The sequence below is a fragment of the Kribbella sp. NPDC023855 genome, assembly GCF_040639475.1.
GTDB lineage: Bacteria > Actinomycetota > Actinomycetes > Propionibacteriales > Kribbellaceae > Kribbella.
The window spans coordinates 1-57,671 of record NZ_JBFAAA010000005.1 but is presented as its reverse complement, the minus strand read 5'-3'; the positions used below and the strand labels follow the sequence as shown (position 1 = coordinate 57,671).

At 66.2% G+C, this 57,671-nt stretch carries 42 protein-coding genes, 2 tRNA genes and 1 pseudogene (1 of these 45 running past the window's edge); 24 read left to right on the top strand and 21 right to left on the bottom strand.

Annotated elements, in window-relative coordinates; translation table 11 throughout:
• Both AB0F51_RS19300 and AB0F51_RS19295 read right to left on the bottom strand, forming a co-directional pair.
• A protein-coding gene (locus AB0F51_RS19300; protein ID WP_360281649.1) for an EamA family transporter crosses the window boundary here: on the bottom strand, positions 1–727 show its 5' portion. It extends 89 nt beyond the left edge of the window; only the first 727 of its 816 coding nucleotides appear in the window; its start codon is at positions 725–727; the stop codon falls past the left edge of the window.
• A 49-nt stretch (positions 728–776) separates the two neighbouring features.
• Positions 777–1,808: a LacI family DNA-binding transcriptional regulator gene (locus AB0F51_RS19295; protein WP_360281647.1), complete on the bottom strand. Its 1,032-nt coding sequence runs from the start codon at positions 1,806–1,808 to the stop codon at positions 777–779.
• 102 nt (positions 1,809–1,910) lie between these two features.
• Here AB0F51_RS19295 and AB0F51_RS19290 point away from each other — a divergent pair, with 102 nt between their 5' ends.
• The 5 genes from AB0F51_RS19290 to AB0F51_RS19270 are packed head-to-tail and all read left to right on the top strand — an operon-like array spanning position 1,911 to position 8,253.
• The gene (locus AB0F51_RS19290; protein WP_360281645.1) at positions 1,911–2,774 is read left to right on the top strand and encodes a sugar ABC transporter permease; all 864 of its coding nucleotides are present in this window, start codon (positions 1,911–1,913) and stop codon (positions 2,772–2,774) included.
• Complete coding sequence (locus tag AB0F51_RS19285; protein WP_360281643.1) at positions 2,771–3,634, top strand: carbohydrate ABC transporter permease; 864 nt, start codon at positions 2,771–2,773, stop codon at positions 3,632–3,634. Before AB0F51_RS19290 ends, AB0F51_RS19285 begins: the two co-directional genes overlap by 4 nt.
• 10 nt (positions 3,635–3,644) lie before the next feature.
• The gene (locus AB0F51_RS19280) at positions 3,645–5,099 is read left to right on the top strand and encodes a ricin-type beta-trefoil lectin domain protein (RefSeq protein WP_360281642.1); all 1,455 of its coding nucleotides are present in this window, start codon (positions 3,645–3,647) and stop codon (positions 5,097–5,099) included.
• Positions 5,100–5,110: 11 nt separating this feature from the next.
• The gene (locus AB0F51_RS19275; protein ID WP_360281640.1) at positions 5,111–6,463 is read left to right on the top strand and encodes a sugar ABC transporter substrate-binding protein; all 1,353 of its coding nucleotides are present in this window, start codon (positions 5,111–5,113) and stop codon (positions 6,461–6,463) included.
• Between the two features lie 56 nt (positions 6,464–6,519).
• A complete protein-coding gene (locus AB0F51_RS19270) occupies positions 6,520–8,253 on the top strand; it encodes a beta-galactosidase family protein (protein WP_360281638.1) in 1,734 nt (577 codons plus the stop codon).
• Between the two features lie 68 nt (positions 8,254–8,321).
• On the opposite strand, the gene AB0F51_RS19265 is transcribed toward AB0F51_RS19270, so the two are convergent.
• Positions 8,322–9,302, bottom strand: coding sequence for a 2-dehydropantoate 2-reductase (locus AB0F51_RS19265; protein ID WP_360281636.1), 981 nt, complete (start codon positions 9,300–9,302; stop codon positions 8,322–8,324).
• A gap of 324 nt (positions 9,303–9,626) precedes the next feature.
• On the opposite strand from AB0F51_RS19265, the gene AB0F51_RS19260 reads away from it, so the two are divergent.
• Positions 9,627–9,830, top strand: coding sequence for a cold-shock protein (locus AB0F51_RS19260; RefSeq protein ID WP_026163488.1), 204 nt, complete (start codon positions 9,627–9,629; stop codon positions 9,828–9,830).
• A gap of 25 nt (positions 9,831–9,855) precedes the next feature.
• Here AB0F51_RS19260 and AB0F51_RS19255 read toward each other — a convergent pair whose 3' ends face one another.
• The 3 genes from AB0F51_RS19255 to AB0F51_RS19245 form a co-directional block, all read right to left on the bottom strand.
• The gene (locus tag AB0F51_RS19255; protein ID WP_360281634.1) at positions 9,856–10,164 is read right to left on the bottom strand and encodes a GNAT family N-acetyltransferase; all 309 of its coding nucleotides are present in this window, start codon (positions 10,162–10,164) and stop codon (positions 9,856–9,858) included.
• A gap of 69 nt (positions 10,165–10,233) precedes the next feature.
• The gene (locus AB0F51_RS19250; protein WP_360281632.1) at positions 10,234–10,596 is read right to left on the bottom strand and encodes a M23 family metallopeptidase; all 363 of its coding nucleotides are present in this window, start codon (positions 10,594–10,596) and stop codon (positions 10,234–10,236) included.
• Between the two features lie 33 nt (positions 10,597–10,629).
• Positions 10,630–13,827, bottom strand: a complete 3,198-nt coding sequence (locus tag AB0F51_RS19245) for a tetratricopeptide repeat protein (RefSeq protein WP_360281630.1) — start codon at positions 13,825–13,827, stop codon at positions 10,630–10,632.
• Between the two features lie 146 nt (positions 13,828–13,973).
• On the opposite strand from AB0F51_RS19245, the gene AB0F51_RS19240 reads away from it, so the two are divergent.
• The 3 genes from AB0F51_RS19240 to AB0F51_RS19230 all read left to right on the top strand — a co-directional run bounded on the left by AB0F51_RS19240 (position 13,974) and on the right by AB0F51_RS19230 (position 15,650).
• Entirely contained in the window at positions 13,974–14,870 is an 897-nt protein-coding gene (locus AB0F51_RS19240) for a class I SAM-dependent methyltransferase (protein ID WP_360281628.1), read from the top strand.
• A gap of 48 nt (positions 14,871–14,918) precedes the next feature.
• Positions 14,919–15,527 (top strand): oligoribonuclease, encoded by a 609-nt coding sequence (gene orn, locus AB0F51_RS19235; protein WP_360281626.1) that lies wholly within the window; start codon positions 14,919–14,921, stop codon positions 15,525–15,527.
• A 50-nt stretch (positions 15,528–15,577) separates the two neighbouring features.
• Positions 15,578–15,650: transfer RNA gene (locus AB0F51_RS19230), tRNA-His, on the top strand.
• 878 nt (positions 15,651–16,528) lie between these two features.
• On the opposite strand, the gene AB0F51_RS19225 is transcribed toward AB0F51_RS19230, so the two are convergent.
• The gene (locus AB0F51_RS19225) at positions 16,529–18,325 is read right to left on the bottom strand and encodes an aminotransferase class V-fold PLP-dependent enzyme (protein ID WP_360281624.1); all 1,797 of its coding nucleotides are present in this window, start codon (positions 18,323–18,325) and stop codon (positions 16,529–16,531) included.
• Positions 18,326–18,418: 93 nt separating this feature from the next.
• On the opposite strand from AB0F51_RS19225, the gene tenA reads away from it, so the two are divergent.
• From tenA to AB0F51_RS19200, 5 genes and pseudogenes are all read left to right on the top strand, one after another.
• Positions 18,419–19,084: a thiaminase II gene (gene tenA, locus AB0F51_RS19220; protein ID WP_360281622.1), complete on the top strand. Its 666-nt coding sequence runs from the start codon at positions 18,419–18,421 to the stop codon at positions 19,082–19,084.
• Positions 19,084–20,637, top strand: a complete 1,554-nt coding sequence (locus AB0F51_RS19215) for an NAD(P)/FAD-dependent oxidoreductase (protein ID WP_360281620.1) — start codon at positions 19,084–19,086, stop codon at positions 20,635–20,637. Before tenA ends, AB0F51_RS19215 begins: the two co-directional genes overlap by 1 nt.
• A gap of 69 nt (positions 20,638–20,706) precedes the next feature.
• Positions 20,707–20,782, top strand: a tRNA-Lys gene (locus AB0F51_RS19210).
• A gap of 389 nt (positions 20,783–21,171) precedes the next feature.
• A pseudogene (locus tag AB0F51_RS19205) lies at positions 21,172–22,059 on the top strand (helix-turn-helix domain-containing protein); the annotation flags it as partial.
• Between the two features lie 79 nt (positions 22,060–22,138).
• Positions 22,139–22,333: a tyrosine-type recombinase/integrase gene (locus AB0F51_RS19200; protein WP_360282540.1), complete on the top strand. Its 195-nt coding sequence runs from the start codon at positions 22,139–22,141 to the stop codon at positions 22,331–22,333.
• A gap of 36 nt (positions 22,334–22,369) precedes the next feature.
• Here AB0F51_RS19200 and AB0F51_RS19195 read toward each other — a convergent pair whose 3' ends face one another.
• From AB0F51_RS19195 to AB0F51_RS19155, 9 genes are all read right to left on the bottom strand, one after another.
• Positions 22,370–22,528 carry a hypothetical protein gene (locus tag AB0F51_RS19195; protein WP_360282562.1) on the bottom strand — a complete coding sequence of 53 codons (159 nt, stop codon included), beginning with the start codon at positions 22,526–22,528 and terminating at the stop codon, positions 22,370–22,372.
• Between the two features lie 423 nt (positions 22,529–22,951).
• Positions 22,952–24,808 carry a sialidase family protein gene (locus AB0F51_RS19190; protein ID WP_360281618.1) on the bottom strand — a complete coding sequence of 619 codons (1,857 nt, stop codon included), beginning with the start codon at positions 24,806–24,808 and terminating at the stop codon, positions 22,952–22,954.
• Between the two features lie 272 nt (positions 24,809–25,080).
• Entirely contained in the window at positions 25,081–25,743 is a 663-nt protein-coding gene (locus tag AB0F51_RS19185; protein ID WP_360282538.1) for a hypothetical protein, read from the bottom strand.
• Positions 25,744–26,121: 378 nt separating this feature from the next.
• Positions 26,122–28,956 carry a S8 family serine peptidase gene (locus AB0F51_RS19180; RefSeq protein ID WP_360281616.1) on the bottom strand — a complete coding sequence of 945 codons (2,835 nt, stop codon included), beginning with the start codon at positions 28,954–28,956 and terminating at the stop codon, positions 26,122–26,124.
• 480 nt (positions 28,957–29,436) lie between these two features.
• Positions 29,437–30,153, bottom strand: coding sequence for a hypothetical protein (locus AB0F51_RS19175; RefSeq protein WP_360281614.1), 717 nt, complete (start codon positions 30,151–30,153; stop codon positions 29,437–29,439).
• Between the two features lie 245 nt (positions 30,154–30,398).
• Entirely contained in the window at positions 30,399–30,659 is a 261-nt protein-coding gene (locus AB0F51_RS19170) for a hypothetical protein (RefSeq protein WP_360281612.1), read from the bottom strand.
• Between the two features lie 376 nt (positions 30,660–31,035).
• Positions 31,036–31,278, bottom strand: a complete 243-nt coding sequence (locus tag AB0F51_RS19165; RefSeq protein WP_360281610.1) for a hypothetical protein — start codon at positions 31,276–31,278, stop codon at positions 31,036–31,038.
• A gap of 1,068 nt (positions 31,279–32,346) precedes the next feature.
• Positions 32,347–33,423, bottom strand: a complete 1,077-nt coding sequence (locus tag AB0F51_RS19160; protein ID WP_360282536.1) for an RHS repeat-associated core domain-containing protein — start codon at positions 33,421–33,423, stop codon at positions 32,347–32,349.
• Between the two features lie 5 nt (positions 33,424–33,428).
• The gene (locus AB0F51_RS19155; RefSeq protein ID WP_360281608.1) at positions 33,429–39,353 is read right to left on the bottom strand and encodes a DNRLRE domain-containing protein; all 5,925 of its coding nucleotides are present in this window, start codon (positions 39,351–39,353) and stop codon (positions 33,429–33,431) included.
• Between the two features lie 198 nt (positions 39,354–39,551).
• On the opposite strand from AB0F51_RS19155, the gene AB0F51_RS19150 reads away from it, so the two are divergent.
• A complete protein-coding gene (locus tag AB0F51_RS19150; protein ID WP_360281606.1) occupies positions 39,552–40,028 on the top strand; it encodes a MarR family transcriptional regulator in 477 nt (158 codons plus the stop codon).
• Positions 40,029–40,118: 90 nt separating this feature from the next.
• Here AB0F51_RS19150 and AB0F51_RS19145 read toward each other — a convergent pair whose 3' ends face one another.
• Both AB0F51_RS19145 and AB0F51_RS19140 read right to left on the bottom strand, forming a co-directional pair.
• Positions 40,119–40,682, bottom strand: a complete 564-nt coding sequence (locus AB0F51_RS19145) for a PadR family transcriptional regulator (protein ID WP_360281604.1) — start codon at positions 40,680–40,682, stop codon at positions 40,119–40,121.
• Between the two features lie 400 nt (positions 40,683–41,082).
• The gene (locus AB0F51_RS19140) at positions 41,083–42,165 is read right to left on the bottom strand and encodes an NYN domain-containing protein (protein ID WP_360281602.1); all 1,083 of its coding nucleotides are present in this window, start codon (positions 42,163–42,165) and stop codon (positions 41,083–41,085) included.
• A gap of 275 nt (positions 42,166–42,440) precedes the next feature.
• On the opposite strand from AB0F51_RS19140, the gene AB0F51_RS19135 reads away from it, so the two are divergent.
• From AB0F51_RS19135 to AB0F51_RS19125, 3 genes are all read left to right on the top strand, one after another.
• Entirely contained in the window at positions 42,441–43,448 is a 1,008-nt protein-coding gene (locus AB0F51_RS19135) for an aldo/keto reductase (RefSeq protein WP_360281600.1), read from the top strand.
• Positions 43,449–43,546: 98 nt separating this feature from the next.
• On the top strand, positions 43,547–44,719 hold the full coding sequence (locus AB0F51_RS19130) for a histidine kinase (RefSeq protein WP_360281598.1): 1,173 nt from the start codon (positions 43,547–43,549) through the stop codon (positions 44,717–44,719).
• A 261-nt stretch (positions 44,720–44,980) separates the two neighbouring features.
• Positions 44,981–46,123, top strand: a complete 1,143-nt coding sequence (locus AB0F51_RS19125) for an NYN domain-containing protein (protein WP_360281596.1) — start codon at positions 44,981–44,983, stop codon at positions 46,121–46,123.
• A 10-nt stretch (positions 46,124–46,133) separates the two neighbouring features.
• On the opposite strand, the gene AB0F51_RS19120 is transcribed toward AB0F51_RS19125, so the two are convergent.
• Positions 46,134–46,802 carry a response regulator transcription factor gene (locus AB0F51_RS19120; protein WP_360281594.1) on the bottom strand — a complete coding sequence of 223 codons (669 nt, stop codon included), beginning with the start codon at positions 46,800–46,802 and terminating at the stop codon, positions 46,134–46,136.
• Between the two features lie 771 nt (positions 46,803–47,573).
• Here AB0F51_RS19120 and AB0F51_RS19115 point away from each other — a divergent pair.
• The 3 genes from AB0F51_RS19115 to AB0F51_RS19105 all read left to right on the top strand — a co-directional run bounded on the left by AB0F51_RS19115 (position 47,574) and on the right by AB0F51_RS19105 (position 50,173).
• A complete protein-coding gene (locus tag AB0F51_RS19115; protein WP_360281592.1) occupies positions 47,574–48,065 on the top strand; it encodes an SgcJ/EcaC family oxidoreductase in 492 nt (163 codons plus the stop codon).
• 612 nt (positions 48,066–48,677) lie between these two features.
• The gene (locus AB0F51_RS19110; RefSeq protein ID WP_360281590.1) at positions 48,678–48,992 is read left to right on the top strand and encodes a hypothetical protein; all 315 of its coding nucleotides are present in this window, start codon (positions 48,678–48,680) and stop codon (positions 48,990–48,992) included.
• Positions 48,993–49,129: 137 nt separating this feature from the next.
• The gene (locus AB0F51_RS19105; protein WP_360281588.1) at positions 49,130–50,173 is read left to right on the top strand and encodes an aminoglycoside phosphotransferase; all 1,044 of its coding nucleotides are present in this window, start codon (positions 49,130–49,132) and stop codon (positions 50,171–50,173) included.
• A 633-nt stretch (positions 50,174–50,806) separates the two neighbouring features.
• Here the strand turns inward: AB0F51_RS19105 and AB0F51_RS19100 are convergent.
• Positions 50,807–51,985 (bottom strand): alpha/beta hydrolase, encoded by a 1,179-nt coding sequence (locus AB0F51_RS19100; RefSeq protein ID WP_360281586.1) that lies wholly within the window; start codon positions 51,983–51,985, stop codon positions 50,807–50,809.
• A gap of 834 nt (positions 51,986–52,819) precedes the next feature.
• Here AB0F51_RS19100 and AB0F51_RS19095 point away from each other — a divergent pair.
• Complete coding sequence (locus tag AB0F51_RS19095) at positions 52,820–53,224, top strand: VOC family protein (RefSeq protein WP_360281584.1); 405 nt, start codon at positions 52,820–52,822, stop codon at positions 53,222–53,224.
• 797 nt (positions 53,225–54,021) lie between these two features.
• On the opposite strand, the gene AB0F51_RS19090 is transcribed toward AB0F51_RS19095, so the two are convergent.
• Entirely contained in the window at positions 54,022–54,552 is a 531-nt protein-coding gene (locus AB0F51_RS19090; RefSeq protein ID WP_360281582.1) for an RICIN domain-containing protein, read from the bottom strand.
• A 490-nt stretch (positions 54,553–55,042) separates the two neighbouring features.
• Between AB0F51_RS19090 and AB0F51_RS19085 the strand changes: the two genes are divergently transcribed.
• Both AB0F51_RS19085 and AB0F51_RS19080 read left to right on the top strand, forming a co-directional pair.
• Positions 55,043–55,204: a hypothetical protein gene (locus AB0F51_RS19085; protein ID WP_360281580.1), complete on the top strand. Its 162-nt coding sequence runs from the start codon at positions 55,043–55,045 to the stop codon at positions 55,202–55,204.
• A gap of 1,663 nt (positions 55,205–56,867) precedes the next feature.
• Entirely contained in the window at positions 56,868–57,554 is a 687-nt protein-coding gene (locus AB0F51_RS19080; RefSeq protein ID WP_360281578.1) for an alpha/beta fold hydrolase, read from the top strand.
• Positions 57,555–57,671: the final 117 nt, after the last annotated feature.

Below are 57,671 nucleotides of genomic sequence, written 5' to 3'. Positions count from 1 at the left end.
CGAGGATGCCGAGGATGTTGCCCATGACAACGTTCAGGGTGCGGCCGACCGCGACGGTGGTGACTGGTGACAGGGACATCGCGACCAGGACCAGGCCGTAGCTGGCCGGCGTCAGTACTGCGATCGGGAGCGCCTGGCGCCAGTTCTTGAGACTGCCACGACGCGGTTTCACCACCAGGCTCAGCACCAGCACCTGGCCGACGCTGGCGACCGCGAGATAGGGCAGCACGCTGACGCCCAGCGAAGCGATCGCATAGCTGTCCCAAAGGGTGTAGGCGCAGCTGCAGGCCGCGACCGCCAACCCTCTCCCGCTCCCCCGGCCAGGTGCGACCCGGTCCATCACGAGCACTCCCCCCAGTACGGCGGCCACTCCACACCACACCCTCAGGGACGGCGCACCGATCCAGGGAATCGCGGCGAGAGTGACGAGGACCGGGGTCATCCCGCGACTGACGGAGTACACGACCGAGAAGGCACCACTGCCGTAGGCCCACTGCAGCACCACTGCATAAACCGTGTGCAGGACCATGCTCACCAGACCGGCCGGCCATGACCTCGCCAGCTCGCCCTGCAGACCGGACCAAACCAGCAGACCCAACGAAACGGGCGCCCCGATCACCGAACACAGCCAGACGAACTGCGGCCCATGCTGCCCGGACTTCTTCATCAACAAGTTCCAGGCCGCATGGCAGAGCGCGGCCACCGTCAGAATCCCCACCACCGTCACGTAGACAGTGTCTACACCCTGAGGGTAGACACTGTCTACTCGACGACGATCACTTCCGCGGCGGCCCGCTGCTGGCTCGGACGATCAGCTTGGTGTCCACCGAGACGGGCTGGTGATGATGTTCGCCGGCCTGGATCTGGCTGATCAGCGCATCGACGCTGCGGCGGCCGACCTCGGAGAAGAACTGCCGGACCGTCGTCAGCGGCGGCCAGAAGTGCGCCGCCTCCTCCTTGTCGTCGAAACCGACGACACTGATGTCCCCCGGCACCTCCCGACCGTGCTCGTGCAGGGCATGCAGCAGACCGAGCGCCATCTGATCGTTGGCGACAAAAACCGCGGTCACGTCAGGGTTCGCAGCAATCTCGCGCCCCGCGTCGTACCCCGACTCCGTCGACCAGTCGCCCATCAGCACCGGGGGAACCGGGCAGCCGCGATCCTGCAGCGTCTTGCGCCAGGACGCCAGCCGTCGCGAGGCCGCGACAGAGGTGGCCGGACCACCCAGATGCCAGACCGTCTTGTGACCGAGATCCAGCAGATGCTCGGTGGCGATCCGGGCACCCTGAGCCTGGTCGGTATCCACCACCGGGTAGTCGAACTCCGCGTCGGAGTCCACCACGACCACCGGCAACCCGTCGGGCAGCATGACCTCCGCCTCGTCGAGCTGGTGTGCCTCGATCAGGATGATCACCCCGTCGACGGCCTGCTCGCCGAGCCGGTCGAAGGCGCCGGTCAGGGCCGCCTGGGTGGCATCGAGCACCGGCATCAGGTGTACGGCGTACCCGCTGGCTGTGGCCGCGGTGGCCACAGCGTCGAGGGTGCGGGTGTTGCCGAAGCTGGACAGCTCGAACACGATCACGCCGATACTGCGGAACCGCCCGTTACGCAGCGCCCGCGCCGCGCCGTTGGGCCGGTAACCGACCTCGCGCATGGCGGCCAGCACCCGGTCCCGGGTGGCCGCGTCGACGTTGTGCCGCCCGTTGGCGACACGCGACACCGTCTGGCCCGAAACACCGGCCAGCCGGGCCACGTCGGCCATCGACGGTCCACGCCGGCGGCGTACCGGACTGTCGTCCACTGTCATCGGCAGCTCCTTCGGGCTCTCGCCGAACTATAGACATGTTGACGTCAACACAGTACCTTTCCGGTCAGAAATGTTGACGTAAACATCGGAGGCCGCAGGCAGATGCACCGAGATACCAGGGGATGGGTCTTCGTCGGACCGTTCCTCGCCGTTTTCGCGCTCACGTTCCTGGCCCCGATCGGGTACGCGATCTATCTGAGCCTGTTCCGCGACCAGGCGTTCTTCGGCGGCACCGTGTTCGTCGGGCTGGACAACTACGCCGCGGTGATCCAGGACGCCAAGTTCTGGGAGTCGTTCCTGCGGGTGCTGGCCTTCCTGGTCGTCCAGGTGCCGGTGATGCTGATCCTGGCCCTGCTCGCCGCGCTCGCGATCGACAGCGCCCGGCTGCACGGCGCGAGTTTTTTCCGGATCGTGATCTTCCTCCCGTACGCCGTACCGGGGGTGGTCGCGGTGCTGATGTGGGGCTTCATCTACGGCAACAACTTCGGCCTGGCCGCCGATCTCAACGACCTGCTCGGCAGCTCGATCCAGCCGCTGAGCAAGTCCTGGATGCTGCCCTCGATCGCGAACATCGTCACCTGGGAGTTCGTGGGCTACAACATGCTGATCTTCTACTCGGCCCTGCGCACGATCCCCGAGGACCTGTACGAGGCGGCCGCGATCGACGGGGCCGGGACGCTCCGGACCATCCGGGCGGTCAAACTGCCCGCACTGCGGGGCGCCATCGTGATCGCCACCATCTTCTCGATCATCGGCAGCTTCCAGCTCTTCAACGAGCCGAACATCCTGCGGGTGCTGGCGCCGAACGTGATCACCACGTACTACACGCCGAACATGTACGCCTACAACCTGTCCTTCGCCGGCCAGCAGTTCAACTACTCCGCGACGGTCGCGATCGTGATGGGCCTGCTCACCGCGATCATCGCCTACGTCGTCCAGCTGCGCGGTTCCCGGGAGGCACTGTGAGCACCACCTCGCCGCTGCGGCCGAAGCGTTCGCCGCTGCTGACCGGAATGATGGCGCTCTACCTCATCTACACGCTGGTCCCGCTGCTCTGGTTGTTGATCAGCGCAACCAAGACCCAGACCGACCTGCAGTCCACCTCGGGGTTGTGGTTCGGGAAGCAGTTCGCGTTGTTCGCCAACATCCGGGACACGCTGACCTACAACGACGGCATCTTCCTGCGCTGGCTCGGCAACACCCTCCTGTACGTCGTGGTCGGCGCGGGCGGGGCCACCCTGCTCGCGACCGCGGCGGGCTACGGGCTGGCGAAGTACAAGTTCGCGGGCCGGCGCGCTGTCTTCGCCGTACTGCTGGGAGCCGTCGCTGTCCCCGGTACCGCGCTGGCCGTGCCGACCTTCCTGATGTTCTCCAACCTCGGGCTGACGAACACCGTCTGGGCGATCATCATCCCGTCGCTGGTCAGCCCGTTCGGGCTCTACCTGATGTGGGTCTACGCCACCGACGCCGTACCGCACGAACTGCTCGAGGCGGCCCGGATCGACGGGGCCGGCGAGATCCGGATCTTCTTCACCGTCGCGCTGCGACTGCTTGCCCCTGGCATCGTCACGGTGCTGCTGTTCGCGGTGGTCTCCACCTGGAACAACTACTTCCTGCCGCTGATCATGCTCAGCAAGCCGACCCTCTACCCGCTCACCGTCGGGCTGACCCAGTGGAGCAACCAGGCCACCGGAGTGGGCGCCCGGCCGATCTACAACCTGGTGATCACCGGCTCGGTACTGACCATCGTGCCGCTCGTCGTCGCCTTCCTCCTGCTCCAGCGGTTCTGGCAGTCCGGTCTGAGTGCCGGCAGCGTCAAACAGTGAAAGGAATCTGATGAGAACTGCAGTCTGGCGGAGCGCCGCGGCCGCACTGGTCCTGGTGACCAGCACGCTCGTCGCCGCCCCGGCCATCGCGCCCCCCGCCACCGCCACCACTACCGCCGCCACCGACGCCACCGCTTCGGCCACCACCGGACCGACCAGCACCCGCGAGTTCCGCGGCGTGAACTGGGCCGACCCGCGCGACAACTACGCCTCGGACGAGGTCGTCCCGTCCGGCCTGAGCACCGCTGACAGCTACGTCGCCACCTACGCCAAGGCCACCGGCATCGTCGGCGAGTTCCGCAAGGAACTGAAGGCGAACACGGTCCGGCTGCCGATCAACCCGTCCAGCGTCGGGACCGACTGGTGGCGGTCCTACCGCGGCGCGATCGACGCCGCCACCGGCCAGGGCTTCAAGGTCATCCTCAGCTACTGGGAGGCCAACAACGCCAAGGACGGCCGGGTCGACGACCAGGCCGCGTACGACGCGATGTGGAGCACCGTCGTCGCGGCGTACGGGAAGAACCCGCGGGTGTACTTCGAACCGATGAACGAGCCGTTCGGGTACTCGACCGACGAGTGGGTGTCGTTCACCTCGTCCTGGCTGGCCAAGCACAAGGACGTTCCGCGCGGCCGGGTGGTCATCTCCGGGACCGGCTACAACGACAACGTGACCGGCGTCGGCGCGGCGGCCGCGCTGAAGGGGACGCTGCTCTCCCTGCACTTCTACGGTTTCTGGGACGACGCCACCACCGAGCAGGAGTGGCTGGACAACCTCAGGCCGCGGATCGGCGAGTACGGCTGGCGCACGATCATCGACGAGGCCGGCTCACCGATGACGATCGGGCTGAACTACGGCAACCACGAGGGCAACGTCTCCACCGCGTACTTCGGTGCGCTCACCCAGGTCGCCCGCGAGCAGGGCATGGGTGTCGTCTACTGGCCCGGCCTGCGCACCGGCGACTCCTACTCCCTGACGACCCAGGTCGGTCCCTCGAACCTCGAGGTCAACAGCGCAAGCGGTCTGGCGCAGTTGCAGTGGGGCTGGGGCCTGCTCAAGAACGAGCCGGTCAACGACCTTCCGCCGGCACCGCCGGGTGAGCAGCTGCGCGGAGTCGCCAGCGGCCGCTGCCTCGACGTACCGGGGTTCTCGACCACCGACGGCACCGCGCTCGACCTGTGGGACTGCAACGGCGGAGGCAACCAGGCGTGGAACCCGACCGCGGACAAGCAGATCACCATCTACGGCACCAAGTGCCTCACCCCGAACGGATCGACCGCAGGAAGCCCGGCCATCATCACCGGCTGCACCGGCGGGTCCGACCAGACCTGGGAACACAACCCGGATCTGTCCATCTCCAGCATCGGCCGACCAGGTCTCTGCCTCGAAGCTTCCGGCACCGCGAACGGAAGCCCGGTCATCGTCTCGGCCTGCAACGGCCAAAGCAACCAGCAGTGGGAACAGTGAAGGGATCCATCATGAAGAGCAGTAATCGGCGCGGTCTCCGGCAACTCGCCGGCGCCATCGCCACCGTCGCCGCAGCGTCGCTCGTGCTCGCCGCCTGTGGCGGCGGTTCGGACACCGCGGGCGGCGACCAGCCGCAGGCCTCCCCGGACGCGGTGAAGGAGGCCCTTGCCAAGGGCGGCACCATCACCTACTGGAGCTGGACCCCTTCGGCCGAAGCCCAGGTGAAGGCGTTCCAGGCCGAGTACCCGAACGTCAAGGTGAACTACGTCAACGCCGGTACCGGCAACGACCACTACACCAAGCTGCAGAACGCCATCAAGGCCGGCTCGGGCGCACCGGACGTCGCGCAGATCGAGTACCAGGCACTGCCGCAGTTCGCCCTGCCGGGTTCGCTGGTCGACCTGCGGCAGTACGGCTTCGACAGCCTGTCGTCGGCCTACACGCCGTCGACCTGGACGGCCGTGCATGCCGGCGAGGGACTCTACGGCCTGCCGCAGGACTCGGGCCCGATGGCGCTGTTCTACAACAAGGAGGTCTTCACCAAGTACGGCCTGACCGTGCCGAAGACCTGGGACGAGTACATCGCCACCGGCAAGAAGCTGCACGCCGCGGACCCGAAGAAGTTCATCACCAACGACGTCGGTGACGCCGGTTTCACCACCAGCATGATCTGGCAGGCGGGCGGCAAGCCGTTCAAGACCGACGGCAAGAACGTCACCATCGACCTGTCCGACGCCGGGACGCAGAAGTGGACCGGGGTATGGAACCAGCTCGTCACGGGCGGACTGGTCTCGAGCATCCCCGGCTGGTCGGACGAGTGGTTCAAGGCCCTGGGTGACGGCACCATCGCGACCCTGCCGATCGGCGCCTGGATGCCCGGCGTCCTGGAGTCGTCGGTCAAGGCCGGCGCCGGCAAGTGGGCGGTCGCCCCGATGCCGACGTACGACGGACAGCCCGCGACCGCGGAGAACGGCGGCAGCACCCAGTCGGTGCTGAAGCAGAGCGCCAACCCGGCACTCGCGGCCGCCTTCGTCAAGTGGCTGAACCACGACGGCGGCGTGAAGCCGTTCCTGGCCAGCGGCGGCTTCCCGTCCACCGTCAGCGACCTCAAGGACCCGGCCTTCGTCGACAAGAAGAGCGCGTACTTCGGTGGTCAGCAGATCAACCAGGTGCTCACCGGCGCGGCCAGCACCGTGGTCAAGGACTGGAGCTACCTGCCGTTCCAGCTGTACGCGAACAGCATCTACGGCGACACCGTCGGCAAGGCCTACCAGGCCAAGACCGATCTGAACCCGGGACTCAAGGCCTGGCAGGACGCATTGGTGGCCTACGGCAACCAGCAGGGCTTCCAGGTCAACGGCTGACCAGCCCGCCGCCCCGGACCGGGGCGGCGGGGTGGTGTCTACAGAGAAAGGGACGCATGTCCGACTTCACGATCGGTGAGTCCGATTTCCTCCTCGACGGTGCCCCGTTCCGGATCCTGTCCGGCGCGCTGCACTACTTCCGGGTCCACCCAGACTCCTGGGCGGATCGGATCGAGAAGGCCCGCCTGATGGGGCTCAACACCATCGAGACCTACGTCCCGTGGAACGCGCACAGCCCTCGGCGTGGCGTTTTCGACACCGCGGGAATGCTCGATCTCGACCGGTTCCTGCGACTGGTGGCCGACGCCGGGATGTACGCGATCGTGCGTCCCGGCCCGTACATCTGCGCGGAGTGGGACAACGGTGGCCTGCCCGCCTGGCTCTTCCGGGAGCCAGGCGTGGGGGTCCGCCGGTACGAGAAGCAGTACCTGGCGGCAGTCTCGGAGTACCTCGACCAGGTACTGCGAATCGTCCGTCCGTTGCAGATCCACGAGGGCGGGCCGGTCGTGCTCGTCCAGGTGGAGAACGAGTACGGCGCGTTCGGTGACGACCAGGTCTATCTGAAGGCCGTCGCCGACATGATCGGCCAGGCCGGGATCACGGTGCCGCTGGTGACCGTGGACCAGCCGGTCGACGAGATGCAGGCCGCCGGCGGGCTCAGCGGCGTACTGCGCACCGCGTCGTTCGGCTCGCGCAGTGCCGAGCGGCTTCAGACGTTGCGGGCGCACCAGCCGACCGGACCCCTGATGTGTATGGAGTTCTGGGACGGCTGGTTCGACCACTGGGGAGGCCCGCACCACACGACCTCGGTCGAAGAGGCGGCCGCGGAGCTCGACACGTTGCTGGCGGCGGGTGCGTCGGTCAACGTGTACATGTTCCACGGTGGCACGAACTTCGGTCTGACCAACGGGGCGAACGACAAGGGCGTGTACCGGCCGACCATCACGTCGTACGACTACGACGCCCCGCTGGACGAGGCGGGCAACCCGACGGCGAAGTACCACGCGTTCCGGGAGGTGATCGCGCGGTACGCACCCGTGCCTTCGGATGAGGTGCGTCCGGCCGAACCCTCGCCGGAGTTCGAGGTCACGCTCGGCGAACCGATCTCCCTGCTGGATCGGGGCCCGTGGGTGGAGCACGAGTCGCTGCCCACGCTGGACGAGCTGGGGACGCGCCTCGCGATCTACCGGACGGCGGTCGACATCGACCGGCCGGCGCTGCTGGAGATCGGCGAGATCCGCGATCGCGCGCAGCTCTACCTGGACGGTCATCCGCTCGGCACGCTCGAACGGGAGAACCACGACCGGGCGATCCTGCTCCCCCGCGCCCGGGGCAAGCTCGATCTGGTCGTGGAGGACCAGGGCGGGGTCAACTACGGTCCCCGCATCGGCGAGACCAAGGGCATCGTCGGTCCGGCGCTGCTCGACTCGGCGCCGATCACCCGGTGGGCCACGTGTGCGATCGACCTCGACGGCATCCCCTCGCTGTGGGAGTCGATCACGGGCGCGGCCGATCCGTCCCCCGGCCCGACGGCCTGGCGGGCGGTCTTCGAGCTCGGTGAGGCCAGTGATCTCTTCCTCAGGACCAATGCCTGGGGCAAGGGAATCGCCTGGGTGAACGGATTCTGTCTGGGCCGGTACTGGCGCCGGGGACCGCAGGAGACGCTGTTCGTTCCCGGACCCGCTGTACGGGCCGGGAGCAACGAACTGGTCGTTCTCGAGCTCGACACGCTGCCCGACCGGGTGGCGCGGTTCGTCAGCGGGGCGTCGCTGGGGCCGCTCGAGCTCTAGTGTCCTGAGTTGGAACAGATGGGTCCGGAGGCGCCTGGCAGGGCACACAGCTCCGGACCCATCTGGCTTCAGACCGCGGTGGTACCGACCTTGCTGGAGAGCAGGTCAGCGACCGCGTGGACGGCGCGCAGGGTCGGCGCTTTGGTGCCGGTCAGGTCGGCCAGCTCGACCACCGCGGCCAGGATGACGTCCAGCTCGAGCGGCTTGTCCTTCTCCAGGTCCTGCAGCATCGACGTCTTGTGCTCGCCGACCCGCTCGGCGCCGTCGATCCGCCTGTCGACCGAGATGTCCGGAGTACAGCCGACCGCCTGTGCGATCTCGAGCGTCTCCTCCATCATCAGCCGGACCATCGCACGAGTGCCCTGGTGCTGGGCGATCTCCACCATCGTGGCGCGGGCCAGCGCGCTGATCGGGTTGAAGGCCGCATTGCCGAGCAGCTTGATCCAGATGTCGTTGCGGACGTCCTCCTCGACCGGGCACTTGAGCCCGCCGGCGATCATCGCCGCGCTGAACTCCAGACAGCGGTCCGACAATCCGCCTGACGGCTCGCCGATCGAGAACCGGGTGCCTTCGAGGTGCCGGACGACTCCCGGGCCGACCAGTTCGGTCGAGCAGTAGACGACGCAGCCGATCGCCCGCTCCAGCGAGAGCACCCGGCTCACCTCACCCCCGGGGTCCACCGACTCGATCCGGCGACCCTCGTACGGGCCGGGCAGGCCGTGGAAGTACCACCAGGGGATGCCGTTCTGGGCGGCTACGACGGCGGTCTTCTCGTGCAGCAACGGCTCGATCAACGGGCCACAGGTCGCGTACGAGTTCGCCTTCAAACCAAGGAAGACGACATCCACCGGGCCGATCTCTTGCGGGTCGTCGGTGGCCGGCGTACGGGCCACCCAGTCACCGCGGGGACTCAGTACTTCGACGCCCCGCTTGCGGATCGCCGCCAGATGGGGGCCTCGGGCAACCAAGTGCACCTCGGTCCCACCCCGGTGCAGGGCCGCGCCGACATAGGCACCGATCGCCCCAGCGCCAAGAATCGCCACTCTCATGCAGCCTCCTCTGTATACCGAATACAGTAGGCCGCGCGCTGAGAAGGGGTCAAGGCATGACGCAGGTCACATTTCCGATCAGTTGATAGACACGGCCGATCAGGTTGTCCGGCACATACCCACCCCGGACGGCGACGGTGTGCTACCGTTTCTCTCGGTTGCAGTTTTGCAGTTCCACGTTCGTTTTTGAGACGCCCGCGGATTTGTGATCCGCAGGGCGTTTTCCTATTTCTGGGCTTTGGTCTGGTGTGGGAGGGCTCGTTCGGCAACCAGGGGACCGGCGACCGCCGGGACCTGTTACCCGCCCCACACAAGGAGCAGATCATGGCTAGCGGAACAGTGAAGTGGTTCAACGGTGAAAAGGGCTTCGGCTTCATTTCTCAGGACGGCGGCGGCGCCGACGTCTTCGTGCACTACTCGGCGATCGCGGCGGACGGCTACCGTTCGCTCGATGAGAACCAGAAGGTCGAGTTCGACCTGACCCAGGGCCCCAAGGGCCCGCAGGCGGAGAACGTCCGCCCGGTCTGAACCACCGCTTGAGCAGGCCCGGCCATCACGGCCGGGCCTGTTCTGCGTTCTGACGCACCCAGAGGCCCTCGCCGTCGTCGAGGTGGGCCGTCTCGGTGAGCCCCGCAGCGGCCGCGACCGCAGCTGATGCGGTGTGCTCGGGATGAACGTGCGCGACGATCCGCCGCACCCCATGAGCATCCAGCCAGGCCACCAGCCCAACCGCCGCCTCCCTGGCACACCCGCGGCCCTGCCACGACGTCCCAAGCACCCAGGCGATCTCCCCCTCATCACCACTCACGGTGGCCTGCACATACCCGACCAACTCGTCGGCCGTCGTACGGGTCGCGAGCATCCGGGCACGGTAGCGTCGAGCGGCTCGGCAGCTCCCTCCACGGCCGGCCCGCTCGACGCCACCTCCCCCTCACGCCCGAAGTCGTGCGTTCGGGTGCAGGTCGAACCGTGGGTTGCGATGGTCCCCCGGCCCGTATGGCGCGACCCGCTCCTCGTAGTGCAGGTGTGGCCCGGCAGCAACGCCAAGGCAATCCCCTGTCTCCACCGTGTCGCCCTGACTCACCTCCGGACCCGCCAAGTGGTCGTAGAAATGCCAGATCGCATTGGACTCGACCACTACCTGCTCGGCGGTCACCCGTACGACGACCCCGGCCATGGTGGCCCTGATCGGCGTACCGGCGGCAGCGCGGTAGTCACGGCCCGAGTGGAAGCCGTGTTCGCCGGTGACGCCGAACTCGCGGGTCACGTCCAGGTGGTGTACCGGTGCTGCCATGACTCGATGGTGCGGACCAACCTTCAGCCAGTCTTAAACCCGGGTCGGCACCGCCGGGTAGGGCGCCGGTTCGACCTCCAGCTCGGCCATCCGCTGGATATAGGTCCGGTAGGCCCGCCTGGCCTCGCCATGGGCGCCACTGGCCTGGAACGCCGTGACCAGTCCGAGGTGAGCGCGTTCGTCGTACTGGTCGCGCTGGAGGATCCGCAGCAGGTAGCCGGCGGCCGCGTCGGGGTCATCCTTGCCACGCTCGGCAAGCACCCGCGCCACCCGGACATAGAGCGCCCTGGCCTCTTCACGCATCCCAGCAGCCCAGTCGGCGTACACGTCCTCCTCCAGAAAGTCCCCGCTGTACGCCGCTTCGGCTGAGCGCAGCCGGGCTAGGTTGTTGCCGTCCAGACCGGCTCTGGCGTCGTGGAGGAAGCCCTCGACGTCGACTGCGGCCTGGTCGCCGTCCAGCCAGATGGTCGCCCGGTCGGCCCCAATGAAGCGGTCGGGCGGGTACCGCTTCTCCGGGTCGAGCACAGAGCGCACAGTCGACAGGGCGACCGACAGTCGCGGGGAGGCGACTGACTCGCTCTGGTCCGGCCAGAGGAGGTCCAGTAGCTGTACTCGCGCCACAGGTCGGCATCGGCGGGCTACCAGGATCTTGAGGAGGTCGCGCGCCTTCTTGGACGGCCACTCCCCCAGCTGGATCGCCTTACCGTCCCGTAGTACGCGGAAGCCGCCCAGACACTCGACGCGAACCGAAGCCGGCCCTGTCTCCTGGCTGGCCGCCAACGCCGCTGCTGCATAGCGAGTCGCCCCGGCGGCCAGGAACTGCTCGTGAGCCCGCAGTGCGAGCTCCCGACCCTCCGAGCCCGGTGTACGTTTCGCGAGCATCAACTCGACCCGTGCCTGACCCAGTGGATCGCCCAGCTCGTGCCGGATGTTCAGTACTTCGTGCAGGACCTCGCCACCGTCAGCAGCCGCGTAGAGCTCGAGCGCATCAGCCAACCCGGCCCTGTCGCGACGTCGACGGCAGAGAGCGGCCGCCTCCTCGGCAGACGCAGCAGCTCCCGCCTTGTTCCCTGCGTGCAACGTCACCCAGCCCAGCGCGACCAGCGCACCTGACAGTCCTGGGACAGGCCCGTAAGCAACAGCCTGCCTAGCCATCTCCGCCAGCTCCGCAGCCCGCTCTGGCTCATCCACGGCCAGGACCCTGGCTAGACCGGCCAGCGACGGTACAAGCGACTGCATGTCTCGGGTCTCGTCTGCCATGGCGATGGCCTCCTCGTAGCAGGCCCTGGCCATCGCCCTGTCCCCTCGCTCGCGGTACACCTCCCCCAGTACTGCGAGTGGCTGCGCGACCCGCTTCGACTCCAGCTTCTGGTAGAGCGCCCGCGACGCCTCCAGCTCCCCGATGGCCTCGTCTAGCCGGCCCAAACGCAGCAGTGCCTCGCCACGGTTGTTCATAGCCAGTGCCCGGAACACTGCGAAGCCGGCCCGATCCGCCAGCTCCAGTGCGATCTCCAGCTCATCCAGGCCGAGCAGGTAGTCGCCTTCGGCAACGTGATGCGACGCGCGGTTCACCCGGATGCGAATCGACTGCAGCAGGTCGCCTGCGCGCTCCGCATGCTCCAGCGCCCGCAAGTAGTGAGACGCGTTGCCACGTGGGTCGCTGTCGACGGCAGCAAGCATCGCCAGCACTGTGTGAACGATTGCGAGTGCCCGGTCGTCGCCGGACACCTTGGCTGAGATCTCCGCGCCCGCGATCAGCTCACGGCACTCGTCGAACTCTCCCCGCAACCAGTGAGCGCCTGCCCACCAGGCCTGCAGCAGCGCCTCGTCAGCCGGGTACTTCCCGTCGATCCGCCCCCGCCGGTACATGGCGACGGCTACGTCGGTCCGCCCACGCAGGTGATGGATCAGGCCGAGCCGCCAGGCGATCCCGACCGGGATCTCCCCCTCCGGCTCGATGATCCGGTCGAAACACTGCTCCGCGCCCTGCCAGTCGCCGAGCACCTGTCGCGCTTCGCCTTCCAGCTGGTCCATCGCGGCGTCCCGAAGGTCAGCGGGCAACGAGGTGACCGCCACAACCACCATCTCGGCCAGGCCGCCGTTGACCATCGCATGGCCCCGCTCCGTCAGCATCCTGGCCACTTGGGCGGAGTCCACCGCCTGGTAGCAGGCCAACGCATCCCGCTGGTCGCCGACCGACTCGAACCACTGGCCGGCCTGCAGAGTCAGCTCGGCCATCCCGAGCTCGTCCACGGACAGGCGGTCGATGGCGAAGTCGCGGACGAGTGGGTTGAGCTCATAGCCGTCCGCATCCCCCGCAGAGACGAGTAGCCCTCTGGTCCGCAGTTGCTGCAGGGTCTCCGGGTTGTCGGTGAGCTCTATCGCCTGACAGAGCTCGGCACTGAAGCTCGGCAAGACAGCCACGGCAGCGACCAACCGGCGTACGGACGGAGGTTCTGCTGCGAAGACCTCCTGGGCCAGGTAGTCGTACAGCGGCCCGTCCGACCGCACGGCCCGCCGCAACCGCCCCTGCCGCTCCGGTGCCGGTACTGTCCGCAGCGCCTCGACAGCCAGCCGCACCGCAGCCGGCCACCCCTGTACTGCGGCCTGCAACGGCTCAGCCAGCTCCTCAGCCCCATCACCCAGTACTGCGTCCAGCACGGCACCGGTCTCCTCCACGGTGAAAGCCAGCGCTGTCGCGTCGATCTCCAGCACCTGACCCCGACCCCGCAGCCGGTCGATCCCGAACGGCATGGCTGTCCGGGAGGCGACTACTAGTCGCAACGAGGGTGGCGCGACTCGCACCAGGCCCTCGATCAGCTTCGTCGCCGGGTCACCCGGGTTGAGCTCATGCAGGTCGTCCAGCACGAGCACGAGATCGCCGCTGAGGTTCTGCTCGAGCGCGTCAGCCAGCAGAGCGGCGTACGCGAGAGCTCTGGTGCCCTGCTCGGCGTCAGCGTCCGGGCCGCGCGGGCCCTGGAGCTCTGCGGCGAGCACGGTCGACAGTGCGGGCACCTGGCGCCGTAGGGCGTCCACCAGTCCGGTGACCATCGCAGCGAGCGAGCGGTCCTCGGCACGGACCGTGTACCACGCACAGTGCCGCTCAGCGGCCCAGGAGTCGAGCAGGGTGGACTTGCCGAACCCGGCATCGGCCACCACCGTCAGCAAGCGCCGACGAACGCCCTCGTCGAGCAGCTTGGTCAGCCGCGGCCGCGCGACAGCCCCCTGCATAGCCCCACCTCCCTCAACCCCTGCCCTAGACAGGACAGCACTCTGGGTAGTGGCACTGCAACCGTGCCAGCCCTGATGTCGCCGGGAGATTTGCCGAGTCGGCAAGGAATCGGGTCCCGAGCCACCCGGGAAGGCATGCTGAGCACATGATCGAGATCGATTGGGCGGACCAGGCGGAACACCTCCGCGAGGCCGCGACCAGTGATGCGGACTGGAACGAGAAGGTAGCGGCCGGGCTGGTCCGGCCGACCGACCGGCTGGCTGTGGACGTCGGCTGCGGCGCCGGGGGGATGGCGAAGGCGCTGGCCGCCGCGCTCCCCGGCGGCACGGTGGTCGCGATCGACGCCGACGCCGGAGTACTGGAAGAAGCGCGGGCCTACACCGGTGGAGCCGTGCGCTGTGAGCTGGCTTCGATGGACGACGGGCCTGAACCGTTGCGTGCGGCAATCGGCGCCCCGGCGGACCTGGTCTGGGCGTCGGCTTCCGTCCACCACGCGGGCGACCAGCAGGCTGCCATCGATGCGCTGGTGTCTCTCCTGGCGCCGGACGGCCGGCTGGCTCTGGCCGAAGGCGGCCTGCCGTCGCGCCACCTGCCGTGGGACCTCGGGATCGGCGAGCCAGGCCTGGAGCTCCGGCTGGACCTGGCCCAGGACCGCTGGTTCGCAGCCATGCGCGCCGCGCTGCCGGGATCTGTGCCGATGCCCTACGGATGGGCTGAAGCTCTCCGCCGGGCGGGGTTGCAGGACGTGACCACTCGAAGTGTCCTGACGGAGAAGCCCGTACCGCTGTCCGACGCCGACCGGGAGCAGGTGGTCAAGACTCTCCGGTACCGGATCGATCAGCTCACACCTGGAGCCGCTGGTCACGGTCATGGGCATGGGCACGGGCATGAGTTGCCCGCGGAACTGGCGTTGCCCGCGGCGGATCTGGAGATCTGGCGACAGCTGCTCGACCCGGACTCCGAGCACTACCTCGGCCGCCGTACGGACCTCGCGGCACTGTCCGTCCGGAGCATCCACATCGGCCGCCGCTCCCGCGCCTGACGCTACCGGGCGCGACCGTACCGGCGCGTCGCCGTAAGGTGGGTCCTCATGAACGACCGGCTGGTGTGGATCGACTGTGAGATGACCGGGCTCGATCTCGACAAGGACGCCCTGATCGAGGTCGCGGTGCTCGTCACCGACTACGAACTCAACGTGCTCGGAGACGGGATCGACCTGGTGATCGCGCCCCCTGCCGAAGCCCTCGAGCAGATGGGCGACTTCGTCCGCGACATGCACACCGGCTCCGGCCTGCTCGACGAACTGCCCCACGGCATCGCCCTGGCCGACGCCGAACAGCAGGTCCTCGAGTTCATCTCCGGCTACGTCAAAGAGCCCCGCAAGGCCGCGCTGGCCGGCAACTCCGTCGGCACCGACCGCACCTTCCTGGTCCGCGACATGCCCAAGGTCGAAGCCCACCTGCACTACCGCAACGTCGACGTCAGCTCCATCAAGGAGCTCGTCCGCCGCTGGTACCCCCGCGTGTACTACGCGACGCCGGCCAAGAACGGCAACCACCGCGCACTGGCCGACATCACCGAGTCGATCGCCGAACTGCGGTACTACCGGCAGACCGTTTTCGTCCCCCAGCCCGGCCCCGACACCGAGACCGCGAAGGCCGCCGCCAGCCTGATCAGCGCCCCGATTTCAGGTAACTGACCATCATCGCTATGATTGCCGAGCCGCGCTGATCGAGGCGGCCGAACATGGTGGGTATAGCTCAGCTGGTAGAGCACCTGGTTGTGGTCCAGGGGGCCGCGGGTTCAAGTCCCGTTACTCACCCTCAGGCGAAGGCGACCTGTGTCCGCGGAGAGCGCGGACCGGGTCGCCTTCGGCATATCTGCGCCTCGCTTCGCTCGGCGCGCGGCGGGGGCTCCGCCACCCGCACCCCCCTGTCTGTGGCTGAGGTGGGTGCCCGCGGTCTGTGGTTGCTGCTGGTTCGCTCGCTTCGCTTCGCTGGGTGCGGGAGGCGGGTGGGGAAGAACAGCAACAGCAACCACCACCAGCAGCACCGCCGTCACCGCCGCCACGGCCACCACCGCCTGAACAACCACCTGGACAACAACTGCTTTCACCCGCCCCCACCGCCTGCAGGACCACCTGCGGTCTTGGGCGGGTGGAAGCTACGCCGAGGGGCTGCTGCGGGAGTTAGTCGGCGAACCTCGGGGGGCACCTGTGGCGGGTCTTGTTGGTTTGGGGGTGTGGGGCTGGAAGGATTCGGTGGGTGAAAGCGTCCGGCAGTGTGTGGGTGGGGTATGGGGTTGCTGTGGTGGTGACCTTTTTGGTGGGGGTGCTTTCGTTTTCGGTTTTTGTGTTGTCGAAGGTGTTTGGGGGGTCGGCTCCTGAGGAGAAGCCGGTGGGGGTGGTTTCGGCTGTGGTGAGTCCGAGTGTTGGGGCCAGTGCTGCGCCTCGGGTGGTGCGGGCTACTGCGGCTGGGGTTATGTCTGTGCAGACGGTTAAGGGGAATCCTCGGCAGTTGGTGCTGGTGGTGGCTACGCCTACTGGGTGTGCTCAGCGGGTGCGGGCGGTTGTGTACGCCGAGGGGGCCGGCGCGGTCGGCGTACGGGTGACTCAGCGGACCTATCGGCGGGGGTGCAAGTTGAAGGCCGAGCCGGTGCTCGTCACGACGAAGGCGCCTGTTGCCAAGCGCACCTTGTTGCTCAACGGGGTGCCGTGGACTCCGGGGGACGATGGTGCGTACGAAGAGGCGTTGCGGGCTTCGACTTCGTGAGGCAGCCGGACGGTAGGTCGAACCACCTGAGGTGGTCGAACTCCTCGTTCACCGTCGCTTCAGTGTCGGTCGTCGCCAACTGGCAGGCCGACAGTAGTTCCCGCGCCTCGGCGAGGTAGCCCTCCAGCGCCGACTCGGGCGCCGTGTCGTGATGACGCGGGTAGCGGAGCTTGCCGTCGGCGTCGTAGCCGAGCTGGGACAGACGCATCGGCGGCTCCACCGGGCCGCGGTAGTGCTTCCACAGACCGCTGGCCGGGTCGAACCGGTAGTCGCCGAGCAGCCGCCAGCCGTGCTGCGCGACCAGGCGCACCGCCTCCACGACGTACGAGAAGACCGCCTCAGAGATGAAGTAGTTGAAGTTCACCCGGACCCAACCGGGCTTGATCCCCTCGCACCCGTGCACGATCTCCTCGGCGAACTCGTGCGACTTCTCCAGATCGATGCCAAGCAACGTGTGCCCGTACGGTCCCGCGCACGAACAGCCGCCACGCGACTGGATCCCGAACAGGTCGTTCAGCACCGCCACCACAAAGTTGTGGTGCAGATACCGTCCCGACGGCGCCTTGATCACGAACGACACGATCGAGAGCCGCTCGGCGTCCAAGTTGCCGAGGATCTGGATGCCCGGCTCGCCGCGCCACGCCTCGACCGCGCGCCGCAGGTACGCGTCCTCGTGCGCCCGGATCACGTCGATTCCGACCGCCTGCTTGAGCTGGAAGACCAGACCGGCCCGGATCGCCCCGATGATCGCCGGCGTCCCGCCCTCCTCGCGATGGACCGGGTCGTCCAGGTAGCGGTGCTCGGTCGGGTTCACGTACGCGACCGTGCCACCACCCGGTACGTCGGGGACGCGGTTGCGCAGCAGCTCACGCCGGGCCACCAGCACGCCCGGCGTACCGGGTCCGCCGATGAACTTGTGCGGGCTGAGGAAGATCGCGTCCTTGTAGGCCAGCGGATCGGCGTCGCGGCCGCCGTACATGTCGATCTCGACGTACGGCGCGGCAGCCGCGCAGTCCCAGAACGACAGCGCGCCGTACCGGTGCAGCAGCGACGAGACCAGCTTGGTGTCGGTGACGATGCCGGTGACGTTGCTGGCCGCCGAGAACGAGCCGATCTTCATCGGCCGGTCCGCGTACTTCGCCAGCTGGCTCTCCAGTTGCGCGATGTCGATGTGCCCGTCGGCGTCCTGGCCGATCACCACCACGTCGGCGATCGACTCGCGCCACGGCAACTCGTTCGAGTGGTGCTCGTAGGGGCCGATGAAGACGACCGGCCGCTGGTCCCGCGGGATCATGTCGGTCAGGTGGTGCTCGTCGTCCAGCTGGGCCGGGATGCGCAGACCGAGGACGCCGATCAGCTTGTCGATCGCGCCGGTCGCGCCGGAGCCGCAGAAGATCACCGCGGTCTCGTCGTCACCGCCGACACTGTCGTGGATGATCGTGCGGGCGTCCTCCCGCAGCCGAGTGGTCTGCAGGCCGGTGCCGCTGGACTCGGTGTGGGTGTTCGCGTACCGCGGCAGCACCTCCTCGCGGATGAAGTCCTCCAGGAAGCTGAGGGCGCGACCGGAGGCGGTGTAGTCGGCGTAGGTGACCCGGCGCGGGCCGTACGGACCCGGCATCACCTGGTCGTCACCGATGACGGAGGCGCGGATCCGGCTCAGCAGCGCGGTATCCGGCGGCATGACGAGCGGCGCGTCCTGCTCGGCGGTCTCCCCCTGGATGGTCATGGCGTCAGGGTACGACCGCCGAGTGATCTTCGTCTCGTGTCAGTTTCGCGGCCTGCGGCTAGGGTCGGTCGCAGTCGAGCTGGAGGAGCAGGGATGACGTTTTCCGCGGAGCTGTGGGAGTCCGGTGGCGCCAAGGTGTACGCCGAGATCGTGCGGCATCCCTTCATCACCGGGCTGACCGACGGAACGTTGCCGCACAGCGCCTTCCGCTACTTCATCGTGCAGGACAGTCACTATCTGCGTTCGTACTCGCGTGCACTCGCACTGGTCGCTGCCAGGGCCGTGGACGAGGATGCGGTCAGCATGTTCGCCCGGCACGCCGCGGACGCCATCGAGGTCGAGCGGGAGCTCCACAGCTCACTACTGGGCTCACTGGGCCTCACCTCGGCCGACGTCGACGCTGTCGGCTCCGGACCGACCACTACGGCGTACATGTCCTACCTGACGGCCGTCTGCGCCACTGGGACGTACGCCGAGGCTGTGGCGACCGTGCTGCCTTGCTACTGGATCTACCGCGACGTGGGGCGCGAGTTGCTCAAGCACTCCTCGCCGGACCCGGTCTACGCCGAGTGGATCGCGGCGTACGGCTCAGAGGAGTTCGATGCGGTCGTAGAGTCGGTACTGGCAGTGACTGACCGGCTCGGCGCCGAGGTCGGGCCGGGTGAACGGAGCCGTTGCCACCAGCACTTCGCCACGACCACCAGGTACGAGTGGATGTTCTGGGACGCCGCGTACCGCGAACTGGATTGGCCGGTCTGATGAAGGACTTCTACGACGTCGTGATCGTCGGCGGAGGCCACAACGGCCTCGTCGCGGCTTCGTACCTCGCCGGTGCCGGGCTCAGCACGCTCGTACTCGAGCAGCAGAGCCACACGGGCGGCGCAGCGGTCAGCCAGCAGGTGTTCCCGGGTGTCGACGCCCGGCTGTCGCGGTACTCGTACCTGGTCAGCCTGCTGCCCGACAAGATCGTGGCCGACCTGGGCCTCTCCCTGGAGCTCAGGTCTCGCTCCGTGGCGTCGTACACGCCCGTACGCCGGGACGGGCGCGACCTGGGCCTGATGGTCGAGCGACCCGAGGGGGCAGCGACCCGAGCGTCCTTTGCGGCCCTGACCGGCAGCGACTCGGAGTACGAGGCCTGGACGTCTTTCTACAACTCTGTCGCCTCCCTGGCGGGTGTAGTCGCGCCAACGCTCCTGGAGCCGCTCACTACGGCAGCAGAGCTCCGCAAGCGGGTGGACCCGGCGCTGTGGGCGGCACTGGTCGAGAGGCCGCTCGGCGAGGTCGTGGAGCACCTGTTCAGGGACGACACCGTACGCGGCGTGGTGGCGACCGACGCGGTCATCGGCACCTTTGCCGGGCTGCATGACGAGTCGCTGATCCAGAACCGCTGCTTCCTCTACCACCTGATCGGCAACGGCACCGGCGAGTGGCGGGTGCCTGTCGGCGGGATGGGCGCTGTCACCGACGCACTGGCCGATTCTGCCCGTCGCGCCGGCGCCTCGCTGGTCGTCGACGCATCGGTGACCTCCGTCGAAGCCGACGGCAAGCGGGCGGCCGTCACCTGGCTCGGCGGTGACGGGGAGCGATCAGTCGACTGCTCCTATGTGCTCGCCAATGTCGCGCCCACGACACTCGCCGCCCTCCGCGGTCTACCGGTCGGCGACAAGCCGGAGGGGTCCCAGCTGAAGATCAACCTGCTGCTCTCCCGGCTCCCCCAACTGCGCTCCGGTGACGACCCGACACGGGCCTTCGCGGGCACCTTCCACATCGACGAGGACTACAGCCAGCTCGAGACGGCGTACAGGTCGGCTGCAGACGGTTCACTGCCTTCGGTGCCGCCCTCCGAGGTCTACTGCCACTCCCTCACCGACCCGTCGATCCTCAGCCCCGAATTGGTTGCCTCCGGCCACCAAACCCTGACCGTCTTCGGCGTCCACTTCCCCACCCGCCTGTTTGCCTCCGACAACGACGCCACCCGCGCCGAGTCGGTACGCCGGGTGCTGGCCGGCCTGGAGTCGTACCTGGCCGAGCCGCTCGAGCCGTGCATCGCCCGGGACGCCGAGGGCAACCTCTGCATCGAGGCCAAGACCCCACTGGACATCGAGGAATCCGTCGGCATGCCAGGCGGCCACATCTTCCACGGCGACCTCCAATGGCCCTGGTCCGACGACGATTCCGGCGCCGGCCGCTGGGGCGTCGAGACCGACGTCGCCAACCTCCTGATCTGCGGCTCCGGCGCCCGCCGCGGCGGCGCCGTCAGCGGAATCGCCGGCCACAACGCGGCCATGGCCGTCCTCGACCTCCACCCCTGACCAACCGATTTCGCATCCACCCAAAACCCCTGCTACGATCCTCTTCGTTCGAAAGCAACAAAAGAACATGCGCCGCTAGCTCAATTGGCAGAGCAGCTGACTCTTAATCAGCGGGTTCGGGGTTCGAGTCCCTGGCGGCGCACCAACACCTAAGCCCCAGCAGGCATCGCAACCTGTTCTGGGGCTTTCGTGTATCCCCAGCGCACTCTTTACGCACTCGTTTGCGGATCTGCGGCCCCTCCATAGGACTCCACCTCGTCCTTGCGCCTCACTGGCCACCGGGTCTGACAACCTTCATCAGATCGTGACTGTGCGTCACATCACAACGCTTGCCGATGTTCTCAGGCCCACGATTCCTTCACTCGCGGAGCCGTTGAGCTACCAACCACTGACCAGGTTGGAGGCTTGATATGCCAAGGCCACCTCTGCCGCTCGGATCCTGGGGTCAGATCTCCACGTGGATCGCTCAGACCGACGGCAACGGCAAACCCACCAAGTACAAATCGCAGGCCAAGTTCCGCGACCACGACGGGCATGTGCGGCTTGTCAGCGCGTTCGGCAAGACCAAGACGACCGCCGAGCGCCCTGCTCAACAAGCTCCAGGACCGCGCCAAGTCTGCGCAGTCCGGGGAGCTCACTGCGCTGCACAAGATCAACCACCTCCTCGACCTCTGGGAAGCCAAGTTCCAGGAACAGGTCGCCTCAGGCCGCCGCTCCCCCACCTCGCTCGACACCTACTGCCGCGCCATCAAGAACCACGTCCGCCCAGCCCTCGGCGAACTCCGCATCGGCGAAGCAACCACCCCACGCATCGACAAGGTCATCGCCAAGATCAAACAAAACGCCGGCGCCCCCACCGCCAGAACCAGCCGCGCCGTCATCTCCGGCATGATGCAACTCGCCGTCCGCTACGGCGCCGTCACCGTCAACCCCGTCCGCGAAGTCGACCGCATCGAACACCCCACCAAGAAACTCCCCCGAGCCCTCCGCACCGACGAAGCCAAACTCCTCCGAGAACACCTCAAAACCGACCAGACAGCCCTCCGAGCCGACCTCCCCGACCTCGTCACCTTCATGCTCGGCACCGGCGTCCGCATCGGCGAATCCCTCGCCGTCCTCTGGCACCAAGTCGACCTCGACGCCGCCACCGTCGACATCACCCACACGATCGTCCGCGTCAAAAGCCAAGGCCTCCTCCGCAAACCCACCAAATCAACAGCAGGCAACCGCCAACTAGGCCTCCCCAACTGGCTACTCGCCACCCTCCGCACCACCCGCCGCCAAGCCGGCCTAACCCGCGACCAAGTCGCCAAAACCCTCAACTGGCCCAAAACCAGAATCGAACTCATCGAAACCGGCCGCATCAAAGTCGCCCGCCCCACAGCCGCAACCCTCCTCGAGACCTACAACCTCACCCCAGAACCCACCCAAACCCTCCTGACCCAAGTAGACGAAGCCGCAGCCCCCGTCCCCACCGACTCCCTCACCCTCCCTCACCTGGATCACCTCCCACGCCTTCCGCAAAACCGTAGCCACCGCCCTAGACGATGCCGGCCAAACAGCCCGCGGCGCCGCCAACCAACTAGGCCACTCCCGCATCTCCATGACCCAAGACCACTACTTCGACCGCAAAGCCCCCAACCCCGCCGCCACCACCGCCATCCAACAAGCCTTCCAAGACCCCAACCTCACGTAGGGAACGCGGCTAGATCGCCGCCAACATGTTTCAGTACTACGCCGAAGACTCCACCCGCTTCACCGGCTTGAGTAGCTTCCCGATCGCAATGGACTGCGCCTCGGTCAGCTTCACCGTCCGGCTGACGATTTCGAGTTCCTGGCCGCGATATCGTCCCACTACTAGCACTTCAGGACGCGCCAGCGAGCCGGTCACCGCGCCCACGATCGCCTCGACCGTGTCCCTGGTCTTCCAGTTTTAGATGGTCGGCTTATATGTGGCGCATTGTCGTGCTGAGGGTGTTGATCAGTCTGTGCGCGACACCCATGTCGAGCCGTGGAGCTGCCGGGGTCGAGGGAAAGCAGACTTCTGAATGGGGCCTCGGGGCTTGCGATTCGCGGCATGAGAGCGCATCCCCGCTCCTCTGCCACAGGGCAGTCGTAGGGGCCATCGTGTCGCACTTGCCAGGTCGCCCGCACGTTGAGCCCTGCCGGCGCGGGGCTCGTCCTGTACGGCGACAGTTGCGCCGGCGCGCGCTCGTCCGCCGGGCCGTCCGAGGTCACATGGAGCGCACGGATACTGCCGACGACCGCCCATCTGGGCGGCCGTCGGGTTGTTGGGGCTGCGGCTCGAACGGGCTCAGGAGTCGTCGCTGAAGGTTCCGCCGAAGATGTCGGAGTTGCCGAAGGTGGCTGGGCAGTCGTTGTTGGGTCCTGGGCGCAGTTCCGTCGAATGCGTGGCCGGCAGTTCGGCTGCCGCGGCCGGGTCCTCCTTCTCGTCTCCCACGATGGGTTCAGTGGTGCCGGCCAGGACGTCCTCGACGAACGCCTGACGGTAGGTGTTGATGGCGGGGCAGACGGCTCCGTTGCGCATGTCGTTCCAGACGGCGGAGCCGTAGTCCCGCGTGGCGACGGCGTAGTTGTAGTCGCCGAGGAACTCTGAGGTCAGGCTGTTGGCGCTGGACGCGCGTCCGTCGCCTACTGCGCCACGCAACACTGTCGTAAACGCGCCGACGGTGTGGGCCGTGCCGGCGATGTCGGCGTGCCGGACCACGCCCAGCACCCGGCGCGCGGAGGTTGTGTCGTTGCGCCACGGGTCGAGCCAGGCGTTGTAGACCAGCCACGCGTCGGTGCCGTCTGGCGAGATCGCCACCGCCGGGAAATTGGCTCGGTCACTGCCCTCGCTGACCACCACTTTGGCCGAGTAGGTGCTGCCGCCGTTGGTCGAGCTCACCAGGAACGCCTTCTCGAGGTTGGTTCCCTGACTGTCGTCGGACCAGGTGAGCAGGATCTGGTCGGTGGCGTCCGCACCGGTCGGCGCACCGTTGGCGATGTCGAACGACGGGAAGGTGTTGGTTCGGGCGCCCGCGATGCCGTCGATGGTGAACCGGCCCTGCGCGGGGTCGAACTGCCCGATTCCGCCGAGTCCTGAGACCACGGCCCGGGGGCGCTCGAAGTTGCGGCCACCGTTGAAGGACCGGGCCTGGAAAAAGACGCCCTGGCGCGTTCGGATGTCGGTGCCGGCCCACACCACGTAGACCACTCCGTCGCTGTCGGTCCGAACGGCGCAGCCCTGCCGTCCGCCGGTCTGGTTGTTGTTGGTCGCCGCGGACAGCTGGCGCGTGGTCCAGGTATCGCCGCCGTCGGTGGACCGAGCGAACAGGATCGGTTCGGATCCGGCGGCGCCGCGGAATCCGACGTTGCAGACATAGGCGTTGCCGAAGTGGGGGCTGCTTTCGGCGTTGTCGGCCCAGATCTGTTCCTTGTCGCTGAAGAGGGCCTGGTTCTGCCTGGTCACGACCACCGGGTCCATCCAGGCGTCGTTGTCGCCGGCGATGGCGCCGGCCAGATCATCGGTGCGGGACACCGCGATGGCCGCATCGCCGGCAAAGCCGGGATTGCCCGGGAAGTTGGTGGCGATGTTCGCGTAGTACAGCCGCTGCCCGTTGGCCCAGGAGAAGTTCCCGGCGGCGTCGGGAACGGGACCGAAGACCAGCTCCGGGTCGCCGTTGGAGACCATGCCGTTGACGTCGTAGTTGGGCAGCGTGCCGATCGGGCCGTTGGGATCGGGCACGCAGCCGGTGTCGCCGGCCGGGGGTTGGCCAGGCGCGACGTCGGGTGCACCGAGGCAGGACGGTGTGACGCGCGCCGAGAAGCCGGTGTACGTCGGTTGCGTCCAGGTGCGGCCGGAGTCGGTCGAGAACTGAACGCCGGACACGCCCACGCCCGGGGTGAACGGACATGTGCGATCGTCGCCGGCGTTACACGCCTCCAGGTCGATGTTGTCGTTGGCTCCCGCCGCGAGGATCGCGGGGTTCACGGGGTTCACGGCCAGACCTGGCTCGTTCTGCTTGTTCTGCGAGAACAGCTGGTCATTGCTGCCGACGGTGACTTCCGTCGACCCGCCGGGTGTGATTGGCGCGGCATGGGCCGGCGTCGGGAGAAGTAGTGCTGCGACTGCCGCGGCGACCGTCGCGGCGACGTTGATCCTGCGCATGACGCTCCTCAGGTAGATGGATCGTTCTGCGCGGCGCGCCCGGCTGCCCCGGGCACCGGCCAGGTGGTCGCAACCTCTCACTCTCGTCCGCTCGCGGCGCCCCGGCAAGGTGTGGAGCCCATCCAGAAGGCGCGGAGCAGCAGAAGACGCCAGGCAAGGCCAGCCAGCGTTCCGCGCGGTCACTTCCTGTTATCGGCTGATCCCGTTGTGGGAGCGGCGTGCGTCAGCGCACCACGACGCGGTGTGTCGCGGTGATCCAGCTCTGTCAGCCGTCATCGCGTGGTGCGGTCCCCCGACGCACTTACTCGCGCCGTCGCGACGGCCCACAGGTGACCTCGGGGCCTGACAGCAAATACCGTCCGCAGCGCGGCCGACAGGTGTCGCACACAGTCAAGCTCTCCGCGAACCATCGCTGACCTAGTCGCTTGCCCCCGGGCGAGCTCGTCGAACACCGCGACCCCGACAGAATTGACCTTCACCCATTCCCGACGGCCCGGCTGGTACCTGCTGGCCGCTCCCTTGACCACCAGCCCCTCCACACCTGAGGCCTTGAACGCCTCCAGCCAGTCCCGCGCTTCAGCGACGTCGGCAGTGACTGGAGACAATTGCGACGGCGGCCGCCACGCCGCCGCAAGAATTTCCAGCCGGCCACGACGTGCAGTCCAACGCATCGGCCGCACGTCGACGTTCCCGACCGCAAGCACGTCGAACACCACCAACGAGGCCGGCTGCGCCGGTGCCAGACGGCGCCGAACGGTCGCGGCGGTGTTCACCATCCGGTGCCGCAGCGCGTCGAAGTCCATCCGCACACCGCTCCACACGACCAGCTCGCCGTCCAGTACACACGGTGTCCACCTGCTCGGCGAGCGCGGACTGGACGTCGGGGAACTTCGCGGTGAAGTCCTCGCCGTTGCGCGACCACAGCCGCACCTCACCCGCCCGGCACACCGCGCCAACCCGCCTAGTTGACCGAACTACCCACCCGCACCGATTGGCATGGCGTTGGGCCCGGGGAGTTATTCTTCGGCCCGGGCCAATTCCAGCGCTACCGGCCCGAGAGAGCGGGACCCAGCTCGACCACGCTTTCTGTGTTGCTCTACGCAAGCTTCTGGTGCATCACGCGAGCGTGTCAGGCCGATTGCGTCACCGAACTGCGGCTACCCCCTGACCCCCTAGCAGCCATCGACTGCTGGGTCCGTGCCAGTGCAGGCGATTCGCGGCAGCGTCGGGCAGTGCGGGAACCAATCGGACAGCCACGTCTCACAGCAGCACGGCCGGCCTCGGAAGACCGGGCGTGCTGCTGGCGCTACTGATCAGCTGATTGTCAGAATCTTGTTCGCAGTCAAAGCCTGCGCGTGATCCGCATCCCCCGGAAACCAGACCCGGTAGGCGATCTGTCCGCGGGTGGCCGGCTTGATCCCGAACGCATACTTTCCAGAGGTGCTCAGCTTCACCGCCGCAATCGACTTCCACACCTTGCTCCCGTACTGCTGCAGGTAGACCGTTTGCCCTGCATGCGCCGGAGCGACGTATCCGCTGAATGCAGACACCTGTCCAAGCCGTATTGCTGCCGGGGCGAGCGTTGCGGAGATCGTCGGTGCGACCTGCACAGTGATGTCAGCGGTGCGCGTGCCCATCAGATCGGCGTTGCCTGGGAATGTGAGCATGTACACCGACGACATGGTCGGCTGGTGCGTCACCGCGACGGTCCCCGTCGACGTGGTCTTCAAAGCCGCGAGCAACGCGAACTTCGACGAGTTCTTCGGCCGCACATACACGTTAACCGGCAGGCCCGCGTACGCCTTGCTGTCGATCCGCACTGTGCTGCCCTTGAGCGTGATCGACCCGCCGTAGTTGACCAGTGTCGACGTCGTACGGATCCCGGACTTCATCCCGAGCAACTGCTTCACCGCGACCGGACTGGCCTTGCCGCTGCGGTCTTTCACCCAGGCCGCGTACGTGTAAGTCACGCCCTGCGCGAGGCCTGTGTTCTTCACCGCGGGCGCCGTACCCGCGTAAACGAGCGAACCCGTGGTCAGTGTGGGCACGGTGCTGTTCGGATTGCGCCGCACGATCACCTGATCGAGATCCGATATCGCCGGGATCTTCCAACTCAGGTTGGCGGCCAGGTAGGCGCCGCTCCCCGCGAAGGCCGGCTTCGCCGGTGCCAGGTCAATCGTCGTGAACAGGCTGCTGAACGACTGCAGATAATTGGAGGAGGCAGCGTCTTGCACACCGTCGACGGCGACCCTGTACGGCGTGTTGTCAAGGAGCGACGAGTTCGGCGAGAGCACCGCCGCGTTCGCCTCCGCGCCGTACGCCACCGCGGCTCCGACCGTCGCACCGGTCTTGACGTTGAGCAACCGAACTGTTGTGGCGGTGACACTGTCCGCCTTGACCGGCCGCGCGAACGTGACGGACGGCCGGACGGTGAGAGCGACGCCCGCCGACTGATCGATCGGCTGCGCATCCTTGACCGGCCAGGTGTTCATCGAGGCGCCCGTGTCTGACCCGGAGCAATCGTAGGTATCGACCTTGTAGGCACGAGTGTCACGCGAGCCGTTGTAGTTGCGGACCGACAAGTACGTCGTGCCAACCGGAAGGTCGACACCGATGCGCACTAGTGATGGCCCGGGCTGCTCGACACCGCTGTGCTCACCCGGGTATCGCTGCTGCTTCCACGCGACCGTCTTCAGTGATGCGTCGTAGACCGTCAGCACCGGCGCGAAGTTCTGCGCGTACTGCGAGGAGTCGTAAACCGGGCCGTTGACCTCGACGCAGAGGTTGCGCGTCACATTGGTGGTGATCTTGTACCAGTCGAGGTCGCCCTCTGTGCCGATGCTCCCGGTCGCGGATCCGGCCGGCTCGATCGCTGTCGCACGAGCCGGTAGGTCGTTGACGTCCTGAGTCCCGGGCGCGAAGTCTGGGGCCCACCTGCCGCCGAGTGCGTGGTACGCGTCGAGGACGCCGGCGCCGTAGTACACGTCCGTTCCGCGGGTGCCGGCGTCCCGGGCGGTCGACTTCAGCCGCTCGATGACCTGAGCCGGCGTCAAGGCCGGCCACTTGTTTCGCACCAGTGCCGCAACGCCGGCGACGACCGGCGCAGCGAAGGACGTGCCCGCCAGCTCGATGAAGTACGGCGAACTACCGGCGGGGGTCAGCGCGCGCGGCGCAGTACTGGTGACGCCGAAGCCGGGCGCGGCGATGTCGACAGTGGAACCTGTGCTGCTGAAGCTGGTAAGTACACCATTGCCGTCCGTGGCGCCGACCGACAGCACCTCGGGGTAGGCGGCCGGGTAGTGCGAGAACTCTGCCGTACCGGTGTTACCCGCGGAGGCCACCACCAAGACGCCCTTCGCGGCCGCGTTCTTGATCACATCGTGGAGAACCGAGTTGGGTTGCTCGCTGCTGAGCGACATGTTGATCACCCGTGCCCCGACCTTGACTGCCCAGTTGATTCCCATGACCAACTTGCCGTCCGACCCGTCGCCGTTGTCATCGAGAACCTTCACCGGCCGGATCTTCGCGTCCCACGCAACCCCGGCGATCCCAGCGCCGTTGCCGGTGCCGGCTGCGATGATGCCTGCCACCGCCGTACCGTGACCGTCGCCGTCATTCGGGGGCAGCGCCGTGTTGAAGAGGTTGTATCCAGGCAGCAGGTGGCCAGCGAGATCAGGATGCCCTGCATCTACGCCGGTATCGAGGACGGCAATCGTCTGCGACCCGGCCGACCTACTCAGGTCCCAGGCCTGATTGACCCGGACGGTTGGCAGATACTTCTGGTAGTTGGCGTACAACGGGTCGTTCGGAGTGGCGGACTTGTGCCGGATGTAGTTGAGCGATGCGAGCTCGATGGCCGGATCGGCCTTGACCTTCTTCAACAGCTCCGGCGCCGGCAGCTCGCCGGTCACCGTGACGGCATCCTCCGTGACAGCCACGTTCGCCCTGCCCTTCACCTTGGCGAGCGCGGCCTTGCGTGCGGACGGGGTGGCCTTCCGCTTGAATTTCACCAGCACGGACTTTGCGTCGTACTCCGGTCCGCCGACCGGCTTCTGCAGGGCGGTCTGGGCCCGGAAGGGACGCGGTTGGGCGGAGACGTCAGCCGTGCTGGATGACCCGGTGACGGCCACCATCGTTGTCGCGACCATGACGGCCGGAAGCCCGAGGCGCAGTAGAAGAGCAGGACGGAATAACAACGGTACTCCCGGGGAGCTTCCAGAACGGGCAGATCCAGCGCACCTCAAGGGCACCGGCAAAGGTCAGGAGACTTGTATCGTCCAAGGCCCGCCAATAGCAACCCCTCTGCACCTTGCTGCAGCCGCGGTCACGCGAACGACGGAACGGAGCGGGATCGGCGGAGGGTCGCCATGCGTTCGAGAGCTGCACTCATTCCCTCAAGGCCCAAACCCTGACCAAGCGCTGACAGTGGCCGCGGACCAAATCGCGGTGAATCTGGTCGAGGAACTGCTTGACCCACTGCACACACAGCGCGGAATCCGGAGCCGAGGTTCAAGATCCTGGTGCAACACGGCCCCGCTGAAAATTCCGCTCACCGAACCCGGGGCCGAGTGATGCGCGGTGCGGTCGGGCTGACAGCTTGATCGCACGGCTGCGGGCTGTTGCCGACTTTAGCTGGCGGCCTTGAGGAGGAGATCGTGTTGGAGCTTTGCGATGTCGGCGGCGAGCTGGGTGTCGGGGCGCAGGCCATTACCGGTTTTGTTGGACTCGGTCACCGTCACCTGGGCGAGAACCTTGCCGACCACGAAGTTCACGTTCGCGGTCGCCGTGTACCGCGTCGAGTTCTTCTTCAGTCCTGAATCCGTCCAGGTGCGCGAGATGCCCTCGACCCTGAACTTGTCGCCATGCTCGTACTGTCCCCAGAAGCTCTTCTGGAGCGCCACGGCGCCGTCGTGAGTGCGGAACCGATACAGGTAGACGACCAATCGCCGCTCGTCGGACGACATCCGGATGCTGACGTGGCCCCGGACGAATCCGTGCCGGGAGAACAACTGCCGGTCTTCCTTCGGTGTCCCAGACAACATGCTGACGAACCGCTCGAGATCGAACGGTCCGACCCGTTGCTGATCCCAGTCGCGGGACGACGTCTGGGTGAAGGTGTCGGATGGGACGACCAGGCGGGCGAGATCGATTTGCCTTGGCGTGGCAGCCGGCGTGGTCGGCCGGGGCGATACGGCTCGTGGCGGTGTCGGGGCGGGAGTGTGCGGCGCGGGGGTCGTCGAAGCCGTCGCCGATACCGTCGGCGGCGGTGCGCTCTGTTCAACGGAACTGCCGCAGCTGACGAGCATCGACACAGCGAGCAGCGCCACACCGGCACGGATCATCATCTGTTGTATATCCTCACTGCCGGACTCAGTGGTTCGGCCGAAAACAGACCCTACCTCTAGCGCTCATAGATGGGCTGCGGCTGCCCGGGACTTCATTGACTTCCCCGCCGCCCCAGCCGGCAGCACCGTCAAGTGAGGCCTGTGGGTCTACCAATCCAGCAACGTCAGCGGGCAATTGATCCGGTTGCTGTGAGATCCGGTCCCAGAAACCATCCGGCGCACCGCCAGTCCAGTCGTAGGCACTGTTAGGCATCCGACACCGGTATGCCGAAACGCTTCGGCCGTCTGGCGCGATAGGTCAGCGGGGAGGAACCGGGAAATTGGTGAGGCGCTGCTGTTACTGCGGGCAGCGGCCGCAGGACGACGCCGACGTCATCCTCCGGCTGCGTGCCTTGTGGACCGTTCTGATTATTGATCCGGTCGAGGCTGCCGGCGAGCCCGAGCTGGTCGACGAGGAGCTGCTCGACTGGGTTGCGGCCACCGGATCTCCACGCCCTGACCCGCATGCCCACCCCTCCCCGTGCGGCTGGGCGGCACACCCGCCCGGCCGGCTATCCACGGCTGCAGATCCCGGACTTAGGACAGCCAGCCACCCTTAGCGGTGTGTGACAGTCCGCGTGCGAATCTGCGGTTCCGGGTACCGGGTTGTTGTCCCGCGCCAGCATGCTCAGGGTCAGCAAGTACGAGGGCCCGGCCGCCGCACCTACCCCCACCGCGCGGCCCGCTCGAGCCGCTGCCCACGGTGCGCCAGTCGACGCTGCGCCAGGGGTGCCGAAGCAGTGGCCCCGGGCAATCCCTGATCGGCTGTGGGACGAGTTGTTCGCGGCGCATGTGCTGTCGGGCCTGCGCCGCCGGGATGCGCTTAGCAGATCCTCCTCAGTGTCAGTCGTCCGGTCCAAGGACGTCTGCTGCTGGGTGCATCAATTGCAGCGGCGAGAGGTCACCGTCGCCGACTTCGGTGCCACGTATGCGGAAGTCTCTCAGGCGACGGCCCATGGGACCGGTCAGCGGAGCGAGCGTAGCGATCGCGCCGCCGAAGGTGATACGGACCTTTCTGAGTTCGGGGAGGTCGGCCAGGTCGGCCAGATCCAACGCGACTTCGCGCGACGTGAACAGCCGACGCATCGACGACGGCCGTCTACATCAACGCTGAGCACGTTGTAGTCGAACCTCACCCCTCACCCACCTGCCTCCACTGCCTAGTCGAACGTCGAGCGCAGGCGCGATGTTACGCAGAACGCAGTTCAGCGCACACTGTCACGAGCCACGCTGTCATGCCGATGTGCGTGCCGTGCGGTTGGGCCCGCGCTGCGGAACCTAGTCGAACTTCTGCTGGCGCACCAACCTGTCGTAGGCATTCTGCTCGACCACCTGCGCACCCGTATCGGTGGTCCTTGAGCGGCCGAACGGGTAAGGCGAGCACCTGTACGCCGAGACCTGCTCTGAGAACCCTGGCGAACCGGCCTGATCGAACTCTGCGACTGCCCCGTACGAGACATCGCGGGGCGGTGACCATCTCCCCCTCACGACGAAACCCGCTACACGACGGCAACCCGAAGCACCTTCGTCAGCAGACTGGGGATGAACTACCCGGACGCCGCCAGCACCACAACACGCTCAATGGGCACAGCAATGTCGTTTCGCGGCTTAAGCTCGTGGCCTCCTCTCCTGAACTGTCACGACAACAGCCAGAGTCCAGAGGCCAAGAGCCCTGCCCGGCGGCCGCGGCCGGGCAGGGGCCGCGTGTCGTGCCCGGTCACGAATGAAGAGTCACTACCGACCAGCGACCTGGATGGTTGGGCGAATCAGAGGTCGCACCACTCACCGAGGCGCGTCGGGTCACTACTTCTAACGAAACTTTGGAGTGCCTTCCGGGCCGCTGCGGTGTGCTGGACGAACTCGCCGGTGAAAACCGTTTGCTCGCACCTCCATGTACCCGGACCTATACCAGTCAGTTGATCGAAGAGGCCGAGGAGGTGATCAAGATCAATTGCCCTCTCCGTCGCCTGGAAACGACCTGACTCGATTGAGGTTGCGACCACGACCGCTTCATCCTTCGACACAATGCTCACTCCTGACGCGGCCACGGCTTGGGGTTCAAGATCGTTGCCGCCGAGCGTCCTCAATCGCGACCTGATCGGCCCCCTCGCCTCGCCTCTCACCCTTCGCCAGGGCTCTCCCAGGCCGCTCTGACTACGCCGTCTGAATCCGGCACCACGGCACACCACCCACCCAAGGCCGCATCCGCCAGCATGAACTGCAGTCCCCCGTCCGCGACTTCGGCGAAGCTATCGGCCCTCCTGGATAGGCGCGGTAACTGAGCTGGCCAGGCATGAGTGGAGCTTCGAACGCAGTGAAATCTTCATCCAATAGCCCCGCGTCGAGCCGCAGGTCCGGGTTTGCGACAACGCAGAGGAGCGAGCGAGGCCTTTCGGCCTGTGCCACCTCAGCTACATTTCCTGCAGTCACCCGGAACCATCGGCAGCCGTACGCACCGTGCGCCCAGCGCTCACACAAGAGCACTAGCCCATCGGCCGCCGCTCGAACCGAACTCCAAAACTCGTCATTGACGGCGTCATCGACAAGTTCCGACTCCTCCTCAGGATCCAGGTCCGAGGTGCGCCACTCAAGAAACAGATTGAGCTCATCAGCGAATCGATCGGCGAACCACACATCGCTCACACCACAGGTCGTGCTCCTACCGGCCTTGACCGTCCAGGTCCTGGTGCTGTTGCAGCCGATCATGTATTCCTGACCCTGGCCGCCCTTGCTACCGATCAGCTTCGCCTTGGTCTCGTCGTATGCCTTTTGATAAGTGGTCTGTTTCTGCGATGACACCTCACGATTGCCGATCTCCTCCACCACCGGCGGATTGGTCACCGAGACAGGCAAATTGCCGTTGCCGTCCGGCCCCAGCGCCTTGTTGATGTGCCCGCCAGTCTCGACACGGCTGATCGGGTTGCCGCCCGCGAAGCCATAGCGGTTGGTGTTCCACGGGTCTGAACCGAGGGCAATGTCTGGCAGCGCGCCGGCGTACATGTCCCGGGACAGGAACCGGTTCAGACCCGGGTTGCACTCGCGGAACCCCATGTCGTAGGTGCCGGTGGCGCCGTTGAAGCGGGAGCTGTTGAAGCGGTACGGGTTGACGACGTCGGCGTCGGCGGTCGGGTTGCCGGTCATCGCGTCTTCGCCAGTCGTGCCAACCTTGTCGGCTTGGCCGTAGGCGGTGTAGCGGTACGCCGACGTGGTTTGGCCGGTGACGTCCGTCAGGGTTTCTACGTCGCTGTGGGGGTTGGTGCCGTAAAAGAACTTCTTGCTGGTGGTGGTGTTGCGGGGGTGTCGGTCAGGGAGAGGCTTTCGCCGGCGGCGCCGTAGGCGTAGGACTTGGTGACCTTGTAGGCCCCGGCGGTGTCTTTTTGCTCCTCGAGCGCTACCTGGTCGGCCAGGCCGACAAACGTGAAGCGGGTGCTGACCGCTTGGGCGGTGCCGACCTTCTTCGACTCCGCAGTCGTCCGGTCGAACGGATCGAACGCCGCCATCTTCACGAACAGTTGCGTGCCGGCCGAGTCGAACTTCTGCTGCCGGACCAGGCGGTCGTAGCCGTCGTAGGCGTTCTGTTCGATCACCTGCGCGCCGGCATCGGTGGTCGTTGAACGGCCGAAGGGGTCGTAGCGGTGGTTCAGGGTGGTCGCGCCCGAGACGGTCTTGATCAGGCGGTTGCGGTCATAGGTCATCGTCGACGTGGTCGCGCCGATCGTCTGCGAGGTGACGTTGCCGGCCGCGTCGTAGATGTACGACTCGTTGTCGCCCTTCTCCGCGCCGGTCTTCGTGACCGACTTGAGCTTCCGCGCCGGCGTGTACACGTACGTCGATGCCTGGTCCAGATAGTTGCTCGATCCAGGCTGATCGACCTTCTCGACATCCTGCGACCGGTCGCCGTCGAGGGTGTAGCGCAGCGAGTGCGACGACACGAGTTGCGCGCCGTTGGCGCCGCTGGTCTTCTCGACCAGCGTCCGCAACAGGCCGTCCTCGTGGTAGGTCTGCGTGGTGACATTGCCGTTCGGCTTGGTCACCGTCGACCGCAAACCCCGCGGGTCATAGGTGTACTGCCAGGTGTCCAGCGACGATGTCGGGGTCGTACCGGCTTTCACGGTGTCGACGAGGTTGCGGACATCCCAGGTGTAGCCGGTGTACCGCTGCACCCCCGGATTGTTGCTGTCGGCAACACGCTGGGCGGAGGTCGAGAGCGGGTTGGAGTTGAGGTCGTAGGTGTAGTCGGTCTGGCTCTTCCTCGTCGCGCCCTTCAGTTCCTGCACCTGTGTGGTGCGGGCCAGCCCGTCGTAGCTGACCTTGAAGGTGTCGGCCAGCGCGTTCGGGTTGTTGTCCTTGACCTCGACCTGCTGACCGTTCTGGTCATAGCTGTAGGTGAAGGAGCGCGACTCGACCGGGTTAGTCGACACCAGCTTCACAGCATCGGCGACAACCACACCTGCGGTCGCCGGCTTCAAGGTGACGGACTTGGCGACGCCGTTCGGGAAGCTGTAGTTGCCGAGATTGACCCACGGGTTGGCCGCGGTACAGGCCTTCTGGTCGACGGTCTTGGTCGCCGCGCCGCCGGAGTGATTGATCGTGTACGTCGCCGCAGTGGTCGAGTCCGTGCGCACCGGACACGACGCATTGACGTCGAACGAACCGGCCACATCGGGCATGACCCGCCAACTGAAGCTGTCGGCCGCTTCCGGTGCACCTACCGCAGCGGCAGCGTGCGTCCGGTAGTTCGCGCCTTGGGTGTTGACGCCGCCCGCGACAGTCGCCCAGGTTCCCGTGAGGGTTGTCTGCCAGATGTCGGCATTGTCCATCACGTCCACCGGCTGCTGCGCGGCCGTGTCCGAACGCGACTGCAACGCCCCATCAGGGAAGAAGCCCCACGCCTGGGTGCGCTTGGCATCATCTCCCGGCACCGACATGGTGCGGTTCGTCTGCTGACCCAGCTGGTTGTAGCCGTAGGTCGTGGTGATCTGCCACGGGTCGGTCGAGGTCTTGATGTCGCCGGACTTGTAGTAGGTGAAGGTTGTCCACTGGGTGCCCGAGCTACCGAAGGTGGGCTCGGACTGCGCCTTGACCTGGCCTACCGGGTCGTACTGGATGAACGTGCTCGACGGCGTCTTGTAGACCGGGTCCGCGGTGTCGAACGGGCTCTTCTTCTGGATCGGCCGGTTCAACTTGTCGTAGACGGTCTCGGAGTACAGGCCGCTCGGCTGTGTCTGACGGGTGACGTTGCCGGCCTCGTCATAGGTCAGCCTGGTGACCCGGTCCTGTTGATGCACACCGATCGGGGTGTGCGGGACGCGGATCGCTATCGGCTGACCGGCCTCGTCGTACACGGTCTGCTTACGGTGGCCGAGCGCGGTGATCTCCGCCGTCACCAGACCGTCGGCGTCGTACTCCGTCTTGCTGGTGTAGCCGGCCGCATCGGTAGCCGCCGTGACCCGGTGATTGAGGTCGTACACCGCCTTGCTGGTGTAGTCCGTGGCCGGTGAAGCGTTCTTCAGCGGGTCGATCACGGTGATCTGGTTGCCGGCCACGTCGTACTCGAAAGTCGTCGTCGGCGTCTTCGTGGAGCCGTCAGTGTCGACGAACGGCGTCTCCACCTTCAGCACCTGACCGACACGGTCGTAGCTGTACTTCGTCACGAAGTCGTTCGGGTCCGCCGCCGACGCGACACCCTTCGGCGCCGTCTGCGTCAGCGGTCGGCCCAGCACGTCGTAGGTGTAGGACAGCTGACGACCGGTCGTGTTGTTGTCCGGCAACGTCTTGGTCAGAACGTTGTCCGCGGCATCGAAGTCCGACTTCGTCGGCGCGCCGTTCGGGGCCGTCTCCTTGGTGACGTTGTCGTTGAGGTCGTACTCCGTCGCCGTCGTCCGCGTCTCGGTCTCGTCGTAGGGCGTCGTGATCTTCGTCGGGCGCCCGAATGCGTCGTACTCGGCCTTGGTGATCCGCCCGAGGCTGTCCTCCACCTGCATCACGTTGCCGCGGGGGTCGTACTGGAAGTTCGTTGCCGCGAGTGCCGGATCGACGATCTTCTGCGGATAGCCGTTGTTGTCATAGTCCTGGTACTGCGTCACGTTGCCGCGAGCATCCATCGCTGTCGCCAGCGTGCCGTTTTCGTTGTAGCTGTACGTCGGGCCGAAGCCCCGACCGTCCTTCACCGTCTTGAGGTTGCCGTTGGCATCGTAAGTAAAGGTCGAGGCGCGGCCGGCCGCGCTCGTCTTCGACTTCAACACCGTCGGCGTCGCGCCGGTGGTCAGGGTCTCGTAGGTCAACACAGCGCCCGCCAGGCCGTTCTTGACCGCCATCGCGTCGCGAACCTTCAGCGGATAACCCGTCGTCGGGTCGTACTCCCAGGTCGAGACCGCACCGTTGAGCTCCTGCAGCCGGATGACGTTGTGATCCCGGTCCCACGCAAGCAGCGTCGACTTGGTTCCCCCGACCGCGTTCTGGTTCGCGTCGACGATGCTGGTGGTACGACCGAAGACGTCGACCCGGTACGTCGTCACCGACGGCGTACCGCCATTCACGTCCGTGACAGTCGCGACAACCTCGTTGGACGGCGACGCTTCGTGGTCGGTGTAGGAGAAGGTCGTGTCGTTGTTACGACGATCCGTATACCGCTTGACCCGCCCCGCTTGCTTGGAGTCCTCTGTCGCGGTGTAGTACTCCACCTTCGTCTCCGCGTTCCGCGGATCCTTGACCGAATTCAGCTTCGCGTTGTTGTTGGTCGACGCGGCGGTATAGCCGAGCAGGAACGTCTTCACCGGCGCACCCGGCCCGAACGTCTTCGTGCCTGGGTCGAACTCGCCACCGTCCTCCAGCTTGATCAGCTGGTCAGAGGCGTTGTAGTTGAACTTGAGCGCTCGTTTCGAGATGTCACTAATCCAAGAGACGAGGCCGTTGCTGGGGTCGTAATCGAGTGTCAGCACCGTGCGCCGCGAATCGGCGACCGATGTCAACCGACCGTTCGGGTCGCAGTTGTACGACAGCGCGTTCCCGTTGCGGTCCACCACCGAGGTCTGACGGCCGGTAGTCCCGTTGAAGTAGAAGCGGGTGCCGTCAGGCCGGCTGAACACCCATTGGCGGTCCGGCTCAGCGGTCTCTTCACGCCTCAACTCGAGGGCGACACCAGCCGGACGCGTGTAAGTGACCAACTGGGGGGTCGAAGTAGCGACCTTGTAGTAGTGGGTCGTGCCGTCGCCGTCGCCGTCGCCGTCGATGAACGACACCACGTTGTTGTTCGACTCCATCAGACCGGTGCCGAGCCTGGCCAGCGTGGCGGCCTGCACCGAGACGCCGTACCCGGCCTTCGAGGCACCGTCCTGGCTGTTGTATGCGAGCCTGACGAACGCCGACGGGCCGATCGACGGATTCGACATCGCATCGTAGGACCACACAACGTTGCCGTTGTACAAGTTCGTCAGCAACTGCGAACCAGCGCCGGTCTCCTCACCGGCGTACGACAAGAACTTCTCCAACCCCAACTGGGTGGACGTCGCGGTTTCCACGTAGCGGTCCACGCAAAGGAATCCAGTGGTGACGACCGCGCAACCCTGGCTGGGCCTGGCGATGTTGGGCGACGGTGGGTTCTTCGTTGAGAACCACTCCGTCCCAGTCCACAGGTCCAGATAAAGATCGTAGGCCAGGCGCTCAGCCCCTGTGTCCGCGTTGATGGGCGTCTCAATCGGAAGCTGCAGCGCGGCTGCCTCACCGGGTGCCAGCGCCTTGCCGAGCGGCACGAGGTTGCGGTCGCCGGGCACGGTGATGTCGACGGGACTCCTGACCTCGGTCCATCGGTACGACAACTGCAGGCCAGCCGGCCACGCCGTGTTCGATGTGTTCGTCACAGTGACCGGCGTTGTCACCGTGGTGTTCGGTTTGAACCGCTCAGGGATTTCGTTGGCCTCGTAGGTTTGGGCGTCGTTCTTGATCAGGGACTCGATCCACAGGCGCGGGCGGAACAAGGTGTCCGGAGATTCGCTGTTGGTGATGCTGAGCAGTTGCTGGCTGGCCATCTCGTCCTCCGTCTTGAGGAGGAAGCCGTGGTTGTCGCCGGGGTTGTTCACCCACGCCTGGACCTTCGTGGTCAACGGCAGAGACCCAAAGGTCAGACGCTGCGGGTCGTCGGTCGGACTTACCTCGCCGAGCTCCGTCGACTCGTAGTCACCACCGGGAGTCGTCCAGTTGATCGTGGAGGAGGCCTGGTTCCAAGTCGCCTCGTCTTCGACGAAGTCCTTCGTCAAAGCGTGCAGTTCGAAGTTCGCCTGCCCTGTGCCCGACCCGTAGTTGGAGTACAACTCCACCCGGGCGTCGGTGACCTTGGTGCCCTGCTTGACAGCTTCGGTGTCGAACTCGAACACCGCCCGCTCGTCGCCATACACCGGGTGGTTGTTGCCAACCTGCATCCAGTAGCGCGTCGTGGTGCCACTGTCGGGGCGGGAGACCACCTCGGTCGGCTTGGCGGCGCTCAGGGTCGTGTCGGAGATGCCGTTGGAGATGTTGCCGGAGAACGACCGCACGATCCGGCCCTCGCGCGGCGTCGTCACCGTCTGCACGTTCGATGCCGCGCGGCCGTTCTGCGCGCCGTCGCCGACGGTCTTCGCTACGACCCAGTAGTTGTAGGTCGCCGGCTCGGTCGCCGACCACGGTCCCGCCGACTCGTCCGTCCACGACAGCATGTCTGACGCGACAGTCCCGACCAGCTTTAGGCCCTGGGGATCGCTGGTCGAGAAGTACTCACCAACAGGGTTGGTGCATTTGCCGGGCAGCTTCCGGCAGCCGCGGAAGATCTGGTACTCGACCAGGTTGTCGCTTTCGTCGGTGGTCGGGTCTACGTACTCGTCCCACTTAAGGTCCGGGCCGCTCGCCTGGATCGTCGACGGCGCCTCGAGCTGCACACCCGGCTCGTCGTAGGTGATCACCAGGTTGGGACGGGCAGCCGTCTCCTGGCCGTACGACGTCTCGCTGGCGCTGTAGTACAAGCCGCCGACCAGCCCTGTCGTGCTTTCGTCGACGCGCTTGAGCATCACCCCGAAGTTCTGGGACGGATCATTCACCCACGACTGCACATACGACCCGAGGGCGAACGAATGCCACGCGTCGCGCTGACCCGCGTCCTTGGTCTGGGTGGAGAACTCCGTCCAGCTCACCGCGTCAAGATCATCGGCGCCGGGACCGGCACACTCCTAGCCGGCATCTACAGACTGTTCGCAGCACGCCGCGATCGATGATGAAACACCAGCGGATCGAACTGGTCGTCGGGGCGGTGCATCGCATGCTGCTGAAACAGTCAGCTGCCAAGATACACAGGCGGTAAGATACCGAATGGCCAAGGAGTCCTGCGAAGGATGGCGGAGATGGTGAGACAGCGACGCGAAGATGTCGTGGCGGAACTCAACGCCGAACTTCGCAATTTGGTCGGCAGATCGGTGCTGTTCCAGCAAGCTGTCGCGGAACGGCTCGGGCTGAATGTCAGTGACCTCAACTGCCTCGGCCTGCTGGCGCAGCTGGGCCCGGTGCCTGCCGGCCGTCTCGCCGAGGAACTGGGGCTGACCACTGGCGGAACGACCTTCGCCGTGGATCGCCTCGAGGCAGCGGGCTTCGTACGCAGGGAACGCGATCCGAAAGACCGTCGACGCGTCATAGTGGTTCCGGTCAGCGGAGTCGAGAAGGACACCGCTCCACTATTCGATTCACTGGGTGCCGCAATGGCGGAGCTGTGCAAGAACTACACGCGGGATGAACTCAGCCTCATCGCGGGATTCATCCGCAAGGCGGCTCCCATGACTCAACGGGAGACGGCCAAGCTCCGGTCACATCGCTGACGGAATCAGAAAGTCGTCACCCGTAAACCACCGTGACCCACCGTGGGCCGGGAGGCCGTCGGTCCGCCTCGAAGGACAGTCGCCCGCCGCCTAGCCCTGGGAAGCCGAGCTCAGAAGCTGCTCGAGCGCGAACGTGATCCAGGCCGCTTCCGCTTCATGGATCGCGACGTCGTACTCATCCGCGAGCAGAAATTGTCGTGGCTCGCCGGCGCAGCGTCGTTCGAGCGCATTTCGACGAACCCCGACGGACCTCTGAAGGGCGAGGAGCCTCGTTCGGAGCAGTTCCGTTGCTTCATCGGGATGCAGGCTCGACAGCATGACGAGACCGGCCCTCAGCCGAGGGAATTCCTTGACCGGGACAGTGATGAGATCGTGCAGCCCCTGATGCAGTTCCCTGCAACCGGCGTCAGTGATCCGGTAGACCGTCCGTGCCGGTCGCGCACCCGGACGGAAGGTCCCCACCACTTCCAGGGAGCCGCGCTTCGTCAGGTCCTGGAAGACGTTGTACAGCGTGCCAGTTCCACCGGGCAGGAACCCGTCCTGATGACGAGCGCGAAGCAACCTCGCCACTTCGTACGGAGGCATGGGCCCTTCCAGCAACGCGGACATGACACCTAACGCCAGCACCGTCGTCGCGGTGCGTCGCTCAGCCACGTCTCACCTCCGCCCTTGTTGTTGTAGAAGTCGGCGTTGCGCGCCCCGGCGCTACCAGATCGGTTGTCCGACGAGGTCGTTGCCATGAGTGACCTTTCAGATGATTTCGATTCCGGTGCGGCTCAGCTTGGCGCTAGTGCTGCTGCACAGCCTCCGGCGATGTGCCGATCCTCGATGTGATGTTCGGCTTGAGTTGGATGAAGATCCGACGATCAGCCGATTCCCGACTCGCGGAGAGGCGGAGACCTGCGCCTACGCGGCGAGGCACGCTTCGGTACGGGCCGTGCGGGACGCCGGCACCCTCGCTCCGTCGGGATCCTGCGTTCAGCCGATCGTTCGCGCCGCGCGACACCCCAAGGCGCGACCGTACCCAAGGGACTCCGGCCTGAGGCGGCCAGTGTCATCTCCGTTGGCACCTTTTGCACGCGGGCCTCCGGCGCAGGTAGTACGCGTAGGCGGCGGCGCCGAGCGCGACTCCCCACACGGGCAGCAGAGCGCCAGGGCCGACGGTCCCGAAATCCTCGCCGATCGCGCCGTCAGGGAAGTATCCCGACACAGCTGCTCGGACCCATCCGACCCCAGAGCTGGTCATGAGGAAGGCCACCACCACCGCCGGGACTATCGCCGTTCGCGGCCGCACGGGCCGGTGACGCAGTCCTGGAATCCATCGGGGAAAGACCTCGCCCCAGCGGAAGACCAGCCCGGTCGTGAGCACCGCGCCACCCAACGCGAGACCCGCCATTGCAGCACCGGCGACGAAGATCTCGGGCGCGTCCGCGGCCTGCTCGGTGAGGAACTTCTCCGACACTCCGAACGGAACGCCGAACGCCCAGGAAATCCGTGTCGTCGCGTACACAACCGGTGGAATCACGGCAACGATCACTGCCCACCGCCCCCACCGGGCAGCGCCGCACGGCAGGGTCCAGGCCACAGTGACGTCGCCCCGACCGCAAACCAGGCATTGCCCCGCGGTGCGTCGCCTGAACACGACCGCCGTCGCCGCCCAGAGAGCGCCCAGGGCCATCAGCAGGATCTGGTTCAGGATCGGCCACGACAACTGACTCGAGATCGTCACATCAGGCGGCCACCCGAACGGTTTCCCTACGATCAGCACGGGGATGTGAGCTACCGCGACGAGCGGGCGACCGTCCGGGATGACCAACGCGTAGGCGACAGCCTGGGTCCAGGCGAAGGCGGACAGCAGGACACCCGTCCCACCCATCGTGCGCCGCCTCGTCAATATGACGGCGCAGGCCGCTCCAGCCAGCCCGAGCCCGAAGACCCAGCGCGCCGCGGAGCTTCGAGTAACGCTCTCCAGGAGCGACTGGTGATAGGCCAGTGGGTCATTTTCCACCCCGAACGGGAACCCACGCCCGCCTGCCATCCAGTACAGCCCTGCCAACGCGTAGGTGAAGCTCGCGACAGCGGTCAACCAGGCGAGCCGGCTCGCGGTACTGCGCACTGGGGCGGTTTGAGTAGCCATGCAACGACTCTCTCGCGACCGTTCGGCCCCCGACATCCGCTGAACGGCAGAACGGCGCACCTCTCACCGGTGACCCCTGTCACCCCGATCGGGACGGGCATCGACGCAGACCCACCGTTCGGCAGATGTCGCAGGGCGACGCCGGCTGCTTACCTGGAGAGGTGACCGATCCGCCTCGGTGTACGTATCGGCGCCTCTCGAGCCGTCGGTTCGGTCATCGTTGCCGAGTCCTCGACTACGGCATCAGTTCAACGAACGCAACTGGAGGACGGCACATGACGGAGATGGAACGGTCGCTCGGACGCAGCGGACGGCGCACGAGCGCGTTGGGTATCGGCACGTGGGCGATCGGAGGGCCATGGACGTTCGACGGTCGCCCGACCGGCTGGGGCGCAGTCGATGACGACGAAAGCATCCGGATGATTCACACTGCCCTCGACGAAGGTGTGCGCCTTATCGACACTGCCGACTGCTACGGCGCCGGCCACAGCGAACGGATCATCGGCCAGGCCCTTCGGCAGCTCCCTGCACGGGTGCGGGACGATGTCGTCATCGCGACCAAGTTCGGCCATGTCTTCGACGAGGAGACCCGATCGGGAAGCGGCACCGACGTCAGCCCCGAGGCGATTCGGCGAGCCTGTGCGGCCAGTCTGCGACGCCTGGGCCTGGAACGGATCGATCTGTACCAGCTGCACGGTGGCGTCTCGACGCCTGAAGAAGCAGTCGCGGTGGTCGAGGTGCTGGAGGACCTGGTGTCCGAAGGACTCGTGGCCTCCATCGGAACGAGCTCGGACGCCCCCGAGATCCAGGCCGTGTTCGCCACGTCGCAGCACGCCTGCGCCGTACAGACCCAAATCAACGTGTTCGGGCGCAACGACCAGGCTCTGCTGGCCGCCGAGAAGCACGAATTCGCCGCGTTGGCACGCTCGCCGCTGGCGATGGGACTGCTGACAGGCAAGTACGATCTCGCGAACAGGCCACCCGCCGACGATGTCCGCCGGGACACCCCGTGGTGGACGTACTTCGACGACAAGGAGATGCCTCAGTGGCTCGCGCGACTTGATCAGGTTCGCACTCTGCTCACGGATGGCGGCCGAACACTCGCCCAGGGATGCCTGGCCTATCTGTGGGGCCTGAACCCCGCGATCATCCCGCTCCCCGGCGCCCGGACGAGCCGGCAGGCGATGGAGAACGCTCGAGCCATGACGTTCGGTCCGCTGGCGGCGGAGGCTGTCAATCAGATCGACGAGCTGCTGGCAGGCTCTCCGGAACGCCACGGCTGAGGCGTCCACCATCACGCCGGAGAGCACATGCTCAAGGATGGCAACTGGGCCAGGTTCGCTTTGGCAGCGGCGCCTGGCTCAGTACTAACCTATGGCTTATGGAGATCCGGGCGGGTCTTGGCCTCCTCACGGCGCTGGGAGCAATTCCGGTGAGCGTCTGGTGGAGCGCCCGGATTGATCCGCAGAGCGGCATCGCCGCCGCCGTAGCAGCGTGTCTCGCACTGGCGGTCGTCGTCAGTTGGCCGCAGCCGCGAAACTGGGTCGCCCTTCCGGCCGCGGTAGCGGCCCTCGTGTCGCTGAGTTCGACGACCTATGTCCTGCTCACCGATTATTCCGGACCGACGGACGCGGGCAGGCTCGGCTTCGTCGAGGTCGGCGGGCTACTCGTTCTCCTCGCCTTCGTTGTTCGGTGGTCCCCGCTGTGGCCGGGGCTCCCAGTGGGTCTGGCGACATCCGCAGCCGCCACAATGTGGATTCTTCGTTTCATCCCCAGCTCGGATCCCCTGAGCCTCATCGGTGGGTGCGCCCTGTGGGGAGCAGGGTCGCTCATCGCGCTCGTCGTCGGTGGCTACCCAAGAGTGGCGGCCGCCCGACTGCGCGACTCCGTCGTCAACGCTCGACAGGCACAACGACTGCACCTGGCTCATGACCTTCATGACTTCGTTGCACACGACGTCACCGGCATCGTCGCGCAGGCGCAGGCCGGCCGGTTCGTCGGGGAGTCCGACCCGGCGACAATGCGCGCTGCCCTCGAGCGGATCGAGGCAGCCGGCCAGGAGGCCCTTGCAGCTCTGGACTACCTGGTCGAGATGCTGGGGCACGACCAACCGTCGGCGGCTCCCACGATCATGGGACTGGCCGGACTTCCCGATCTGGTCGAACGATTCAAGGCCGAGCGCCAACCAGGATGCACTGTAGAACTGGAACAACGCCTCGCCAGACCCCTTGCCACGTTGCCACCGCAAGCGCACCTCACGGCGTACCGGGTAGCGGTGGAGTCGCTGACCAATGTGCGGCGCCACGCACCGGCCGCACGGCATGTTCACCTTCGTCTCGAAACGACGCCGTCACTGCTGAGACTCGTGATCGTCAACGACCTGGCCGAGGCTCCGAAACAAGCCACCGGCCGACGGCTGTCCGGTGGCTACGGCCTGCAGGCCCTGTCCGAACGCCTACACGCCATCGGAGGCCGGTTGGATGCCCACCGCACCGAAAACGGCTGTTGGACGGTCAGTTGCGAGATCCCGCTGGAGCGTCACCAGCGGGCGTAAGTGCCCCAGCTCACCCACACTGAGACCCGCCGGATAACGGCGGCCGAAGTGAAGAAGAGCTACTTCGACCTGGTACGCCGCATCACGGCTCCCTGAAGTAGCAGTTGGGCTCCAGGTGCTCATGACGTTGCCTCACGCAACATCTGCTGATGGGCAGAGGTTGCTTGAGGCACTCACTGTCGCCGTGGCGGGTGTCTGTCGGTCGAGGAGTCCCTCCGATGGCAGATGGTTCGGCGGCGGCGCGGCGCGCACGCTGGAGGTGTGACTGACATGCAGCTGGTCGATGTTCCGGTTCCTGCGCGGCTGCGCGGACGTCTCCGCGCCTGCTGGCCGACCTTAGCCACCTGTGCCGCGGCGATCTGGTCCGGAGCCCAGGGGGTCCTCGGCCTCTGCTGGTGGACAGGCAGCGCGGGCTATCCCTTCGCGCCGGCCCCACTCGACCGGATGAGTGGCTCGCCCCTGGAGGGAGCGGACGTTGCCACCGTCGCTCCGGCCATGGTGACGGTCGGCGTCCTCGGAGTGATCGCGGCCGTTCTCATGCAACGGAAACGACTCACCGGTGTACTACGACGTGCAGTTCTCGGATTCGCCGCGGTGAGCGGCGTCACGTTCGTTGCGATCGTTCCGGACTACACGGCGCTGGGCCTCATGGCGATCTGGCCCGCACTGTTGGTGTTCGCCTTTACCGGAGTTCCTGGCGAGCAGGGCGGGCTCGAGGACATTCTCTACTGGCACCGTGTCTACGTGCTCCTTGTCTTCGTCGGCGGGTTGCTCTGGGCGACGGCCGGTGTGGCCGCGGCTCGCAGAACCAAGGGTCGCTGCGTTTCCTGCGGTCGGCGCGGCGATGACGAGGATCCCCGGACCAACCCGGTGACCGCCTTGCGGTGGGGCCGTCGGGCAGTCTGGATGGCAGTGCTCGCCACGGTCCCGTACGACGTGACCCGACTAGCCTGGTTCGCCGGTGTTCCCCTCGGCATCAGCGACGACTTCCTCCACTCCATGCAGCAGACGCCGGGCATGCTGGAGGTGGGAGCGACCCTCGCGGTGATGTCGTGCGTCGGCGCGATCCTCACCCACGGACTGGTGGCCGGCTGGGGTGAGCGGTTTCCGCGATGGTTGCCCGTAGTCGGCGGTCGCGACGTCCCACCTCGTCTCGCGATCGTTCCAGCCGGCGCTGTCGCCGTCGTGTTACCACCGGCTGGTCTGATGCAGATCGAGTCGACCTTCAGCACCGAGGAGTGGGGCGCCACAGCGCCGATGACATTGTGGCTTCTGTGGGCAGCGGGGCTGGCTGTCGCGACATACTCGTACTACCTTCGCCGGCGCACCACCTGCATGCGCTGCGGACGCGGAAGAGCCAGTGCGCCGTCGATCGCCGAACTTCGCTCTTCCGACCACTCGTGAGCGAGATGAGTCAGTCCTGCCGGCCCACGCCGGCGACCCCGTTCTCCCATGCCCAGGCCGCCACCCCGACCCGATTGCGGATCCCGAGCTTGTCACCGATGTTGGCCAGGTGGGTCTTGACCGTGCCGGCCGAAATGAAGAGCTCAGCGGCGATCTGCGCGTTGGTCTTCCCCTGCGCCACCTGTGCGGCGATCTCGGCTTCTCTCCGGCTCAGCACCGACTGGCCGCCGCGGGCGCTGTCAGGCGCGCGGAGATGGCGGAGCAGACGAACCGTGACCTGGGGACTGATCAGCATGTCCCCGCTCATCGCGGCCCGGACGCTCTCGATCAGCAGCGTCGGCCCTGAGCGTTTCAGCAGGAATCCGCACGCGCCCAGCCTGAGTGCCTGTGCGACGTACTCATCAAGGTCGAAGGTGGTCACGACGACCACCCGGATGTCGGATGTCCGCGGATCCTGCAACAGCTGCCGGGTCACCTCCAGCCCGTCCAGGCAAGGCATGCGGACGTCCATCAGTACGACGTCGGGGCGCAGATGCCTGGCGACCTCCAAGGCCGCCTCACCATCGGCAGCCTCACCCGCCACGACGATGTCGGGCTGCGAATCCAGCACCAGACGGAACGCACTGCGCACGTCCGGCTGGTCGTCCGCCACGACGACGCGGATCTTGCCCTGACTCATGCCGTGGTCCTTTCCTGGTACGAGCCATTTCAGCGTAACCGCCCGCGCGCGAGCCTCAGATCCGCCATTCGGCAGATTCGTCAGATCCCCGGTGGCTCAGCGACAGGACGCTGCCCATCGGCTAGGAGAACCCCCAGCCCGCGGTACGCCGGTGAGGTCTCCGGTAGGCCGACCATGATTCCCGACGGCCACAGCGTCTTCAGGCGAGGTACGGGGCGACGGCAGGGATCGCGGCGTACCCGACCATGCGGCGACTCACAGGCCCCACGCCGATGGTGGTGACACCACGCTGATGGTCGTGACGGAAGGCGGGTGGATCGCACGGCGCAGCATCGATTGCTCTGGTGCGGGATTCGACCCGGAGCCGGTCCGGGCGTCCTCATGGTCGGGATCAGCCACCGACCCAGCCAACGAGCACCGGAATACACCGAACGGCGGATTGGCCGGTGCCGACTTCCGGGGAGCGCAGCAAGGCGTGCCGTGGTGCTCCCTGCGAGCACTCGCGGTCGAGCAGACATCACCCGATCAGCGCGTGCCATCGACCAGCGCAGCACCGAGTTGACTGGTCGGGTTCGGCAAAACTATCTTAGTGATTGGTTTATTTAGTAATTGGCTTACCTAGCATCTGTTGCACTCGGCATGGTGCTCCATTTGGTCTACGCGAACGTGACCACTCCCTATCTCGTCGGCGGGGATGCCGGTAACCACCCGTCCTGAACGCATCCTCCGGATGATGACTCGGCAGCAGAACCAGTGATTGGAGAAACAGCGATGACGGAGCAGCACTTGGCGTCGGACGAGGCAGAGGTGCGTGCCCTCTACAACCAGTTCCTCGACGGGTGGAACCGAGGCAGCGGCACAGCATTCGCCGCGCCCTTCACCGACGAAGTGACTTTCATCGGCTTCGACGGCAACTCGTTCACCACCCGCTCGGAAGTCGCGGACTTCCACCAGCCGTTGTTCGACAAGTGGCTGAAGGGCACCCGTCTGTTCGGTGACCTCAGCGTCCGGTTCCTGTCCCCGGACGTTGCCCTCCTGGTCGGACGAGGCGGAACAATCATGCGCGGTAAGACCCGGCCGGATCGCGTCCGGGACTCGATCCAGACGCTGACCGCCGTGCGCACGGCGGAGGGCTGGCGATTGACGTCTTTCCAGAACACCAGGCTCCGGCCGATGAGCGAGAGCGGTGTCTCCACGCTGCTCTGGCTGCTCACCGACCTGCTGTGGAAGGTGTTTCACCGTCCCAAGAAGCGGCCCCGCTGACCAACACGAGTTCGGTGACCAGGTGTACGGCGGTCCGGCCGGTCTGCTCGACGACTCCAACGCATCGGCCTACCTGCCCGAACGCTCGCCGAACGTCTACGCCGGCCACGGAATGAATCCGCCGAGCGGCAGGTCGAATTCCCGGCGCCGCAGGAGTACGCCGTCCGCCGTCGAGGGGATGACAGCCGTCGACCCGAAACCTTGGTTCTCAAGTGGCAAAAGGCCCCCGTGAACAGAGGGCCCCGCACGCTACTTCCGCCGATTCCTCACACGACAGACGCGGGTGACAACGGGGCAAGTCGATGACACAAGGCCCCACACAACCAGGTACGAGCAACTTCGGTTTGTCGGCCAGCGCTGAGCCTGACCCTGATCACGCGTACGCCGCAGATCCGGCGGCCAGCTGTACACCTGCAGCATGTCTCGGTCACGACCCGTCGCACCGATGGCCGGCCCGCCCTCCGGAACGAGGCGGGACTGAATCTGTCGTTCGGCATATGCCGTTGGATTCAGTTCGTCGGCAGACTCCTCGGCATCCGCAGCCCGGCGCACGCTCAACGGGACAACATGCCAGATTGTGCCCGGTGCTGGTCATCGATCGATGGGAGCAAAATGAGGAATTTCGGCAAGCACGTCGGCCGAGCTGTTTCGATCGCGGCACTACTGGTCGGCGGCGCCGCAGTCGCGGCGCCTGCTGCCCAGGCCACGCCGTACAACTGCAGCGGCGTGTACGAGCTCAACACCTGGCAGGTGTACTGCGGCGGCGGCAGCGGTCAGTTCCGGGCGAAGGCTCGGTGCTACAAGATCGGTTCGTCCTCCTATGTGACCAGGTACGGCGTCTGGCGCTACGCCAACGGCGGGCTCAGGTCGGTGGTGTCGTGCTACTCCAGCGAAGAGGTCGCGAGCGGAGGCTGGGAACTGCGGTAGTCATTGCACGATAGAGGGAGCTGAGCCGAGGTCGTCCACCATCTTCGGGCGGCCTCGGCAAACTCGTTCCAGACTTGCCCGTTGACCCGGCATCGCGCCATGCGCACAGCTGTCGACCACGAGCCCATGGAGGTGACATGCGGTCCTCAGATTCTCCGGTCACCACGACCCCGCTCCTTCACAACCCACTGAACAAGGTCACCGGTGGCGTTGCCCGCGTCACCGATGAGCGCGGCAACTCCGTCATCCGCAAGGAGCTGCGGCGACCGACCGGGCAAGCCGATGCCTGGGCAGCATCCGGCGATCCGCGACACTGGAACTACTGGCATCGCGAGGTCGACGTGTATCGCGATGTCGAGCTCAGAACGGCTCTGGGGGTGGCCGGCCTGGTTCTGCCGGCCGCTGAGGTCCACGAACACGAAGCGGGCGCCACCCTGCGACTCCAGGATGTCGCCGGGCGCTCGGGCACAGAGTTCACGCTGGAGGACCACGGGGTGCTCGCTCGCGGAGTAGGCAACTGGCAGGCACGCGCCGTTCCTGCGCGGCCATGGACCTCGCGCGGCTTCCTCCGTGCCTATGCGGCGATCCATGACGTCCCGTGGCACCTGCTGGACGACGACGACGCCTGGCGCCACCCACTCGTAAGACAGTGGCCCGCGACGCTGCGCGCCGGCTGGGTGCGCATGGTCGCCCACCGCGCCGACTTGCTGACGGTGATCGAGCGCCTACCCCGGACGTGGTGCCATCTTGACTTGTGGGTCAGCAACGTCATCCGGCGACCGGCCGGGGACGTCGCACTGCTCGACTGGTCCTTCACCGGTGACGGCGCCCTCGGTGAGGACATCGGAAACTACATACCGGACGCCGCCCTCGATCTGTTCTGGCCGGCAGAGCGGCTGCCTGAGCTCGCTGACGCGGTGATTCACGGCTATTTGACCGGACTGCGGGATGCAGGCTGGCACGGCAGCGAAGACCTCGTCCGGCTGGGCGTCCACGCCTCAGCGGTGAAGTACGTCTGGTTGCTGCCGTTGCAACTGTCCCGGGCCGCAGACCCAGTGCATCGGGCCTATCACCGACAGGTCGACTCCGAGTACCTGTACGACCAACGTGGCCAAGTGTTCGCCCTGCTGGCCGAATGGGCCGATCGCGCTCTGACTCACCTGCAGCAACGAAACCCATGACGCCCAGCGAAGAACAGTAGCTACGGCAACAAGCTCCGGGCGCCAGACCCGGCCTGCCGTTTTCCATCCGGCCGGCACTGCGGTCTGGTCGAACAGTGGAGGTAGCCAGCCGCCGACTCACCACGTCGGGAGGGATCGCTGAGCTCACGCGGGGAGGACGCGGAGAAGCGGAGAACGCGGCAGGTCAACCATGACGACTGGCTACCTTGGATCAAGCACACCATGGGTACCTGAGGCCCACCATCGTCCGATCGGTAGATTCGGGCCGTCTGCCGGATCGGCCGCCACGGCGCGGGCCGCGAAGAGACCGGAGCTGGAGATGACTCCAGCTGCGCAACCGGGGTACCTGGTTGTCCACTCCGGGATCACCAGACTGACAGGTCGCGCATGTCACCCGGCAACTACCGAGAGCCGCTGCTGCGGACGTCATCCGAGTGCTGCACCTGAACGAGCGGTACCCCGACGTCTGGTCTCTGGGGATCAACTACAGGAACTGGGCGATAGATGTGCGGTTCGTCAGTAAGCCGAAGCGACAGGCTGATCTGAGGCACCTGTAAACCCTGCTGCCGAGGCTCGACGGAGCCACCCGCCGGCGGAACTTCGTGGCGGTTGCCGCCGCAACTCTCGGTTCGGTCACCGAGTCCCTCGATAGGAACTCGGTGGAGTCCTCGGATCGACGAGCGGGAACGGTAGCGGCCGGTTGGCGAGGAACGCGCGGATCAGTTCGCTGTAAGCATCAGGGGCCTCGATATATGCCTGGTGACCGGCGTCGGGAACGACGACGGCCTTCGCGCTGGAGAAGAGCTCCGCGCTGGCGCTGACAGTCGCCCACGGCAGATAGTCGCAGCTTGGTTTGACGATGAGGACCGGCGCGGAGAACGGACGGTGTGACTGCGCCGGCGAAGCCGCCGGGACGTTCAGCGGCGAGGTGTCGGCAGTCAGCGCTTCGTGGGCGTAGTGCCCCACTCCGGTCACGCCAAGGCGGTCATCGAACTGATGGTTGCAGAACAGCGCCGGAGTCGTCCGTCGGTAGATCTCAGCGAACCGCGCGTCCATCTCGGCGTCACCGACCGCTTCATGCGCCCTGGTGATGCTCACCTTGGCCAGTGTGTAGGTGAACAGGTTGCGGGGCCTCAGCAGGTAACTGTAGAGCCGGAGACGCTCGCGCTTTCCGAGTCGGGTGGTGGGATCGCCGAGACGCTGCGGTCCGCCTTTCGGGCTCGGTGGAAAGGCTGGAGCGCTGAGCACAAGACCTGCCACCCGCTGTGGATGGAGGACGGCAAACCTCGTCACGAGTCGTGCCCCGGAGGAATGACCGAGGAGCACCACCTGGGGCCGGCCGGTGAATGCTACGACGCGCTCGAGGTCCCGCAGCATCCGCTGCTCGGTGTAACCAGCCGGGTCTGGGAGGCGGTCGGATCTGCCGGCGCCGAGTTGATCGTAAACGTAGACGTCCCGGTCCCTGGCAAGGCGGGCGAAAGCCGCGACGTCATGGCTCATGTCCGCTACCGCCGGACCGCCGTGGACCACAACCAGCGGTGGCCGGAATGCGGCAGATGCACGCGTCACATGCACCGCGAGCTTGCTCCCACCGGCCCCTTCCACGAACGTGAGGCCCGGAATCGCCGGAGGCCGCAGAGGCTCTGCGTGCGGCCACAACCAGGTGACTGTGAAGAGCGCTGCCGAAGCCGAGATGGCGACCTCCCGCCCTCGATAGCCACTGTGCAGGCGGCGGGCAGCGGAGGCGCGTCGTCCAACGAATTGCTTCCAGATGTTGATCCCGGCAGGCAACGCGACGATGGTGATGACCACGGCACCGATGGACCCCGGCCAAGAGCCACCGACGGCAAGTACGGCGATCGCCGTCCCCGCGGCGGCGAGCGACACTACGAAACCCATCGCCACCGTTCCGATCACGATCGGTAGTACTGAGCGCGAGCGGGCCACAGCTAGGCCGATCTGACCGAGCTCGGCAGCAACAGTGTCAGCTCGGGGGCTACAGAACAGGACGCCGGCCCGTGCGACGGGAAGCGACGACGGTGCGTGGTCATGGCTGCCATGGTCCGCCTCCTCCCCAGCGGAGGACATCCGCCGCTCGGCAGATCCGTCGGCGCCGCGGACAAGCAAGTACCGCCATTCCGATGACCAGGCTGGGTCCGCTGTTTAGCGCCGCCAACGAGCGAAGTGCCGGGACCCCGGTTACCACCCACGGTCGCCTTTGGTCTGCCCGTGGGACCGAATATAGTCGACACCTCCTACCGTGCCCGCCAGTCGCGGGCTCAGTGTCTGTCAACCGGCGTACCGAAATCGTTGGACGCCACGGCCGCTGCGTCGCATCGTCACGATCCACCGATCGCCGGACCGCCGGGGCCTCACCTGTTCGGCATCCGTGGCCTCCGGCCGGCCCCGGAAGCAGCCCGGCCGAACAGCGACTGAGCGGGGGCTCTCTATTGAGTCGCTGTTCGGCCGGCAACGCTCGGCGGGGTCCGAGCGCAAATTCAGTAGACCAGGAACCGGGCCGCGGGTGGCATCCCCCGACCGGCAGATCGACGATCCGCTTGGACCCACCGGCGACACGAAGATGGCCGGTTGCGCTCCTCCATCCGACGGATTCCGCCGGTCGTGCTGAGGGGGCATGGTGAGCTCATGACATCACTGCCTGTGGATCCGTCTTCTTTCCGGTACATCGTCGACGACGTCGCGAGCGCGGTGACCTTCTACACGGCTCAGCTCGGCTTCGTCATCACGATGCAGCGTCCAGACTTCGCACAGCTGACCGGTCACGGCATGCGGCTTCTGTTGTCGTCATCGTCGGGAGGGGGTGGCGCCGCACAACCTCTGCAGGACGGAACAACTCCCCGGCCCGGCGGATGGAACCGAATCCAATTCCTCGTCGAGGATCTGGACGCAGCCCTGGCCGCACTGCGCGCCTCGGGGGTTCCTTGCCGCAGCGACGTCATCTCCGGACGTGGCGGCCGCCAGCTTCTGGTCCAGGACCCGGCCGGCAATCTGGTCGAGCTGTTCGAGCCATGGCCTGACCGGGCCGAGTGACCGATCGTTGGCGCTGATTGCCGGCCCACGCCGTCAGGGGTCGGCCGGCAAGGAGCGCTGTCAGGACCAGTCGGTGCGGATACAGCCAATGCCCCGCTGGTCGAGTAGGCGGGGTGCCTGTCGCTCGACGTGTTCTGTCCCACCGGCGTCCAGTTCTGCCGGGGCGATGTACCACTGTCATCACAGAGGTTCTGGACTTGCCGGTGATCAGTTCCGGATGTACTCGTCCAGCCACCGGGCCACCGAGCTTGGTGTCATTTACCTGTTCTTAAATCGGAAGAGCCGCCGCCGTGTAGGCGGGATGACCGACTGGCTGCGCGTGCACTTTCCAGCAAGCACGAAGCAGGGCCGACTCCCACTGCCGTACCGCGGTCATCATCCTCCCTGGTAGTAGCCGACGGCAACGGTTCGCCATGGGCTTCCCCAGCTCACTGAAAGAGCGGCTTGCCTCAGGGCGCACGCTGCCGTCGTCGCCCCGACTCTGGTCGTTCCCGTTGTCCTGGGAGTCGTGTCGGAGCTCCATATTCGACACCAAACCGGCTTGTCCGGTTGACTGGGCGTACGGTTCTCGGGTTCGTCACGTGACCGCAGGTGAGCTCGGTGATGACCCGACCGGACCCAGCGCTGGCTCGTTGGCGAGATGGCCGGCCGACCCAACGGCCCCTTCCTAGGTTGCTCTCTCCCGGCAACCTCAGTGTGAGGTGTCCCCGCGCAGCGGAGAAGGAGTTCTCATTGGGGACACACGGCGGCAACCCTGATCGGGCTGACGCGGAGCACACAGTGTGTCAGGGAATTGGTTATTGTATGTGCCACCGCTGGTCCGTGTACGAACCGCAGGTGTACTGCTGGACCGGACCAGTATCACCGGTCCGGTGCACCATGCACTTGCCAGAATACCTGTTCTTCAATCGGAAGTAGCCGTCACTCTCCAGGAGGAGGTCCCATTTCTGATCCAAGTAGGTACCACAGTTCCACATTTTGATGAATGAGTTGTTGGCGGTGCCGGATGCATGGGCACACTTGCCGTCGGCGTGGTTCACCAGGCGCCGCGATCCGTCAGAGAGCGGCTCAACGTACCACTCAGAATCTGTGTAGATTCTGCAATAACCATCGGCCTTCACCTCCCCTCCGGCTGTGGAGAAAATGCAGTCCCGGTTCGCCTTGTTCTGGATGTTGATGTAGGTGACGTCCGCTGCGCCGAGCGGTCGCACTGTTCGACTCGATCCTTCCTTAGTGGCCGGCGCCGACTGGGCGGCCACTGCGGCTGTCGCGGTCGATGCCACCAAGAGAACCCCAACGCCCAAGGCGCGTGCTAGCTTCGCGATCATTCGCACTCCTTCGCAATATTCGACAAATTGGGCATCCTCACATACTTCCGCATGACATGCTTTTCTGCGAGAAAAGCCTAATCTGCACAATGATTTACCGCAGGTCATCCCCACATGTTGGCGTCGAAGCACAGGCGTGTTTGCCGATGACACCGAGAGCCGATCGAACGGCCACCGCCTCAGCCAATCACGCATCATCAACGCCGACATCACCCGAACGGCAGATTCATGGGTCCGGGAAGCGTTCTAGCACTCGGCGAGAAAGGCCGCCCCCCGACAACAGCGATAACCGGTTCCATATGGGTTCACCCAGGCAGTCGGCTGCGAGTAACCTCTCGCTGAAATGTCCATCCGGCAGTAGATAGCAATCGTCGAGATCGCCGCCCACACTGCAACGCGTGCGACCACCGCCATGATCCGAGCACAGCCGCCATCGCGGTCAGTTCCGCCGCCGGCAGTTCACTCTCTCCGGATTTCCTGAGGTTGCCTCATGCAACATCTGCCGATCGGCGGAGGCCGGATGCTGGATGCCCGCACCAACGACCAGCCCCAGTCGTCGACGACATTCGTTCCGGCCGCTACTGGCGACTCGGACGCCCTGAACCGGTACGGACAGCTTGGCCAGGTAGGCGTCGAGCGCTTCAAGTTTTGAGGTTCTCGCGACCCGAGGGCAACAATCGAGGAGGATCTTGGAGGGCGAGAGCCGGAGACCGGCCGATGGAACCTGTGTTCACGGCCAGCAGGGACGCCCGCGGTGCAGCTCCGATACCGATGCGCGTCGACGAACACCTCTGAGCGTTCGAGCTGATTCGGCCCTATCCGAACTGCTGCCGTAGCCGTTCGACGTTCGACCGTTCGGCAGATGTCGCGCTCGCTGGGTGAAGTGGTCTACTTCCTGATGACCGACCGCCATGCGACCCCGTAATAACTCCTCTGCGGGTCCCCTGCGTATGGCGGTCGGCCCGCAACAACTCCATGTGAGAAACAGCAGCCAGCCTGGCCTACGCTCCCGCCTATTGCTGCATCGGCGATGCAGCAGGAGGCCGAAACCTGCTCACTGGTGCCTCCGTACAGGATCAGCCCCCTGAACAAGTACATCGCACAACTTGGCGCCAACTGTCCGGCGAACGTCTTTTGGCCGTATAAGCGAACACACCGATCGCGACGACCTTGCCGCAAGCCCGGCTGGAGTTCCTGGGCACACGAGCAACCAGCTTCACCGCCATCGGCACTGCGCCCCCGATCGGCACCCTCGGGGGCGCCGCACGTGCCGAGTGGCGCCACGAACATCCTCAACCTGCTGCACGGGCAATACGGCGGGACGTTGAGGGAAGCCAGACCAAGCGACATGAACGAGGCCGCCTATCTAGCGCCCTCTGACATCGACGTTCTGCGACGGCGCGCTGAGCAACTGATGCGCGACAAGGATGTTGTGGCGCTGGTCGAGCCTAGTGCCCGGCTCCGCTCCGACGCGGAGTCCGCCAGCCCGAGCATGCGAAGGCGCCGAACTGCTCGCCAGCTTCACCAAGTCCAAACTGGAAACCATCGGCCGCTTCCTCGAAGCCAGCCGCGATCTCCAGGCCAGGCGCGCGTCCAAGATCCTCGGACTTTCCCGACGCGGCGTACGACGAAACGTCGGCAGCCGCGCGCCTCGTGACTGGTTCCCGAGCTACCGGCGTACATCGTCTGACTGTCGCGACAAGTGGAGTTCGAGCCAACCGTACGATCGTGGCATTGACCTGCGTCATGTCTCCGGGCGCCGGGGTCCATGCAATCGCCCTGGTCTGCCTTTCGGCGTATACCTCACCCACGGCCGCATGTGTTTTGCTGACAAACCTGATCTGCCACAAGCATCAGGAGCTAGGTCGCCAGCAAGACTCTCGATCCACCGAAATGGAGATTCTCAGCCATGACAGAGCAGAGCCCTCGTATCGACCCTGAGATGGAATCCATCATCGAAGCGCAGTTGAAAGCGAATGTGGCCGCAGCACGCGCTCCAGAGGGACCGGGTAAGGAGATTTTGCAACAGAAGGCGGCCAACCTTGCCGGAGAAGCACACTTGAGGTCGGAGGAGCTACTGGGCAGAAGGCGGCCCTCAAGGGGACCTAAGGGGAAGGGGAGGTGGAGAGATTAGACGTGCTTCAACCGGACGCAAGTCCAGCAGCCGACCTCCTCCACCGCGCCACCCGGCAAGACCGTCTTCAGCGTGACGATCACCGGCCAGGAACCCGTCATCTACCCGCACCCGTTACTCGAAGGGATGGACGGCGCCGCCTTGGATGGGGCCGGAGCTCTAGCTGCCGGCCGGTGACGGCGTGGTTCCGGTCGCGGTGGTGATTCACGGCGGGTTCTGGATGAGCGGCTACGGCATCGGGCTGGCCACACCACTGGCCAACGATCTTGCTGCCCACGGAATCGCCGGCTACGCGATCGAGTACCGCCGCGTCGGCAACGGTGGTGGCTGGCCGGCCACCTTCGAGGACGTGGCGCTGGCGATCGACGCGCTCAAAGAGCTGCCGCGGCTCGGTCTCGGGAAGGTCGTCGCAGTCGGCCATTCAGCCGGAGGGCACCTCGCTGTCTGGGCGGCAGGTCGCCAGAACCTGCCGTCGACCGCGCCGGGTGCGGCACCGAAGGTCATCCTCAAAGGAGCGGTCGCCCAGGCAGGTGTCCTCGACCTCGTCGGCGGTGTCCGGGAGAACCTCGGCGGTCGGGCCGTGCGATCCCTGATGGGTGTCGATCCGGCCGCGGACCGCGCCCGGTACGAGCTGGCGTCGCCGTACGAACGCCTTCCTCTCAAGGTGCCCGTTGCTCTGGTGCACGGTGGTGGTGATCGCATCGTCCCGCTCGGACAGAGCCAGCGCTACCGAGACGCCGCCGCTGCAGCCGGTGACGCCGTCACTCTCACCGAGCTCCCCAAGATCGGCCATTTCGAGTTGATCGACTCCGGCCACGACGCCTGGCGGGTCTGTCGTGACGAGGTCGCCCGGTTACAACGCCTCTAGTCACATCTGGAGGCCGCCACCCCCGGTGGTCCGCGCGGCGTCCAGGCGGGCGGCGGTTCGTAGCGAGTCCAGGACGTAGGTGGGTACGCGCAGGCCCTGCCGTTGGGCCCAGAGCAG

Excerpts from the sequence above, each read along its gene's own strand:
- AB0F51_RS19295 (WP_360281647.1), bottom strand. The coding sequence starts at position 1,808 with ATGACAGTGGACGACAGTCCGGTACGCCGCCGGCGTGGACCGTCGATG.
- AB0F51_RS19270 (WP_360281638.1), top strand. The coding sequence starts at position 6,520 with ATGTCCGACTTCACGATCGGTGAGTCCGATTTCCTCCTCGACGGTGCC.
- AB0F51_RS19260 (WP_026163488.1), top strand. The coding sequence starts at position 9,627 with ATGGCTAGCGGAACAGTGAAGTGGTTCAACGGTGAAAAGGGCTTCGGC.
- AB0F51_RS19245 (WP_360281630.1), bottom strand. The coding sequence starts at position 13,827 with ATGCAGGGGGCTGTCGCGCGGCCGCGGCTGACCAAGCTGCTCGACGAG.
- AB0F51_RS19265 (WP_360281636.1), bottom strand. The coding sequence starts at position 9,302 with ATGAGAGTGGCGATTCTTGGCGCTGGGGCGATCGGTGCCTATGTCGGC.
- AB0F51_RS19165 (WP_360281610.1), bottom strand. The coding sequence starts at position 31,278 with ATGCGTCGGCTGTTCACGTCGCGCGAAGTCGCGTTGGATCTGGCCGAC.
- AB0F51_RS19130 (WP_360281598.1), top strand. The coding sequence starts at position 43,547 with ATGGAGATCCGGGCGGGTCTTGGCCTCCTCACGGCGCTGGGAGCAATT.
- AB0F51_RS19190 (WP_360281618.1), bottom strand. The coding sequence starts at position 24,808 with ATGCGCAGGATCAACGTCGCCGCGACGGTCGCCGCGGCAGTCGCAGCA.
- AB0F51_RS19280 (WP_360281642.1), top strand. The coding sequence starts at position 3,645 with ATGAGAACTGCAGTCTGGCGGAGCGCCGCGGCCGCACTGGTCCTGGTG.
- AB0F51_RS19140 (WP_360281602.1), bottom strand. The coding sequence starts at position 42,165 with ATGGCTACTCAAACCGCCCCAGTGCGCAGTACCGCGAGCCGGCTCGCC.
- AB0F51_RS19085 (WP_360281580.1), top strand. The coding sequence starts at position 55,043 with ATGCAACATCTGCCGATCGGCGGAGGCCGGATGCTGGATGCCCGCACC.
- AB0F51_RS19255 (WP_360281634.1), bottom strand. The coding sequence starts at position 10,164 with ATGCTCGCGACCCGTACGACGGCCGACGAGTTGGTCGGGTATGTGCAG.
- tenA (WP_360281622.1), top strand. The coding sequence starts at position 18,419 with ATGACGTTTTCCGCGGAGCTGTGGGAGTCCGGTGGCGCCAAGGTGTAC.
- AB0F51_RS19120 (WP_360281594.1), bottom strand. The coding sequence starts at position 46,802 with ATGAGTCAGGGCAAGATCCGCGTCGTCGTGGCGGACGACCAGCCGGAC.
- AB0F51_RS19180 (WP_360281616.1), bottom strand. The coding sequence starts at position 28,956 with ATGGTCGCGACAACGATGGTGGCCGTCACCGGGTCATCCAGCACGGCT.
- AB0F51_RS19095 (WP_360281584.1), top strand. The coding sequence starts at position 52,820 with ATGACATCACTGCCTGTGGATCCGTCTTCTTTCCGGTACATCGTCGAC.
- AB0F51_RS19225 (WP_360281624.1), bottom strand. The coding sequence starts at position 18,325 with ATGACCATCCAGGGGGAGACCGCCGAGCAGGACGCGCCGCTCGTCATG.
- AB0F51_RS19240 (WP_360281628.1), top strand. The coding sequence starts at position 13,974 with ATGATCGAGATCGATTGGGCGGACCAGGCGGAACACCTCCGCGAGGCC.
- AB0F51_RS19175 (WP_360281614.1), bottom strand. The coding sequence starts at position 30,153 with ATGATGATCCGTGCCGGTGTGGCGCTGCTCGCTGTGTCGATGCTCGTC.
- AB0F51_RS19090 (WP_360281582.1), bottom strand. The coding sequence starts at position 54,552 with ATGATCGCGAAGCTAGCACGCGCCTTGGGCGTTGGGGTTCTCTTGGTG.
- AB0F51_RS19110 (WP_360281590.1), top strand. The coding sequence starts at position 48,678 with ATGAGGAATTTCGGCAAGCACGTCGGCCGAGCTGTTTCGATCGCGGCA.
- AB0F51_RS19135 (WP_360281600.1), top strand. The coding sequence starts at position 42,441 with ATGACGGAGATGGAACGGTCGCTCGGACGCAGCGGACGGCGCACGAGC.
- AB0F51_RS19105 (WP_360281588.1), top strand. The coding sequence starts at position 49,130 with ATGCGGTCCTCAGATTCTCCGGTCACCACGACCCCGCTCCTTCACAAC.
- AB0F51_RS19115 (WP_360281592.1), top strand. The coding sequence starts at position 47,574 with ATGACGGAGCAGCACTTGGCGTCGGACGAGGCAGAGGTGCGTGCCCTC.
- AB0F51_RS19170 (WP_360281612.1), bottom strand. The coding sequence starts at position 30,659 with ATGCGGGTCAGGGCGTGGAGATCCGGTGGCCGCAACCCAGTCGAGCAG.
- AB0F51_RS19150 (WP_360281606.1), top strand. The coding sequence starts at position 39,552 with ATGGCGGAGATGGTGAGACAGCGACGCGAAGATGTCGTGGCGGAACTC.
- AB0F51_RS19250 (WP_360281632.1), bottom strand. The coding sequence starts at position 10,596 with ATGGCAGCACCGGTACACCACCTGGACGTGACCCGCGAGTTCGGCGTC.
- AB0F51_RS19215 (WP_360281620.1), top strand. The coding sequence starts at position 19,084 with ATGAAGGACTTCTACGACGTCGTGATCGTCGGCGGAGGCCACAACGGC.
- orn (WP_360281626.1), top strand. The coding sequence starts at position 14,919 with ATGAACGACCGGCTGGTGTGGATCGACTGTGAGATGACCGGGCTCGAT.
- AB0F51_RS19275 (WP_360281640.1), top strand. The coding sequence starts at position 5,111 with ATGAAGAGCAGTAATCGGCGCGGTCTCCGGCAACTCGCCGGCGCCATC.
- AB0F51_RS19290 (WP_360281645.1), top strand. The coding sequence starts at position 1,911 with ATGCACCGAGATACCAGGGGATGGGTCTTCGTCGGACCGTTCCTCGCC.